Here is a 57,671-nt window from a genome sequence, read left to right as displayed (position 1 = left end):
CCCGCTAACTGAGCGACTTGTAAGCCATAGCTTTGTGATGCAGGCCCCGGCTGTACCGCGTGCAGAAAGACGATGTTCTCCTTATGCTCGACTGCAGATAAGTGAACATTCTCAGCACTTGGGTGAAGTTCCGGCAATTGAGTTAGCTCAAAATAATGTGTCGCAAATAAGGTGTAGCTTTTCGATACCTGGATTAAATGTTTCGAGATTGCCCAGGCGAGCGCCAGTCCGTCGAACGTCGATGTACCGCGTCCGACTTCATCCATCAGCACCAGAGAATTTTCCGTCGCACCGTTCAGAATGGCGGCAGATTCCGTCATTTCCACCATGAACGTCGAGCGTCCACCAGCGAGATCATCCGCCGCGCCTATGCGAGTGAAGATGCGGTCAATTGGTCCGATAACAGCAGAGCTCGCAGGTACATAGCTACCGATATAAGCGAGCAGGGTAATCAGCGCAACCTGCCGCATGAAAGTCGATTTACCGCCCATATTCGGGCCGGTAATCAGCAACAGTTTTCGTTGTTCGGAAAGGTCGCAGTCATTCGCGATAAAGCGCTCTATCTGATTTTCCACAACAGGATGGCGGCCCTGTTTAATTTGCAGAATGGGCTCATTAACGAGTTGAGGTGCGCACCAGTTGTTTTTGCTTGCGTGCCCGGCCAGACTGACTAAGGTGTCGAGTTGAGCGATGGCATGTGCGATTGTCTGCAGAGAGCTGATGTGTGGCAATAGCTCTTGCAACAATTTTTCGTACAACATTTTTTCGCGCACTAAGGCACGCTCCTGAGCTGACAGCGCCTTATCTTCGAATGCTTTGAGTTCTGGCGTGATATAGCGCTCGGCATTTTTCAGCGTCTGACGACGGCGATAGTTTTCCGGCACTTTATCGCTCTGACCGTTCGTCACTTCAATGTAGAAGCCATGTACCCGGTTATATTCGACGCGCAGATTAGCAATGCCAGTGCGTTCTCTTTCTGAAGCTTCCAGCTGTACCAGAAACTGACCTGCATTTTCCGATAAGGCGCGTAACTCATCTAATTCGGTGTCAAAGCCATTCGCGATGACGCCGCCATCCCTGACCATGGTGGATGGTAAAGGCATCAGCCCTCGTTCCAATAAATCAAGACAATCTGCAGGCGTTGCTAAATCTGACAATATCTTTGTCAATACACTGGTCTGATTATCGGCAATGCACATGCTGACGTAATTGCGCAGGTTAGGCAGATGTTGCAGGCCATCCCTGAGTGCGGATAAATCGCGCGGACGTGCCGACTGCAGCGCAATCCTGGTCGTGATCCGTTCTATATCCGGTATCGCATTCAGGGTTGTCGCCAGCCCATCGGTAGAGTCAGCCTGAATTAAGGCTTTGATAGAACTGTGTCGTCCCGCTGCAATGGCCTGATCACGTTTCGCGTGATGCAACCAATGTCTGAGTAAACGGGACCCCATCGCGGTGCGGCAATGGTCTAGCAGTGAAAACAGGGTTGGCGATTCTTGACCGCGCAGTGTTTCGGTCAGTTCAAGATTGCGCCGGGTTGCCGTATCGAGACCTATAAACTCATGTTCACTTTCGACGCTTAGGCTGTTGACATGTTTCAAGCCTCGGCCTTGTGTGTTTTCTGCGTATCGCAATAATGCCCCGGATGCACCTAAGGACGCGCTCAGATTGTCTGCACCGAAACCTGTCAGCGTTGTGGTGCCCATTTGATCTTGTAAGGCTTTTTGCCCTTGCTTGAGATCAAAGTGCCAGTCGGGAACTTCAGAGAATTTGCCCGGTAACTGTTCGTAGTGTTCATCCAGTAAAAGGGTGCCCGCAGAGAGCAAAATCTCAGCCGGAGATATGCGTTCTAATTCTTGTTGCAGGCGCTGAAACAGTGATTTTTCATCAGTTGAAAATTCCATGAGTTTCAGCGAACCACTTGCTAAGGACAACCATGCAAGCCCAGCAGTGACAGTTTTCCGGTGTTGCAACAGGCAGAGCGAAAGCAGTGGTCGTTCTGATTTTTCAGGCAGTAAATCCGTATCGGTCAGTGTGCCCGGTGTGATGATGCGCATGACCTTGCGCTCAACCGGCCCTTTGCTGGTGGCGGGGTCACCAATTTGTTCGCAAATTGCCGCGGATTCGCCCATTTTCACCAGCTTGGCGAGGTAGGGTTCTAATGAATGAAATGGCACACCCGCCATTTTGATAGGATTGCCTCCGGAGCTGCCGCGCTGGGTCAGCGTGATGCCAAGCAGGCGTGAGACTTTTTCGGCATCGTCAAAAAAAAGTTCATAAAAATCGCCCATGCGATAGAACACCAGCGTGTCTGGGTGATCAGCTTTGATGCCAAGATATTGCTGCATCATGGGAGTATGTTGCGTTTCTTTTGCGGTCATATTGCTTATTTTTATTCGATTTATTTTCTTAGTTTCGTCTGTCCGGATTTCCCGGATTTGTCAGATCAAATTCGTTGCGCACCTTATCATAGACGATGATAGTGGTCTATGCTTGTGCCTGTATGCGCTTGATCCGGTTCGGAAGGCGAAAAATTTTTTCGTGAGTCGTGCATGTTCGCGCCTTAGTTGTGTGCAGGTAGTCAGGATGTTATTGACTTCGCTATGCACAATGCGTGTTGCGAGTTGGAATGGAAAGATTGCATTGGCTGGCATAAGTGCAGCAGGTAAGGCACGAGTGAAATGTATCGGGATGCGGAGTTCAACAGCGACGAAGGGAGCAGGAAAATGTACCTCATCTTCCTGCTCCCTTCGTTTTGCGATATGAGTTAAATAATTAACCGTTACCGCGGCCGCCAGAGCGGCGAGGTGTTGATTGTTTTACTGCTGGACGGTTTCCTTGTGGACGAGGCTTCCCCGCGCCGTCACGAGCCGGTGCAGCACCGGATGTTTTGCCTGGTGTGCGTGCCTGCGCCGGTTTGTTGCCTGCTGGCGAACGCGATCCCCTGTTTGCGGGCGCATTTCCGCGTCCCTCAAAACTACGCAATTGAATTGGCTGTGCTTTTGCGTGTGGATCAGGAATGAAGCCATCAATAATTTCTTGCGGAATCTGACGCTTGATGAACTTTTCAATATCAGCAAGTAATTTGAACTCGTCCACGCAAACCAATGATACCGCTTCACCACTCGCACCGGCACGGCCTGTACGACCAATGCGGTGTACGTAATCTTCGGGTACATTCGGCAGATCGTAGTTGACGACATGCGGTAATTGGTCGATATCAATGCCACGCGCAGCAATATCGGTAGCAACTAACACTGGCAGGCTGCCATCTTTGAATTCAGACAAAGCTTTGGTGCGTGCAGACTGACTTTTGTTGCCATGAATTGCCATGGCAGCGATACCGTCTTTGGCTAATTGCTCTACCAGCTTATTTGCGCCATGTTTAGTGCGCGTAAATACCAGCACCTGCGACCACGCATGTGTCTTGATGAGGTGTGCTAACAGTGGATGTTTCTTATCTCTGTCAACCGGATGTACTTTTTGCGCAATCACTTCAACCGTCGAATTACGACGCGCAACTTCTATCATGGCTGGATTGTTTAACAGCCGGTCAGCGAGTGCTTTGATGTCATCAGAAAAAGTCGCAGAGAACAACAGGTTCTGGCGTTTTGGTGGCAGGATCGCCAACACTTTTTTAATGTCGTGGATGAAACCCATATCCAGCATACGATCCGCTTCATCCAGTACCAGGATTTCGATGTTACGCAGATCGATCGTTCCTTGCTGATGATGATCCAGAAGTCGCCCCGGTGTCGCTACCAGAATATCGACGCCATGTTTTAATACCTTGATTTGCGGGTTAATACCTACGCCACCGAAGATCACCGCCGATGTCAGTGGAAGAAATTTTCCGTAAAGCTCCACGCTCTCCTGCACCTGGGCTGCCAATTCCCGCGTTGGTGTCAGAACCAATGCACGGATAGGGCGACGGGTTGTCTTATCCTTGGGGGCATTGGCTGAGGTCGACAGACGCTGCAAAATCGGCAGCGTAAAACCAGCTGTTTTACCAGTGCCGGTCTGCGCACCAGCCAGCAGATCCCCGCCTTGAATGACCGCTGGAATTGCTTGTTGTTGAATCGGCGTGGGGGATGTGTAACCTTGTTCGCTGACGGCGCGAAGAATGTCCTCGGATAATCCGAGTTCGTTGAATGAGGGCATGTGTTTCTGTAGATTTTCTTTAAAACCCAGACTGGTTATTGCCAGTCTGGTGACGATGGCACTCCGGCATCCGGAGCGTAAGAGATATTATTTTGTTGCTGATGCTGCAAATGGCTGCAATAAATTAACCATCTGTCCGAAAACTTTAGGTGTGCCGGCAAGTACATCACCTTTATACAGATAATCTGATTCGCCAGAGAATGTGCCGACAATACCGCCAGCTTCAGTAATCAGCAAAGAGCCGGCAGCAACGTCCCACGGTGCCAGTCCCTTTTCAAAGAAGCCATCAAGGCGGCCCATCGCAACATAGGCGAGATCCAGTGCAGCAGAGCCTGGTCTTCTCAGTCCCTGGCATTTACCTGTCATCACTTTGAACATCTCCATGTACTGATCGAGGCCTGACAAATCACGTGAAGGGAAACCAGTGCCGATCAGCGCGTCTGCGATCTTGTCGCAGCGGGTGACACGGATACGTTTTTCATTCAGGAAAGCACCAGCGCCTTTGCTGGCGGTGAATAATTCGTTGCGGGTAGGGTCGTAGACGACTGCTTGCGTAATGATGCCACGATGTTGCAAGGCAATCGAAACGCAGTATTGTGGAAAGCCGTGGATGAAATTGGTCGTTCCATCCAGAGGATCAATGATCCAGACATAATCATTTTCGTCGTGCAAATTAGCGGAGGCACCTGATTCTTCTGCGAGTATTGCGTGATCAGGGTAGGCAGTCTTCAACACCTCAATGATGGCAGCTTCTGCGGCCTGGTCGACTTCTGTGACAAAATCATTGAAATGTTTTTCAGTGACACTGACGCGATCGAGGTCAAATGAAGCGCGGTTGATTAATGTCGCGCCGCGACGAGCGGCTTTAATCGCCGTATTGAGCATTGGGTGCATATAGTTTCCGATAAAATGACGGCAAACGAGAACTCTCATCTCAATATGAGAGAAACTGGTTTGCTACACAAAAATGATAAAGAGCGTGCGCAATTGTCTTTTGCCCGGCGAAAGCACATAACCAAAAAATAATCAACGCTGAATGATGCTATTTTAAATGAACTTGACTGAAACTGACACATCTCTTTTTCAACGCCTGCGTTTTGTACTGGTGGAAACCAGTCATCCGGGCAATGTCGGTGCCGCGGCAAGGGCGCTGAAAACCATGGGTTTTACCAATCTGGTGCTGGTAAGGCCACGATATCCGGACGTGCTGAGTCATCCTGAGGCAATTGCTTTTGCCAGTGGGGCGCAGGATATTCTTGAATCTGCCCGTATCGTTGAGACTGTTGAGGAAGCGCTTGCCGGTTGCGATCTTGTTGTGGCCGTCAGCGCCCGTTTGCGTGAGTTTTCCCCGCCTGTCGTTACACCAAGGGAATTGGCGGAGAGTGTCGCTCACCGTCAAGGTGGTGATGTGGCCTTTATTTTCGGCAGCGAGCGTTATGGCTTGCCAAATGAAGTTGTCATGAATTGTCAGGCGTTAATAAATATACCTGCGAATCCCGCTTACTCATCTTTAAATCTGGCGCAGGCAATACAGTTGCTGGCGTACGAATCCAGAGTCGCGATGCAACTGACTGTGACCGACCCTCAAGTCGGATTTCAAGGGCAAACAGCGAGCAACGAAGCGGTAGAGGGCATGTATTCTCATCTTGAACAGGCATTGGTCGCGATTGATTTTATTGATCCGGCACACCCTAAAAAACTGATGCCACGTTTGAAGCGGCTTTTTTCCCGCGCTCGTTTAGAGTTGGAGGAAGTGAACATTTTGCGCGGGATCGCCAAGAAAATTCTGGATCAGCAGCAAAAGTAAGGCGATTAATGGAATAGGGGACGCTTTCAGATCATTTGTTATTTAATTTGTTGTCTGAATTGATAAATATCATGAAATCACTTGCTTTAAAGCTAGTTTGTTTCCTGTTTAGTATTTTCAGTTGTAACTAGTTTTGTTATAACGACAGTAAGATTGTGATTTAAACATATCGTCAGAATGCTGTTCCATTTTCGTTGAGGAAATTATTATTTTTGCTCCCTTTCCAAGGTCGTCCCTTTCCTTGATATGTGCCAGCGTCATTGCGGCCAGTTCGGCAGGGTCGGCTCATGCTCTTGGTGTTGGTGGCTTGCGGGTTCAATCGGGTTTAGGACAACCGCTGAAGGCGCAGTTAGATGTGACTGGTGCCGATGCGCAAGATGCAGATATTCATTGTTTTAAAGCGCTGGTTGAGACCACTGACGGCGACTTACTGTCCGTAGTTAACCTGGGAATGTCAACTCAGGGAAATAAGCGCATTCTCAGTTTATCGACACGAAAAAATCTGTTAGAGCCTGCGCTGAAGGTGGTCTTAAGTGTAGGCTGCGAAGTTCAGTTACACCGCGATTATCTGATATTGCTTGATCCGCCGGAATTTAGTTCCGTCGGCAAAAACCTCAATTTGCCTCTGCTAAGTCAGAATGATGGCTTGGCATCCAGTGCTGATGTCCCGACGGCTAAAGAGTCCAGACGAATCAGAAAAGAATCACTGCGCCCCGCAATTGCGGCGAATCCTGCACCTGAAACAAAAAAGAGTTCCCCTCAGGCTGCGCAGAAAGACCGTCCAGTACGCGCATCCAGTGCCACACGGGATGCTTTAAAACTGTCTGATGAAGCTGATGTTCAACTGCTTCCTGCCGGACTGAAAATGGCGGACAGCTTGTCTGTTGTATCTGATGAGCAGCGCAAGGCTGAGGCTCCAAATATCGCGGAACTACGTCTCGCGCAGGCACAATTCGCCGCGATGTTACGCGGAGAAAATCCGCCTGCCTCTGCAGAAAAAAATACTGCGGATCAGAAGAAAATACAAATTCTTCAGCAGGAAGCAATTCAGTTAAAGCACACGATTCAACAAGACAAGGCGGCACTCGAAAAAATAGAAGATGCAGCAGTCGCCAAACCCTGGTTCTACGTTTTCAGCGCGTTGATACTTGCCGGGCTGACGATTATTGGTTTGCTTTTTGTATATATTCAACGCTTACATAAACGTTATGCATCAACCTGGTGGGAGCAGGACGAACCTAAACATGGTCAGGATCAGAAGAAAAATATAGAAGAACTGGTGAATGACGTTCAGGCGAGTTATGGGCCAACGACGGTCAATGGTATGAATAGTTCGGCTCTGTTAAAAAACTTATCTGAGCAAGCTGGCGTTGCATCGGTTCCGGCATCAGTCAAAACAGGACCGGCTGACCATGCCGCGGCGCTCGGTGCCGTGTCGGAAACTGCCCGTGCTTTTACACCTTCTCTTGAAGATACCAATAGCAGCACCTTTAACTTCTTCTCTTCACGTGCCAGCTCGTTGAAAGTCGAAGAAATTTCGGATGTAACGCAGGAAGCGGAGTTCTGGATGTCGGTGAACGATCCTGAACGTGCGATTGAAATTCTGGAGCCGCAAGCTGAGCAGGAACGTCCTGATTCCCCTGTGCCCTGGTTATACTTGCTGGATCTTTACCGTGTGACGAAAAATAAGGAAAAATACGACGCTTTGCGCGATCGCTTTATTGTTTTCTTTAACGCGAATGTCCCTGAGTTTGACGTTGATCCGCTGAGTTTGCCAACCCGTCATCTGGATGACTTTGAACATCTGATGAATAAAATATGCACACTTTGGAATACTAGTAACATATTGCCTTTCCTCGAAAGTTTGCTGGTTGATGATCGAGATGGTAAGCGTATGGGATTTGAGTTGCCCGTGTATCGCGATATTTTGCTGCTCATATCCGTTGCCAATGAGTTGGACCGGATGAGACCCGACAAAGACACGTCAGGCTGGCAAAAAGTAACGAATGTCGAATTGCATGCGGATGCTGTTAAAACGGAACCGGATGCTGACACGAATGTGATTAATTTTGAGACTATCGATTTCAAAATAAATCCATAAAATCTATTTGGCGAAGCTGTTTTGGCTTCGCCGCCAACGCTATCAAAACGTATTAATCCGTATCAATTACCAGGTCAGAAAATGATTAAGCTCTGTGGTTTTGCAGTCAGTAATTATTACAATAAAGTGAAACTGGCTTTACTCGAAAAAGATATCCCTTTTGAGGAAGTTCTTGTCTGGACCGATCGTTCCCCGGACTTGCTACGAAAATCGCCTTTGGGCAAAGTTCCTTACATCGAAACTGAGCAGGGTGCGCTGTGCGAATCTCAGGTCATCCTTGATTATTTAGAGCAAGCTTATCCGGAAAAGCCCTTGTTGCCAGCAGATGCGTTTGCAGCGGCAAAAGTCAGGGAGCTGATCGTGTTTATGGAGCTGCATCTGGAGCTGCTCGCACGCGAATTGTATCCACAGGCATTTTTTGGTGGACAGGTTTCTGATGAAGTGAAGACTCGCGTGGAGAAACAGCTGACACGACACGTTTCTGCATTTGCCCAATTGGCGAAATTCGAGCATTTCATCGCGGGAGATCAATTCACCATGGCGGATTGCGTTGCGGTGTGCCATTTGCCATTGATTTCCCTGGCGACGAAAGCGATTTACGGACGTGATTTTTTGGCCGATTTACCCGTAAAGGATTATCTGGCAAGAATGAATGCAAGACCGCACATGCAAACCGTGAACGCTGATCGTAAAGTCAATCAGGCTTTATTTGCGAGTAAGAAAAAATAGAAGTTAGCCAGACTATGGCGATAAAAAAGGAAGCAACATTGCTTCCTTTTTTATTTGTAATTTTCAAGCTTATATCGCTCTGCGCATTTTCTGCACGGTATAGTTTTTGACCTCTGCAGGCGGCACAACTAATTTGACAATGGCAAATGTGCAGTTGTCGCCGCGTGGCGTGCCACGGTCACGGGCTTTTCTGATCAGTAATTCAGATGCCTGTCTTGGTGAATTTGCGGCAACGGCGGCAGAGAGCTCTGCATCATCGAAGTAATGCCAGAGACCATCGGAGCAGAGTAAAAAGCTGTCGTGCGCTTTTAAGCCATCGTATTGACCGAAAGTGATGTAAGGCGGCGTGGTGGTTGAACCAAGCACATTCGTCAGTATGTTCGATAGTTTATGAGTCTTGGCTTCCTCGGGAAGAATTTTTCCTTCTTCGACGAGTTGTTCTACATAAGAGTGATCACGGGTCTTTTCGACAAAATTAGGGCCACTGAAACGATATAAACGTGAGTCGCCGGCATGTGCCCAAATCGCTTGTTGCTGTGGCGTGATGACCATGGCAACGAAGGTGCTGTGCGGTTCTTTTTCTGAAGATACAGCAGATAATTTGATGACAGTGTGTGCTTCGTTCAGAATGTTTTCGAGTAATGCTCGGACATCATTGCCCGGATAAAAATCATCAAATAATTGTTTGGCCGTACGGACAACTTGCTCTGCTGCGAGTGCGCCGCCGCTTTTTCCGCCCATGCCGTCAGCAACCACGGCCATCATGTAGCCGGGTGCGTTGGTGGCGGCGAATAAGCCGACACGGTCTTGTTGTTCCTGGCGGTCACCGATATGTTGTCCGGTGCCAGCTTCGATCTTATATTGGCTCATACGTCTCGGTAGATTACACTAACGGAATTCAGCCTGTGCTGATTTCCAAGAATTCATCCTATTTTACTTTAAGCTGAAGGCTATGAGCCATCCTGAACAAGTGCGACAACGAATAATTGAGTTAGAGGTTGAACATCGCGATCTCGACATGGTAATTAACACGTTGACCACAGATCCTGCACACGACGAATTGCAATTGCGTCGCCTGAAAAAACGTAAATTGCAACTCAAAGATCATATTACTCTGCTTAAAATGCAAATGATGCCCGATGTGCCTGCCTGAGTTATTTTTACCAATAATATTACTGTTTTAGCTTCTGATTGCCGCATTTTGATTGAAAATACTCCCACCAGTACGATAAATACCAACGTATCGCATGATGCCGAAGTCGAGCAGATTTTTGGCTCCACAGGGCCGCTCAGTAACAGCATTGCCGGCTATCGCCCGCGTCAGGCACAAACAGAAATGGCGAAATCCGTGGCGGCAGCGATCGCCGGTCAGAAGACCTTGCTCGCTGAGGCAGGAACGGGAACGGGTAAAACCTATGCCTATCTGACGCCGGCTTTGCTGTGGGGTGGGAAAGTAATTGTTTCAACTGGTACAAAAAACTTACAAGATCAGTTGTTTTTACGTGACATTCCCATGATCAAGAAGGTCTTGCGGGCGCCGGTTTCGGTCGCTTTGCTCAAAGGCCGGGCCAACTATCTGTGCCATTATCATCTGGAGCGGACGCTGCAAAATGGGCGTCTCAGTTCACGTGAAGATGTCGGCTATCTGCGCGACATCGCGCGCTTCATCAAGACGACCAGCAGCGGCGATAAATCTGAACTGTCGCGAGTTCCTGAAAATGCCAGCGTCTGGAGTCTGGTGACATCGACTAAAGATACCTGCATGGGATCGGAATGTCAGTACTATCAGGATTGCTTCGTCATGAAAGCACGTAAGGAAGCGCAACAGGCAGATGTGGTGGTGGTGAATCACCATTTGTTTTTCGCCGACGTTGCGCTGAAAGACACTGGCATCGCTGAATTGCTGCCGTCGGCCAATACCGTGATTTTCGATGAGGCACATCAGTTACCAGAAACTGCGACCCTCTTTTTTGGCGAAACGGTATCGACCTCGCAAGTGCTGGAGCTCTGCCGCGACGTCCTCGCTGAAGGCTTATCACATGCCCGTGATGGTGCTGAATGGGCGAAGCTGGTGGCACCTGTTGAACGTGCCGCACGTGATTTACGCCTGGCATTTCCGCAGGATATTGTGCGTCTTTCTATCGATCAGATTGCACCTTCCAGTCCGTTTTTTGAAGCGCTCGATACGCTCAAATCCAGCATGAGCGACATGATCGCTGTGCTGGAAAAACAGGCGGAACGTGCTGAAACGATAGAGCAATGCCGCGCCCGTGCAATCATGCTGCAAGATCAGATCGATGACTGGAATGCCGAACCGAAAGGCAAGGAAAAAGAAGGCGATTACGTTTTATGGGTCGAAGCCTTTTCTGTTTCGCTACAACTGCATCGCACACCGCTGTCGATCGCACCGATATTCAATAAGCAGCGTGAAGGCGTGCCCCGCGCATGGATATTCACATCGGCGACGATGGCCGTCAAAAATGATTTCAGCCATTTCGTTTCGCAAATGGGCTTGTGGAATGAACCTGCACATACCTGGCCGAGTCCGTTCAATTATCAGGAACAAGGCTTTTTATACGTGCCGAACGGCATGCCTGAGCCGAATTCGCGTGATTATGCAGAAGCCGTAGTGGAAGCTGCATTGCCGGTGATCGCTGCGGCAGGCGGGCGCACGTTTTTGTTATGCACGACACTCAAAGCGGTGAAATTCAGCGCAGAGCGATTTAAAGAGGAATTTGAAAAACGTGGCTTGAATTTCCCCTTGTTTGTTCAGGGTGATGCCGGGCGTACAGAGTTACTCGATCGCTTCCGGGCAGCAGGGAATGGCGTGTTGATTGGTAGCCAGAGTTTTTGGGAAGGTGTGGATGTGCGCGGTGAAGCGCTGTCATTGGTGATTATCGATAAATTGCCTTTTTCGCCGCCGGACGATCCTGTGCTTGCTGCCCGGATCACTGCGATGGAAAAAAAGGGGCTGAATGGCTTTGTTCATCACCAGTTACCCGAAGCGATTATTAATCTGAAACAGGGAGCAGGGCGTCTGATTCGTGATGAAACAGATCGTGGTGTGCTGATGATTTGCGACCCGCGTCTGATTTCCAAACCGTATGGCAAACGCATCTGGCAAAGTCTGCCTTCGTTTGCACGTACCCGTGCAGAGGCCGATGTGGTCAGTTTTTTTGAAAAACTGCATGTCGCCAGAACGACCACAGTCACGCCAGAAAAGGGCGTTCCACCTGATATGCCTGAACGAATTTAAAAGGATAAGTAATGTTTCTGACTCTGTTGCTGGTGACTTTTGCTGTTGCCATTGCTGTTGCTTTACTCGTTTCCCGTATGTTCACGCAGCCGATAGACATGATACTGAAGCGCATCATCGCGGATGCGATCAGCGCGGCCTGGCTGAAATACATGAAGTTTGCGATTCTGGTTGTTGGCATTTCTTCGGGTGTGCGTATTTACGAGCTCGAAAAATACATCGTGCCAGCGAGATTTGATAAGGAAAACAAACTGCTGGAACTGACTTCCGAGCGCTGGATACTCGAAATATACCGCACCATCATCGCGACTTTACAAGGCATTGCGTGGATGCTGCTGCTCTTTTTTGTTTGTGCGCTGATCGCCTATGTGATTGTTCGCGTGGCGGAAATGAAGCGTCGTCAGATTGACGGTGAATCAAAGTAAATCCGGCCGTATGACGGAGTGACGTTGTGTACGACAGCATTGCTAACTTGTATGGCGGATGATGAGAGATAAAACAGACATTGGCAGGGTGAGATGAAGGCGATAGTCGGGGCAGAAATTCTGGATCAGGACAGGTTTGCCGCATGGCTGCCTGTATTGCAGGAGTGGGGTGCGTGCCACGTTGAGTTTGCGCAGCAAGTGGACGATGCGGCGTATTGGTACACCGAGCGCAGGAATGTCGGGATACTGGCGCAGGCAGCCTGGCGTTCGGGGCGGGTGGCACTGGAAGAATATCAGGCCAGAAAATCCCGCCAGCACGGTCATGCAACGAAAGAATGGCTGGGGCGCTGTGATTTGTGGATTTCGGATGAACAGGGTGGCGAACTCATCGAGGCGAAACAGGAATATCTGGCGCTGCGTTCACGGCAGGCTGTTTTTCTGGCGAATAAAATTCTGGCGTCGGCAGTCAAAGATGCCGGACACACCCGTAACGGCATAGACTCAGCCGCCTGCGGCATCGCATTTTTACCGGTCTATTTAAGGGCAAGCTGTGCGCCGACAGCCGAGCAACTTGAGGCGGATATTCTTGCTCTGATTGCCGCTTTGCGCACATCGGAGGCAGGCATGATGGCATGGAGTTTTCCTGCTGAAACCCGCGAATATCTCGGGGCGGATGCGCGCAATCTGATTCCGGGAATTATCTTGCTGGGCGCGTCTGCACCAACCTGAATCAACCAGAAGCCAAGCTGAAATCACCCTGAATTTCCCTGAAAAAATGCATTTTCAGGGGAGTATCTGTGTTTTTCGCCTTTATGTCCTTATAAACAAAGGGCTTTAAAATATACTCCCCCCAGTATTATTTAGCCATTATTTAGCCTTCGGAGGGTGTCAAACAGATGTTGGGCGATGCTGCGATACTTTGCACGCTATGCCTGCTGATAGGCAAATTCAGTACTTCAGACAAAAAAGCCGGGCATATTTCTATGCCCGGCTTTTTATATCGAACTACCGCTGTCGCTGTTATACGCCAGTAAAACGATCAGTTGGCTGATTACCAGATTGTGACGCGTTCTGCTGGCGGCAGATACATCTTGTCGCCTTCTTTGACACCGAACGACTGATAGAACGGTGTCATGTTGCGCAGCGAGCCGTTGGCGCGGAATTCGCCAGGCGAGTGCGGGTCGGTTTTGATGCGGATGATCGCTTCCTGTTCGCGCAACTTGCCACGCCAGACCTGACCGAAGCCGGTGAAGAAACGCTGATTGCCGGTTAAACCATTGATGACCGGTGCAGGTTTGCCGCCGAGGGATAACTGATAGGCTTTGTAAGAAATCGCCAGACCAGAATTATCGGCAATATTTTCGCCCAGTGTCAGTTCACCATTGACGTTGTAGCCGGGAACCGGGCTGAACGCATTGTACTGTTTGACCAGCGCGGCTGTTTTGGCAGCGAACTTGACGTGATCTTCTTTCGTCCACCAGTCGCGCAGATTACCCGCGCCGTCATATTGTGCGCCCTGATCGTCGAAACCGTGGCTGATTTCATGGCCGATCACGGTGCCGATACCGCCGTAATTCACAGCATCGTCCGCTTTCGGGTTGAAGAATGGCGGTTGCAGTATCGCAGCCGGGAAGACGATTTCATTCATCTCCGGGTTGTAATAAGCATTCACGGTTTGCGGCGTCATGCCCCATTCATCGCGGTCAATCGGTTTGCCGAGTTTATTGAGCTCGGTTTGCGCGGCAAAGCTGCGGATCGCACGCAGATTACCGACTGCATCGCCTTTGGTGATGCGCAGCGCGGAGTAGTCTTTCCACTTATTCGGATAGCCGATTTTCGGCATGAACGTTGCCAGTTTTGCCTGCGCTTCTTTCTTCGTTTCCGGGCTCATCCAGTCCAGCGTATCGATACTTTCCTTGTACGCTAACAACAGATTGGCGACCAATTTTTCCATTTTCGCTTTGCTGTCAGCCGGGAAGTGTTTGGCAACATACAGTTTGCCTAAGCTTTCACCCATGCCGGAATCGACCAGGCGCACGCCGCGTTTCCAGCGGATTTCCTGCTCAGGCACGCCGCGCAGTGTTTTTGAAAAGAATGCGAAATTCTCGTCGCTGTATTGCTTAGGCAACTGGCTGGCAACCGAGCTCAGCAAATGCCACTTGAAGTAGGCTTTGATGCTGTCGAGCGAGGTTTCCTGCAATACCTTGTTCATACCAACCAGATAGCTGGGTTGACCAACAATGACGTAATCAATTTTGCCGGTGACGCCGAGTTCGTTCAGATACGCATTCCAGTCGTAGCCTGCGGTCAGCTCATTGATTTTGCTGATTTCAATTTTGTTGTAAGCCTTGATCGGGTCGCGCAAATCAACTTTGGTCCATTGCACTTTCGCGAGTTCTGTTTCAAATGCCAGAATTGCCGCCGCATTTTTTGCGGCTTCTTTGTCGCCGGACATCGTCAACATGGTTTCGACGTGCTTCAGATATTTGCTGCGGGTGTCTTTCAGCTTGGCGTCGTCATCTTTCAGGTAGTAATCGCGATCAGGCAGCGCCAGACCGGATTGACCTATGTCGAGCACGTATTTGGTCGAATCTTTATTATCCTGATGGACCTGAATATCGTAAGGCGCGGTCACGCTGATGCGGTTGAGCCATGCCATCAATGCTGGAATTTGCTTCTTGTCAGTCAGTGCATCGATTTTGGCAAAATCCGCTTGCAATGGTTTCAAGCCAGCGGCTTCTATGCTTTTCATATCCATGAAGCTGGCATACAGATCGCTGATTTTCTGCGCATCCGAACCGCTGGCATTCTTGGCTTTTGCCAGGCCGTCGATGATGGCGTGCAGACGTGGCACAACTGCTTCGCGCAAATCCATGAACGCACCGGCAGAAGAACGGTCTGATGGGATCTGAGCATTTTTCAGCCAGGTGCCATTGACGTGACGGTAAAAGTCTTCTTGTGGTTTGACGGATTTGTCGTTGTACTGAACGTCAATACCTGACTGCAAGCTCGCGACTTTGGCAGGTTCTGCAGCAGATGCACTGGCAGCCCCAGCGATCAGTAATGCAATGGCGCTCAATATCTGCGCTTTGAATGTTGGTGTTTTAATTGCTTGAGTTTTCACTTTTGGTGATCTCCTGTCGGTGGGTGGAACGATAAAAATATCGTCGCCTTAAGGGCTGGGCGCGATAGAAATAAACAGATGAGGCTTGAGTGATCGGTCGCATTATTGTCGTAAGGTACTGATCATTTTAACGGTGTGAGTATTTTCGACAGCCGGTCTGGAACCTGATTATTACGTACTAATGCCGGGTATTTTAATCCTTCAAAATAATCGAGCCTGATCGTGCGGTAGTATTCACCATGTCTGACGATCAGCTCTATTGCTTGCTTCTGCGTTTTGGCATTGGTGATCGCTGATTTCAGGGCGTCTGCTTTATAGCTTTTGCCATTAACGGCGATGATCAGACTGCTGCTCAGGATATTTGCTTTGCCGGCAGGGCTGTTTAACAGCAGGCGAGTGATCTTGCCGGTTTTATCCAGACTGAATCCGAGTGAATACAGAAAGTCACCATCTTGTGCATCTTCTGTTGCTTTCGCATACTCAGACGGTTTCTCGGTGTACACCAGTTTCCAGCCCGCCAGTTCCAGGCTCTCAGTTGGGGTTTTACTTTGCAAACCTTCCAGACGCTCTTGCAGGAAATACCCCCAGTCAAATGGCTGTATCTCATTGAGGGTGCGGATCACATCGCTCAGTTGATAGCTGAGTGGAGTGGTGCTGCCGTTGTTGACACCAAAAAACTTGCCAGCAAAATCATTCAGAGAATATTTTTCTGCAGACAGTGCGCGCAATTGTGCATCAACTTCCAGCCACAGCAGTGCGCCTTCGCGATAATAATCTTCATCACGCTGAAAATCGCTCCAGGCCTGACTGCGGCGGCTCACAAATACGGGATTATTGGTGGTGTCCTGCAGATTGCGCCAGTTGCGCCCGCTCTGATGAGCGTAATAAGCGGCCACGTTTGCCAGCACGTCGCGGATGTGTTCCTGCTTCATTAGTCCCGAACGTGCCGCCAATACATAGCCCCAGTACTGAGTCTGGCCTTCATACACCCACAGCAGACTATCCTGCATCGGTGTGTTGAAATGTGGTGTCAGCAGATCTGCCGGGCGGCGGAATTTTCCGTTCCATGAATGGGTGTATTCATGTGCCAGTAAATCACGCCCACTGGATTTTTTTGCCCAATCGCTGAAGTAACCAGGGCGAACGCCATTTTCGCTGGACTGGTGATGCTCAAGCCCTATGCCGGAAAATTCGTCGCTGAGTGACAGTAAAAAATCGTAATGGCGATAATGTTGCGAGCCAAACAGAATAGTCGCTTGTTGCACCAGTGCCTGATGTGCGGCGATTTGCTCCGGGGTGGCGTTCAGCGATTCAGGTTTATCCGCCACCACATTCAGATGCACGGGTATTTTGGCACCAGGATTGAGATCAAAACGTTTGAAATATTTCCCTGCAAATACCGGCGAATCAACCAGTTCTTCCAAGGTGACAGGCTTGAACTGAAACTCGTTTTGACTTGGGCTCAGGTTCTCACGTTTCTCAGCAAGCTCCAGTGCGCTGCCAAATTGAAGCCCGGCTGGCAAAATCAGGGTGGGCTGAATCTGTATCTGGTCAGACGCTGCGCCCGCCGGATACAGAATCATGTTATTCCATTGCACACCGACGATGTCAGGCGTCATCGTAACGCGGCCGAATTTATCATCCGTCGGTGACAGGAACTGATATTCGGCATTGAGCTGGCTGACACCTGCAGGAATTTGCAGATGAAACGCGTACATATTTAATGGGTCACGTTTCCAGGCAATGGCTTGCTGGTTGCCGCTGAAGCGCAGCCCCGCGAGCTGGTTTAACGCACTGTTGGTGCCATGTTTTCCTGGCAACCATTCGGGGAAATACAGTGTCAGCGGGCCAGCTTGCACCGGAATACTCGCCCGGATATTAAAAATTTTCCTGTCCAGATCGCTGGCGTCAACGATCAGTTGCACTACGCCCGGATAGGCTTTGTTGACGTTACTGACAGATTTCCCAGCATTCACCTGATTATTGTCAGCGGCTGCGTTCACTGTTGCTGCAAGAGCGCCACTCGCCATGACGAAGCCACTGAGTAACGATGCGATGAATGGCGCGATGAGTGGGAGCAGTGCGGTCGCTGATGATAAAGGTTTACTGGCGGGCAATCTCATGAAATTGGTTCTTTTCGTTTCTCAGGTCTTTTAGGATTTTTATGGTCTCTGACTTGGATAATATTGGCTACCGATCAATACATGGACTGCGTAAATGAAAATTAGTTTCCAAAACTAAGTTACTATTTAATTGAAAATTAGTCAAAATTTAATCTAAACTGAATTAAACCTGAAACGATAGAAACATGACTTTCGTTGTCGATTTTCCCGCCGGTAGCGGGTCTTTTCCCGCAATCGTGATTGCCCCGGGTTTACGTTACGCCATGCACAGGGAGTTATTCAGCCTGCTGGCGGATAAAGCGGTCGCAGCAGGGTTTGCCGTATGTCGTTTTAACTGGTGTTTCTACGAAAGTGATCCGCTCGCCGGTCAGCCATCATCTGCGTTACAGGATGAGTTGGAGCAGCTCAAAGAAGTGATAGGGCAGTTACGGGCAGAATCACGCGTATTGCCAGCGCAAGTGCATGTCGTCGGAAAATCATTCGGCAGCATCGTTGCCTGGCAGGCACTGCGCGACGACGCGGAATTGAAAAACGGCGTGCTGATGACACCCTTGTTCGATGAAATGCAAGATGGACAGCCATGCAATGTTACCGACACATATTCCCCGGGTCTGCTCGCAGAATCCCGCCCGTTGCAGATCGTCTGCGGCGACAATGATCCTCATTGCACGGTTGCTAGCGTGCATCGTGTCGCGAATCACGCTGTAGCAAATATCACCTTAACACTGCTGCGCGGTGATCATCTGCTGCAAATTTACGCGCCGGATACGCAGTTACTTGCACGTGCGTCAGCAGAAAACATGGCGCTGGCGGCGGATACCGTCGTGCAGTTTCTGACGCGTCAGCATTCAATATGCTCGACCAATAACTGAACCCTGGTGACGCCGTTGTATTCATTGGCATCGAGCCGGAATGCGACATGCACATGCTCGCTCAGGGTGTCGGTATGGCCGAACCAGATGGCGTCATAACGAACGCCTTTTTTCTCCAGCACCAGTTTTAAATGACGTTCTTTCAGGATGCGTTGTGAGATCAGTTTAAAGTCATCGCAGAACACCGGTGGCGGAAAACCCTGGCCCCAGACCTGGCTATCCATTAAGGCGATAAAGTCGGTGCTGAAATAGGCTTCTTCCAATGCGCCGTCGGTTTCGATGATTCGTTCTAACTGATGTTGTTGCAACCAGCTTTTTCCCACGGCTTCAAAGGCTTGCTGAAATGCGGGTAAATCGTCGTGGCGTAAGGTCAATCCGGCTGCCATTGAGTGGCCGCCGAATTTCTGTATCAGCGTCGGCGCATGTTTCGAGACCAGATCGAGTGCATCACGCAGGTGAAAGCCTGGGATAGAACGGCCCGAACCTTTGATCAGACCATCGCCACCGGGCGCAAAAGTGATGGTGGGGCGATAAAACTTATCTTTGAGCCGCGAGGCGACGATGCCGATCACACCCTGATGCCAGCTTTCGTCAAACACGGTAATGGTGTGGCTGGTAGCAGGTTCGAACTGATCCAGATGCAGCAGCGCAACGTCTTGCATGTCGCGTTCTATGTCTTTGCGGTCGGCATTGATGCCGTTGAGCTCCTGCGCGATTTGCCAGGCACGACCTTCGTCGTCGGTCGTCAGGCATTCTATGCCCAGCGACATATCGGCAAGACGGCCAGCGGCATTTAAGCGCGGGCCGAGCGCAAAACCAAGATCAAACGGGCTGGCGTTACGCGGTTCGCGACCGGCGACTCTAAATAGCGCTGCAATGCCCGCACAAACACGTCCGGCGCGCATGCGTTTAAGCCCTTGCGCAACGAGTATGCGGTTATTGGCATCGAGCCGCACGACGTCAGCAACCGTGCCGAGGGCGACCAGATCAAGCAGGGTATCGAGCTTGGGCTGTTGTTGCTGGTCAAATACGCCGCGCTTACGCAATTCTGCCCGCAGCGCGAGTAACACATAAAACATCACGCCAACGCCAGCCAGATGCTTACTGTCGAAAGTGCAGCCGGGTTGACTCGGATTGACGATCACCTCGGCATCTGGCAATTGCGCGCCGGGTAAATGATGATCGGTCACGAGTACCGCGATGCCGTGCGCTTGTGCAGCCGCAACGCCGTCAACACTGGCGATGCCGTTGTCAACGGTGACGATGATATCCGGTGATTTTTCGCGTATGGTCAGCGCAACGATTTCCGGCGTCAGACCATAGCCGTATTCAAAACGATTCGGCACGATGTAATCAACATTCGCCCCCAGCATACGTAAGCCGCGAATGGCGACCGCACAGGCCGTAGCGCCGTCGCAGTCATAGTCGGCAACGATGACTAATTTCTTACGTGCGGCGATCGCGTCTGCCAGAAAGACCGCCGCTTTTTCTATCTGCAATAAGCCTGATGGCGGCAACATGGCACTTAATTCTGTGCTCAATTCGGTTTCGCTCAGTACGCCACGTGCCGCATACAGGCGCGCCAACACCGGATGCATGCCGTTTTGCCGCAGCATTTCTGATTCGCGCAGGGAATAGGGGCGGGTGGTAATGCGGGTCATGTTGGCTTCAGTGTAAAAAGTGCTTGCAGGCGGGGCTTGATCCAAAATTGGCGCAGCGACCACGGCGTCAGCTTAAAGCTGGCAAGCAGATGTGCGTCAGAGCAGTGCAGGGTGATGCTGTTGAGCTGGCGGCTTTTTAATGCCGCCAACACAGGCGCAAACCAGTCGTTTTCCAAGGTCTGCATTTGCGTCAGCCATTGTCCCCAATCGCTATTGATTGCGGACTCAGTTAAATGTTCAAGTAAGACGCAGGTCGTGTCTGTTGAAGTTGTCTTGTTTTGTGCGTTTTGGGAATTTTGTAAATCTGGTGCAGACAGCAAATCGGCAAACGACTGCGCAGTATGGATGCGCTTTTCTTTTTTCATCAGCGTGTCGGCACCACCGGAGAGCCAGACCGAGTTAATGGCTTTTTTTCCTTGCGCTTCACGCTCATCATTCAGCGTATGTGCGAACCACATCATCTGAATTTCATTTTGCAGCTTGCGCCATGCTCTTGCATGTTCGCCATCCGGCATCCAGATATCGACATTATGGCCGCAGGCCGCATCAGCGCTGGCTGTTGTTAATCCAGACCAGCCATCAGCACGCAGAAACCAGGTCGATGCGTCGCCATACTGTAGTGTCATGCCTGCTTCGTCGGTCGCTGTTTTTGCAATCTCAAACAAGACGCGCGATTCTTGTTCGGAGATGTCGAGTCGTCGTTGGTCAGTCAGAACCAAATGATCGCGGGCGATATGAATATGCACCGGTTGCAGTGTGAACCAGCGCCCATCAGCGGGCTGCAAACCCATGTCCCGCATACGGTTTAACGTGACTGGCGGGTCGCAGTCGTGTGCACCTTGCAGTTCGTTTGCCAGAAAATATTCATGTACCAGTGCTTTGGAAAATGGATCAATGTTCTTGAGTGGCATGCGCTTTGCAGATGCAATCAAGCGAGCCAGTGCAGGCGTTTGCATCGCTTTGAGCAGATCATTTTCCAGTCCGGATGGGGGTATGCTGAACGGCAATATCAGTTCTAAATTTTTCATAGAGCGTATTGTATGGCAAACTTCTGTCTGCCTTAATTCCTTGAAACGACATTTGCAGTGAAAAATCTCTCTTTTGAATGGCTAGTGGGTCTGCGTTACACGCGCGCCGGACGTCGCAGTGGTCGTAATAGCTTCATTTCCTTCATTTCCATGATCTCTATGTTCGGGATCGCATTAGGCGTTGCCGCGCTGATTATTGTGCTGTCGGTGATGAATGGATTTCAGAAAGAAGTCCGCGACCGCATGTTATCGGTGCTATCGCATATTGAAGTATTTGACGCAGCCGGTTCTATGCCGGACTGGAAAAATACGGCACTGCAGGCACAGAAAAATTCTTCTGTTGTCGCCAGTGCGCCTTACGTTGACGGGCAGGCGATGATTATCCGCGACGATGTGATGCGCGGCGTGATTCTGCGTGGCGTATTGCCTGATCAGGAACCGAAAGTGTCGGAAGTGGCGACAAAAATCAAAGTCGGAAGATGGGAAGACCTGAGACCGGGAGAGTTCAATATTATTCTGGGTACCGCGTTGGCGAGCAGTCTGCATGTCAGGGTTGGCGATAAGGTGACACTGGCAGCACCCGAAGGACAGATGACGCCTGCAGGCATGGTGCCGCGTCTGAAAGCATTTAATGTGGTCGGAATTTTTGATGCCGGACATTATGAATTCGATTCGGGTATGGGATTTATGCAGATCGAAGATGCGCAGAAATTTTTCCGCCTGTCTGCACCTTCTGGCTTGCGTCTGCGTATCAAGGATATGTTAAAAGCGCCGCAGGTTGCGTTGGAATTGTCGCAAACCTTGACCGGTGATTTACTGATACGCGATTGGTCGCAACAAAACCGTAACTATTTTTCCGCCGTCAAAACAGAAAAGACGATGATGTTCATTATTCTGGCGCTGATTGTGGCGGTGGCTGCGTTTAATCTGGTGTCCACGCTGGTGATGACTGTCACCGATAAGCAGGCGGATATTGCGATTCTTCGTACACTTGGTGCTTCGCCAGGTTCCATCATGAAAATATTCATGATACAAGGCGGACTCGTTGGCCTGATTGGTACTGGCTTAGGCGTCGCGCTCGGCGTTCTGGTGGCGTTGAATATTGATGTGATTGTGCCCGCGATCGAACATATGTTAGGCGTCAATTTCCTACCGAAAGATCTGTATTTCATCAGTGCTTTGCCGTCTGATCTGCGTTGGGCAGACGTTTGGCAAATCAGCAGCATGGCGGTTGTATTGGCATTTGCCGCAACTATTTATCCCAGCTGGCGAGCAGCCTGCGTTAAACCGGCGGAGGCCTTGCGTTATGAGTAATTTCACAGAAAAAGCAATTTTAAGTTGTACCCAGCTTGGCAAAACCTTCAATGAAGGCGCGGAAGCGGTCAAGGTGTTGCAGGGAATTGATCTGACAGTCAATGCCGGAGAGCGCGTCGCAATTATCGGTGCATCTGGCTCAGGTAAATCGACGTTGTTGCATCTGTTAGGTGGCCTCGATACGCCGACGACAGGTCAGGTTCGTCTTCTGGGTGAAGATCTCGCAAACCTGAGTGAGTCTGTGCGTGGCGTGATGCGTAATCGTTCTTTGGGCTTTGTGTATCAGTTCCATCATTTACTGCCGGAATTTTCTGCGCTTGATAACGTCGCAATGCCTTTGCTGATTCGCCGTATTCCGCGTGCGGAGGCACGTCAGCAGGCGCAGGCGATACTGAGCAAAGTCGGGCTGGAGCACAGAGTCACGCATGTGCCGGGTGAGTTATCTGGTGGCGAGCGACAACGAGTTGCTCTGGCACGTGCCTTGGTGACGCAGCCAGCCTGTGTGTTGGCAGATGAACCAACGGGCAATCTCGACAGCGGTACTGCGCAACAAGTGTTTGCTTTGATGCTGGAATTATCCAGAACATTGGGTACCGCTTTTGTGATTGTGACCCATGATGCCGGGCTTGCCGGACGTTGCGATCGCGTGTTCCGTTTATCGGAACAGGGTCTGCTACAGCAATAAGGTTGCTGAGTCTATGAAGCGGACGGCGACGCAGTTCAATAGCAAGTACAAAAAAACGGGTGTAGCTTGTCTGTTGGTGCTGAGCTCATGGCCTGCGTTCGCGACCACGGAACTGGTGCTGCAATTAGAAACTTCACTGTCCCAGGATACTAATCCATTTCGCTTTTATGACGATCAGGCTGGGGGCGGGCGTAAGCAGGAACAGATACAACGTCTGACCGAGACTGTGAATGCAAGCGATATCCGCGCTGGCGCCATTATCCCTTTGTTGTCTGATCAGACTCGCCTGACTCTCAGCGGCTCTCTCGGAAATCGCCATTACAAGGAATACCGTCAGCTTGACCATCAACCAGGCGCGGCGGACGCTGCTTTTGATTGGCAGGCAGGTAAGTCTGTCAGTGGCAGGGTATATGCCGGTAAAGATAAACGTTTGTTTGAGTACATTAATGGCAGCCTGACGGAGCGGGATATCGCGCATTCGCGCCGTGCCGGAGCAGACGTCAGAATAAAACCAGATGACGACTGGATGCTTAGTGCGAGCCTGTTTCGGAATGCGCTGAACTACGATCTGGACCTGAACCAGTTATATAACTTTGACGAACGCGGTCAGCAGCTAGGTTTGCGTTTTATGTCGCCAACGGGTTCCAGTATCGAGGCTGGGACGCGTTTATCTGAGACCCGTTTTGCCGACAGAACGCCAGAGCAAGTGCGGGATCTGGATAAAAAATACAAAGAAACGGAGCTGTATCTGGATGGTGAGTGGCGCTATAGCATCAAGACCATCACCAGCGCCCATCTGGGGCTGATACGTCGCCGCTATGATGTGTTGCACGAACGTGATACCCGTTTATTTAACGCGATCTGGCGTGGCACTTATCATTACTCAACAATGTTAAGACTGGATTTGCAGCTATTCGACAGACCATTTACGATCGTTGACCCCTCAATTCTGTATGTGGTCAGTAAAGGTGCGCGCGTTGACGCGTTGTGGAAGTGGTCGGATAAAACTAACGTCAATTTTTCAGCCTTGCTGCAGAATAGTGATCAGGAGCTGATTCCCAGATTAGTCAGACCTGACAATAATTCTTCCCGCAAAGAGAAATTACAACGCATCGGTGTTGGTGCGAGTTACCAGTTCGAACGTGGTTTCCGGCTGTTATTCGACAGCTTTTACGAAAAAACAGATAGGGCTGCTGACGATATCAAACTCAGGCAAGGGGTCGTCCGTCTTGGCATAGAATATACGTTTGAGAATCTTCCCGGCAGTGCTGCACGATTAGGTTTGCAGCGTTATCAACAATCTTTAAGCGCCACAGAGCCGATACGCGAATGATGTCCTTGTACAAAAAAGCCAGCCGCTTTGCAGCACGCCATCTCGCAGGGCGGTGGATTAATTTGCGCAAGCAACAAGGTGTCGTCAGTTTTTCGTTTGACGATGTGCCGGCCAGCGCTTGTCATATTGGCGCAGAAATACTGGAACGCTATCAGGCACGTGGCAGTTTTTACGTTTGCGGCAAATTAACTGACGGTACAGAGCAGGGGCAGACCTGTCACAGCGTGAAAGATTTGCAGAAACTTATTGCAGATGGCCATGAAATTGGCTGCCATACTTATTCCCACATGAACTGCGCCAACAATAGTCTTTCTGCTCTGCGTCAGGATTGGCAGCGCAATCAGGCGTTTTTTGAGACGCATCAATTGCCGAATAGGGGATTTGCATTCCCGTTTGGCGCCTACGATTTACCCAGCAAAATAGCCGCTTCGGAACGATTCTTGTACAACCGCATCACTGGCGGTGGCACACACATAGGAAAAGCGGATTTATCCGCCTTGCGTGCACAAGCCTTGTATGCGGATAAGACCGATGCTGATACGGTATTACAACTGATTCAGCAAACCGCAAATGAAGGCGGCTGGCTGATTTTTTATTCTCATGAGGTCAGGAATGAGCCTGGTCCGTGGGGCACAACCCCGGAACAACTGGAAATGGCATTGCGGATAGCAAGCCAGTCCTCTTGCCGTATTCTGACTGTAGAAAAAGCGATTGATTTTTTTCAATCGTAACTTCCGCTGGGATCGCCTTACTGCACGTCATTTCTTAGCTGCATCTCTAATCCTTGTTGCACATGGCATGGAGACGCCTGCTCATTGTTGCTGAATTTACAGATGCTTACTTATTTTGCAATCTTGTCAGTTACAATCTCACACTTCCTTTTCGCCTTTTTTAACGAGCAACTTTATGAGCAAACACAGTCAGTTCGCGCTGCTTACCCAACGACGTTTTGCCCCATTTTTCTGGACGCAATTCTTTGGTGCATTTAATGATAATTTTTTCAAAATAGCGCTGTTGACCATATTGACTTATGACGCGTTGAATTGGGCGAACATGGATGTCGATTTGCTGAACAATCTCATTCCGGGCCTATTCATTCTGCCGTTTGTTCTGTTTTCTGCGACATCGGGGCAGTTTGCCGATAAGTTTGAAAAAGGCGGCATGGCGCGGAAAATTAAGCTGCTGGAAATTATCATTATGCTGATCGCAGCATTCGGCTGGATGAGCCACAACCTGTGGGTACTGATCGCTGCGGTGGCTGGTATGGGAATACATTCAACCTTGTTCGGCCCCGTGAAATATGCGTATTTGCCGCAGCATTTGCAAACAGATGAGTTGGTTGGCGGTAACGGCCTGATAGAAATGGGAACGTTTGTTGGTATTTTGCTGGGAGAGATTCTGGGTGCAATGCTGGTTACCCATAAACCATGGGGAGTAGAACTGGTTGCTGTTGGTGCGGTCATTGTTGCGGTGATTGGTTACCTGACGAGTCGCAGAATTCCATATTCACCTGCACCGGAACCGGAATTGAAGATTAACTGGAATGCCGCCACGGAAACGGTGCGCAATATCAGTTTCAGCAAACAGAACCGGCCTGTGTTTCTTTCCTTACTGGGAAATTCCTGGTTCTGGTTTTACGGCGCCATATTGCTGGCGCAATTTCCTTCATATGCCAAAAATTATCTGCATGGCGACCATAGTGTTTTCGTGCTGTTACTGACCTTTTTTTCGTTTGGGATAGGCGCAGGTTCCTTGCTATGCGAAAAACTGTCCGGTCATAAAGTTGAAATTGGTCTGGTGCCGTTTGGCTCTATCGGTTTATCGGTGTTTGGCTTTGATTTGTATTTATCCAGCGTCGCCTATATCAATACTTCCGGTGTTGATTTTTTACAGTTTATAGAACAGACAGGCAGTTTGCGCATCTTGTTTGACATCGTCATGATCGGTATCTTTGGCGGTTTTTATATCGTTCCTTTGTTTGCATTAATTCAGACACGTTGCGACCCGAAACATCTGTCGCGGACTATTGCCGGCATGAATATTCTGAATGCGCTGTTTATGGTCGTTGCTTCCCTGTCAGCCATGCTGATGTTGAAGAATGGTTTTACGATTCCACAGATTTTCATGGCGACCGCGATTCTGAATGCGATTGTCGCCATTTATATATTCAGTCTGGTACCTGAATTCCTGATGCGTTTTGTCGCATGGTTGCTGATTCAGACTGTGCATAGGGTCAAAACCGTCAATACAGATAGGATTCCACTCGAAGGTGGCGCGGTGCTGGTCTGTAATCACGTGTCTTATATGGATGCGATTGTGATCGGGGCATCCAGTCCGCGTCCGATTCGCTTTGTGATGGATCACAGAATTTTTAAAATTCCGTTTTTGTCCTGGATATTCCGTACTGCGAAAGCGATTCCGATTGCGCCGGCCAAAGAAGACCCGTGGCTGATGGAAAAGTCCTATATCGATATCGCTCAGGCATTGCATGAAGGGGAATTAGTTTGTATTTTCCCTGAGGGCAAGCTAACGCATACCGGCGATATGAATGAGTTCAAAGGCGGAATTATGAAAATTCTGGAGCGCTCGCCGGTACCGGTTTATCCGATGGCTTTACGAGGATTATGGGGGAGCTTTTTCACACGCGACAAAGGCAACCCCTTTGAGCGTGCATTCCGGCGCGGGCCTTTTTCAAAACTGGAATTAGTGGTTGGTGAAGAAATGGCGGCGTCAGAAGTAACACCGTTGGTGCTGCAAGCAAAAGTAAAACAATTGCGTGGCGACTGGAGATAAAAAGATGACTGGCCTGATCAAATCAATATGCGCGTTTGCCACTTTGCTCGCCATCGGCAATCTGCCGGTTGCTGAAGCAGCAACGATAACGCGTTTTACGCCGCAAGGTGAGATTGTTCAGATCCGGCAAGTCAGAGCAACTTTCTCAGAAGCAGCCGTAGCATTTGGCGACCCGAAAGCCGGGGAGCCATTTAACATCAAATGCAGTGGCGATGCCGTCAGCGGCAGTGGTCGGTGGGCTGATGAGCGTAACTGGGTTTATGATTTTACTCAGGATTTGCCGGTCGGTAGCCAGTGTTCATTTACGCTGAAAACTGAGTTTAAAACGAAGTCGGGTGCGGTGCTGACAGGTAAAACCGGTTTTCAATTCAATACCGGTGGGCCGGCAGTGGTACGCACCAATCCTTATGCACAATCGGATATTGAAGAAGAACAGATTTTCATCCTCCATCAGTCTGGCGCGGCCACTGAGGCTAGCCTGCGCCAGCATGTGTACTGCGAAATCGAGGGCATACACGAGCGGGTTCCGGTTAAATTTGTGACTGGCGAAACACGCAATCTGCTGCTCAAAGAGTTTGCCCAGAAAGCGGATGCCAATAAAATTTCGACTATTCAATGCCAGCAAAAATTTCCCGCTGAAGCCGGAGTGAAAATTGTCTGGGATAAGGGAATCGTCAGCACCAGCGGCATCGTCTCTACGCGTGCACAAAGCTTCCAGTTTAAAGTGCGCCCTGCATTCACCGCGAGTGTTTCTTGTGAACGTGAAAATGCCAACGCTGCGTGCACACCGATTTTGCCGATAAGAATGAATTTCAGCGCAGGTATACAGCGCAAGTTTGCTGAAAAAATCCTGCTAAAAAGTGCCAAAGTATCTGTAAAACCTGAATTGCCCAAAGAGAATGGTGAAGATCTGATTACCTATCTCAGTTTTAAACCACCTTTTGCTGAGAAATCTGAGCTGAGTATTGAGTTGCCGTCCGGTCTCAAGGACGATAGCGGCCGCAGTTTGTCAAATGCGGCACAGTTTCCATTCAAGCTGATGACTGCTGACTTCCCCCCGCTGGCGAAATTCCCGGCGGCGCCGTTCGGCATCGTTGAACTCAATGCCGACGCGACCTTGCCTGTGACCCTGAGAAACGTTGAAGCGTCATTAGTTGCACGTTCGGCGAATGGTAAAGTCGCCCCAGGTCAACTGGCAAATCTGAAAGTCGATGAAGATATCGCCATTATTGAATGGTTGAGTAAGCTGAATCGTTATCATGAGTCGACGATTAGTAAGAACAATCAATTGATAGAAACCCGCAGCATAGGATTGCTGAGTAAAGAAGCAAAAGCAAGCAAGTTGGACTTGCCGGCAACAAATACAGATAGTGTCCGGCCATTTGAAATTGTTGGTATTCCGTTTAAAGCGCCGGGTTTTTATGTACTTGAACTCGAGTCACAAAGATTAGGTGCTGCTCTGCTCGGTAAGCCCGCACCGATGTTTGTGCGCACCAGTGCCTTAGTCACGAATCTGTCAGTACATCTGAAATTTGGCAGGGAAAATGCGGCGGTCTGGGTCACCCGGTTGGATAACGGCAAGCCAGTGGCGAATGCAGATATACAGATTTCCGATTGCTTTGGTCGTTCCATCTGGAAAGGGCGATCTGATGTCAATGGCATAGCGATGCTGGCAAAGCCACTCAGCGGCTGTCAGAGCAATGAAGCGAGTGCTGAAGGTAAACGTGGCGAGTCAAAAATTAATGGCTATTTTGTGAGTGCGCGTAAGACGGATGAAAAAGGCCGTGCTGATATGGCCTTCGCATTATCGTCATGGAATAACGGTATCGAATCGTATCGTTTCAATTTGCCGACCGAGTTTAATACAAGCGCCTCGGTGAAAGCACACACGGTATTGGATCGCAGTTTATTCCGGGCCGGTGAAACGGTGTCCATGAAGCATTTGATTCGTGCCGAGACTATGCATGGTCTGGCTTTAGTCAAAGCAGAGCAATTGCCAAATCGTTTACGTATTGTGCATCAGGGAAGTAATCAGGAATTTCAGTTCCCCGTGGTTTGGAGAGGCCGCAATGCGGCTGAGAATACCTTCACAATTCCCGCGCAGGCAAAATTAGGTCGCTATGACATTATTCTTGACAAAGGGAACGTTAAACTGGCGACGACCAATGATGAAGGTGGTAACGAGGATTACCGATATAGTGATCAGACTTATTACACCGGTGGTTTCCGTGTTGAGGAATTCCGTCTGCCCTTGCTGCAAGGGCGTGTGATTCCGGCAAAAGGCCCGCACATCACGCCGAAAGAGTTGCCGCTGGGTCTGCAATTGAATTATCTGAACGGTGGCGGCGCATCAGGCTTATCGGTACAAGTGACCAGCCTGTTACGTAACCGTATGCTGCACTTCCCAGACTATGAGCAGTTCTCTTTTTATACCAATGACAGTAACGAAGATGAACAAAAAATCGTTGCGAACAAGCTTCCGGTTACGCTGGATAAAAACGGTAGTGGCAAAACAGTATTGAGCGCTTTGCCAGAGATACGGCGTCCGCGAGAGTTACTCACTGAAATGACCTATGCTGATCCGAATGGCGAAATACAGACGATCAGTAGCGTGATTCCGGTGTGGCCAGCGGCTGTCGTCGCCGGTATCAAAAATGAAGACTGGGTATCGGTAAAAAACAAAACCCGTTTTACTGCGATTGCACTTGATACCAATGGCAAGCCCATGTCTGACGTTCCGTTAGTCATTACAGGTATTGCGAGACACAATGATTCACATCGGCGTCGTATTGTCGGTGGTTTTTATGCGTATGAAAATGCAGAATCGAGCAAGGAATTAGGTCAGCTTTGTAAAGGCAAGTCTGACGCACGCGGCTTACTGATCTGCGAAGTTGAGATGACAGAATCCGGCAATATCGAATTGCAGGTCAAAGCTTCTGATAATCAGGGGCGGAGTTCTTATGCAAAAACCTCGCTCTGGGTTACAGGCAAAGGCGATGTCTGGTTTGACGGTGAGAATCAGGATCGCATGGATGTTTTGCCGGAGAAAAAACAGTATAAGGCTGGCGATGTTGCTAGCTTTCAGGTGCGCATGCCTTTCCGTTCAGCGACCGCATTGGTTGCGATTGAGCGTGAAGGCGTGATCGACACCATGGTAGTTGAATTGAATGGCCGGGATCCGACTATCCGGGTGCCGGTCAAAGCCAGTTATGGCCCGAACGTGTATGTGTCCGTGCTGGCAGTGCGGGGGCGTATGCGTGAAGTGCCGTGGTATTCCTTCTTCAGTTGGGGATGGAAAGAACCTCTCAATTGGTGGAGTGAATTCCGTGAGTATCAGGCGCCAGGTGCGACGGTTGATCTGGCGAAACCTGCGTATAAATATGGCATTACGGAAATCAATGTCGGTATCGCTGCGCAGCAACTCGCAGTAACAGTCAGCAGCGACAAGCCAGCGTATCCTATCCGCGCCACGTCTAAGGTCAGCATACAAGTCAGGCTGCCGGACGGTAAGCCTGCGGCCGGTGGTGAAGTCGCCATCGCTGCGGTGGATGAGGCATTACTGGAACTGCAGCCGAACGACAGCTGGAATGTACTGGCCGCGCTGTTGCAACGCCGTAGCTACGGTGTAGAAACAGCCACTGCGCAAATGCAGGTGATAGGGAAACGTCACTATGGCCGCAAAGCGGTTGCTGCCGGTGGTGGCGGGGGAAAATCACCGACCAGAGAGTTGCTTGATACGCTGTTGCTCTGGAAGCCTGCAGTACAGCTTGATGCCAATGGTCGGGCGCAGATTGATGTACCACTCAACGATGCCCTGACCAGTTTCCGGATTGTGGCTGTCGCGCAAAGTGGTGATGGCATGTTCGGTACTGGAACGACCAGCATCAAGGCAACGCAGGATCTGCAAATCGTCTCAGGATTGCCGCCGCTGGTGCGTGAAGGTGATCATTACAACGCAATGTTGACCGTACGTAACACAACAAGCCGTGCGATGAAAGTGATGCTGCAAGCGAAAACCAATGGTGCCGCAGCATTATTGCCAGCACAAGAATTACAGATACCGGTAGGCGAGGCACGTGAAGCAAATTGGATGGTTGAAGTGCCGCCGCTCGGTGCCGATGTGCAGAGCCAGCAATTGCAGTGGGAATTCAGTGCGCAGGAGCAGGGGGCAACTAATCAGGGGGCGAAAGATAGCCTGAAGTTTGTGCAAAAACTGATTCCTGCGACTCCGGTAACAGTACAACAAGCGACGCTGATTCAGCTTGATAAGCCTTTGACTTTACCGGTGGTCAAGCCCGCAGACGGTTTGCCTGGCAGGGGCGGTATCGCAGTTTCCTTCCTGCCCAGCCTGATCAGTGGTAGCGATGGTTTGCGCCGGTATTTTGAAAACTATCCGTACATCTGCCTGGAGCAAAAGACATCAAGAGCCATTGGTTTGCGTGATGCAGGAATGTGGCAGAAAGTCGTCAATGAATTGCCGACTTATCTTGATGCCGATGGTCTGGCGTATTACTACCCCCCAGCAGACAGTGGACAAAGGCTGGGCAGCGATACGCTGACTGCCTACCTTTTGTCGGCAACGCAGGAAGCGGGCTATGCGATACCCGAATCCCTCAGAGATAAGATGCTGCAAGGCTTGCAAGCTTTTGTCGAGGGTAAGATCACCCGTGATTTCTGGTCGCCGCGCAAGGATTTAGATGTACGTAAACTGGCGGCACTGGAAGCCTTATCCCGTTATAACCTGGTCCAACCAAGAATGCTGGGTTCGGTGCAAATCACGCCTAACCAATGGCCAACTGGCGCGGTGTTGGATTGGTATCTGATACTGCAAAGAAGCAGCACATTGCCACAACGGACTGTGGCAATGAAAGAAGCAGAACAGATCTTAAGCAGCCGCCTCAACTATCAGGGCACGCGCATGGGATTTTCCAATGAGCGCGATGATTACTGGTGGTGGCTGATGGGGAATAGCGACGTTAATGCAAATCGTTTATTGCTGGCGATGATAGATAATCCGGCCTGGCGTGATGATTTGCCTAAGATACTCAATGGTACATTGCAAAGACAGGTACGTGGGCATTGGATGACGACAACGGCGAATGTCTGGGGATTACTCGCACTGGAGAAGTTTTCGAAAAAATTCGAAGCTGAAAAAGTCAGTGGTTCCAGTCGCATCAGTTTGCAGCAAGCGGCAAATCCGGCATTGAATTCGCAAACATTTAACTGGCCAGCGAATGGAGGGGGTAAATTGTTGTTACCGTGGCCGCAGACAGTTGCTGCTGATACGAACCTGAAAGCGACGCATGATGGTAAAGGCAAGCCGTGGTTGCAGTTGCAAAGTCTGGCAGCCGTGCCATTGAAAACAGCGTTTTCCAGCGGTTACCGGATCACGAAAACGGTGACGCCTGTGGAGCAAAAACAAGCTGGAAAATATCAGCGGGGTGATATTTTGCGCGTCAACATCGATATTGATGCGCAAACGGATATGACGTGGGTGGTGGCAACCGATCCTATCCCCGCTGGCGCGACCTTGTTGGGCTCAGGTCTGGGGCGCGATTCTGCGATTGCGACTGCTACTGAGCGCAACTCTGGACAGGCGTGGCTGGCATATGAAGAGCGTAGTTTTGACAGTTTCAGAAGTTACTATCAGTTTGTTCCTAAAGGTAAATTCAGTATGTCTTACACGGTCAGACTGAATAATGCAGGTGAATTTCATCTGCCATCAACCAGAGTCGAGGCTATGTATGCGCCGGAGATGTTTGGTGAGTCGCCAAATGCCTTGATGATAGTGAAGTGAAACGGTTTTTATCTTTATCCCGACTGAGGCAATTGTTCTCCGGCAGCGTTAAGGTGCCTGATTTTGCAGGAAATATTTTGCGTCAGTTCGTTTATTGGCTGAGTGCATTGCTGTTGTTATGCAGTGGCAATGTTTATGCGGTGGTCAGCTATCAGGATGTCAAAGCGCGGTATTTATCCTCAGATGCCGTGTTGCTCGACAGGCACGGCGTTATTCTTCAGCAGATGCGGGTGGATGCCAGAGAGCGCAAACTGGCATGGGTCAGTCTGGAAGATATTTCTCCTGCACTCAGAAGCGCGCTGATCGCATCCGAAGACAAACGTTTTTATCAGCATTCCGGCGTTGACTGGAATGCGGTAGCCGCATCCGCCTGGGGGAACTTATGGAATACGAAAACACGCGGCGCGTCCACCATCACGATGCAACTGGCTGGTTTGCTGGAAGAAGATTTACGGCGTCGGTCTTCCGCCCGCAGCACCTCGCAGAAAATTTCTCAGGCTATTGTTGCGCAATGGCTGGAGCGTCAGTGGCGTAAAGATCAGATTCTGGAAGCTTATCTGAATCTGGTGCCATTTCGCGGCGAAATCGTTGGTGCGCATGCACTCGCAAGAGTGATGTTCGGCAAGCATCCGAGTGGCATAGATCAGATTGAAGCAGCCATTGCCGTTGCGCTGATACGCGGTCCGAACGCCAGTGTCAGCAAGGTCAGTGAACGGGCTTGCCATATCCTGCGCGAGCAAAAACACCCTGAGTTCTGTGTCAATCTGGAAGGGCAGACTGCGCTGGCTTTTTCTCATCTGAGCGGTAAATCAGGTGTGGCAACCAACAGCATGTACACGACGACCCAGAACGGATTAAATCTCGCGCCGCATTTTGCCCGCAGAGTCCTGACGGCGGATGCACGTCGCGTCACATCGACGCTGGATGCACGTTTGCAGGCGTATGCGAAAGACAGTTTGACTCGCCAGTTATCGGCCTTAGTCGATCGTAATGTCGAGGACGGCGCTATCCTTGTTCTGGATAACGCCAGTGGCGATGTTCTGGCATGGGTGGGTTCCAGCGGTAGCTTATCCGATGCCGCCCATGTCGATGGTGTAGTCGCACTGCGCCAGGCTGGTTCTACCCTCAAACCATTTTTGTATGAGCTGGGCTTGGAAAAGCGTCTGATCACAGCGGCCTCGGTCATTGATGATACGCCGGTCAATCTGACGACAAGCAACGGCTTATATATTCCGCAGAATTACGATAAGCACTTTAAAGGACTGGTCAGTGCGCGGACGGCATTGGCGTCTTCACTGAACATTCCTGCCGTCAGGATGTTGATCAGCATTCAACCGGAAGTGTTTTTCAGACGTTTGCAAGCGCTGGGTTTGCAACTGCGTGAATCGGGCGATTATTACGGTTACAGCCTCGCGTTAGGCAGTGCTGATGTCAGTTTGCTGAGTTTGACGAATGCTTATCGTAGTCTGGCGAATCAGGGAAGTTTTAGTGCTCCTCGATACAGAAATACCGACCCACGCCCATCGTCAGTGAGAGTGATGGATACAGCTGCATCCTATATAGTGAACGACATATTGAGTGACAGAGCAGCGCGGGCCATGACATTCGGATTAGAAAACGCATTGGCAACACGAGTCTGGAGTGCCGTCAAAACCGGTACGTCGAAAGATATGCGTGATAACTGGTGCATAGGATTTTCTGAGCGTTACACCGTGGGGGTTTGGGTGGGGAACGCTTCCGGCGCGCCTATGTGGGATGTTTCCGGTGTCACCGGTGCGGCACCGGTCTGGCAGGAAATCATGCACTATCTGCACAAAGATAGTCAGCCGGTCAGGGCAGGGAAACGCCTATTGCCCGACGGTGTTGAGCAACGTCACATCAGTTTTTCTGACGAGATTGAAGCCGCCAGAAATGAGTTGTTTTTAAAAGGAACAGCGCAGGACAAGATTGTGCGTGCGCATTCAGATCAGATACAGACAAAAATAACCTATCCCAAATCGGGGATGATCGTCGCTGTCGATCCGGATATTCCGCCGGAACGGCAGCGCATGCGCTTTGTCTCTGCGGGGGATGGGCAGGTGCTGGTGTTGGATGGACAACGTTTAAAAACAATGACTATCATCAGTCCGCAGCAAGAGAAAACCTCAAGGTATGACTGGTTTCCTATTCCCGGCAAGCATGTGCTGAGTTTGCTGACGCCTCAGGGATTGTTGCTGGATCAGGTCGGTTTTGAAGTGCGTGGCGCAACGCTGGTCGCGAATAAAAAAACGGGCCAACGCTAGTTGACCCGTTCATCTTTGTTAATGCGCACCACTTGCATCAACCGGTGCCGACGATTTTTTTGGCTTGGTCAACCAGACCAGCGCGATCAGGCCGAGAAACATAAACGCTGACAGATAAAAAATATCTGTTGCGGCCATGGTGCTGGCTTGTACGCTGATGGTTCTGTCCAGAACCGCATACGCAGCGTGGTCAGACATTCCTTGCTGCGTCAGGCCTTGCATACTCTGCACGAATACCGGTGAAGCGTAGCCGGTGCTTTCAGTGATGTGCGCGTGATGCATCGTGCTGCGACTATCCCACATCGTCGTCATAATTGAGGCGCCCATACCACCGCACATAATCCGGACAAAGTTGGACAGGCCGGATGCAGCGGGAATTTTTTCCGGTGGCTGACCAGATAAGATGATCGATGTCAGTGGAATAAAGAACATCGACATTGCCGCCCCCTGAATCAGCGTTGGAATCATCAGCGACATCGTATCGACTTCCGTGTTGAAGCGAGCTCTGAGGAAAAAAACCAATGCAAATCCCAAAAATGCGAGCGATGCGACCCGGCGGGCATCCACCTTCGGTAAAATTTTCCCGATAATAGGTGACAATAAAATCGCAAAAATACCAACCGGTGCCATGACTTTGCCTGCTTCAGTCGCGGTGTACGATAACTGGGTTTGCAACCACAGCGGCATAATAACGAGGCTGCCGAAAAACAGGCCATAGCCAACAGAAATAGCAACGACACCCGCGGAAAAATTTCGTCCTTTGAACAAAGATAAATCAACGACGGGATGGTCTTGCCCTTTTTCCCAGATGATGAAGTAAATCAGTCCAACGGCGGCAATCACGGTCAGTAAAATGATTTCACCAGAATTGAACCAATCGAGTTCCTTGCCTTTATCCAGCATCAGTTGCAAAGCGCCGACCCAGATCACCAGCAGAAACAGACCAACCTTATCAATCGGCAACGCCCTGATGGTTGATTCTCTCTTATGGTAAATCGACCATGTCGCCCAAGCAGTAAATAGCCCGACTGGAATGTTGATATAGAAAATCCATGGCCAGGTGTAATTATCTGAAATCCAGCCACCAAGCAGAGGCCCCATAATCGGTGCAACCAGCGTCGTCATGCCCCATAGCGCAAGCGCCATTGAACTCTTGGCCGGGGTGTAACTCGATAACAGCAAGGATTGGGACAGTGGAATCATCGGGCCAGCAACCGCACCCTGCAAAATACGCGCCGCGATCAGTGTCTCGATATTCGGTGCGATACCACACAGCCAGGACGACAACACGAATAATAATATCGATGTCATGAACAATCTGACTTGCCCGAACTGTGTGGTCAGCCAGCCCGTTAACGGAACCGAGATCGCATTGGCGACGGCAAACGATGTGATCACCCAAGTGCCTTGTTGCGGTGATACGCCAAGGTTGCCTGAAATGGCAGGAATCGACACGTTGGCAATCGACGAATCAAGTACATTCATGAACACCGCCAGCGACAGGGCAAGTGTTCCCATTGCCAACTGTGCACCTTTCAGCGGCGGATGCGCTGCATGAGCAGCGCGGGATGCAGTACTCATTACTTTGCCTTGGCGTTAGCCGTATTTGCTGTGGATAAATTAGCGTTGATAATCGAAGCGATGCGTTGCTCAACATCTTTGCCGTTTTGTTCAAATACGCTGGTCTGATATGCAGGTGTGGTGCGGGCTGCCGCATTTGCCGTGACCGGTGCTCCTTGTTGCTGAGAGATATTGACCTGTACCTGCATGGAAACCCCGATGCGCAACGGATGTGCTTCCAATTCTTTCGGGTCAAGAGAGATACGCACGGGAACACGTTGCACCACTTTAATCCAGTTGCCACTGGCGTTTTGTGCGGGCAGTAATGCAAACGCAGAGCCTGTACCCGCAGACAGCCCAATGACTTTTCCGTGATATTCGACGTCGCTGCCATACAGATCTGAATGTAAAGTCACATCCTGGCCTATGTGCATATGGGCTAACTGTACTTCTTTAAAGTTGGCATCGACCCACAGTGAATTCAAAGGAACGATAGACAATAACGGCGCTCCTGCATTGACACGCTGTCCGATTTGTACTGCGCGCTTCGCAATATAGCCGCTGACCGGGGCGGGTAAAGAGGCACGGTTATATGCCAGCATTGCTTCACGTACTTTAGTGGCAGCACGCAGCACATTCGGGTGCTGAGTGACGGTCGTATTTTCGGTCAGTGCACGGTTAGAGCTTAACTGTTCGCGCGTAGCCAGCAACGCAGCCTCTGCTGTTTTCAGCGCATTTTTAGCGTGTTCCAGTTCTTCGGTAGAAATTGCACCGGAGCTGAGTAAAGTCTGACGGCGCGCCAGATCGGATTTTGCCCGTTCAACATCCGTGCTGCGTACGTCGATATTCGCTTGCAGGCTGGCATTGTTAGCAAACAGCACCTTCACTTCACGCACAGTTTGTGCCAGTTGCGCTTCTGCTTGCTCCAACGCGACTTTGGCGTCTGTCTTGTCGAGTTCAATCAAAGGTTTTCCAGCTTGCACCAGTTCGGTATCGTCAGCATGAATCGCAACGACAGTGCCGGCAATCTGCGGTGTCACCTGGATGACGTTACCTGCTGCATACGCATCTTCAGTATGTTCAAAATTACGGGCAACCAGTGCCCACCATGCTCCGTACGCAATTGCGGCGATCACAATAACGGCGGTAACAACGAGCAGGCGGCCGCGGCGCTTGCTTTTGTCCGGTGCAGCTTCAATTGCAGGCGCGGTAGGGGGATTCGTGTTTTGTGCTGGAGCGTTCATTGCGCTGCCTCCGGTTTGTTAGGTGCTGTGAAATTGTTGGATGTTGAATTCGCCGATGCGATGCTTTCGGCCTTACTGTTATAGCCACCGCCGAGTGCTTTGATCAGATTAATCTGACTGTCCGTATGGCGAATAGCTATGTCCAGTGATAATTTTTGCTGCGCGAGCAGCGTCGTTTCTGCGGCTAATACAGGGAGCATGTTTGCGGTGCCTGCTTTTTGTCGTTGCTGTGCGAGTTGCAAGGCCGTTTTGGCTGCTTGTTCTGCGATGACCTGCTGTTTCGCTTGCGCTTCGCTGGTTTGCAAGATCTGCAATTGATCTGCAACCTCATGCAATGCATCTGTCAGACTCTGATTGTAAGTGGCAACAGCGACATCGTAGCCTGCGACTTTATTCTTCAATTGCGCGCGCAGACGACCGCCCTCAAAAATCGGCAGGCGTATTGTCGGCCCTACGCCGACGATACTGCTACCACTCTTGATAAAATTATCCAGACCCAGGCTGGATAAACCGGCAAATCCGACGATGTTGATGTTGGGGTAAAACTGATTTTTCGCCAGATCAATCTCGCTCTGACCAGCTTCGACACGCCAGCGTGCTGCAACGATATCCGGTCTTCTTGAAATTAATTCCAGTGGCAGATTGGCGGGAGCTGTCATCGCCATATTTGTCTGCAAACGAGGAGCAGGAATTTGCTGCCCGCGTTCTGGCCCTGCGCCTAGCAATGCAGCCAGTTGGTTGCGCGTTAAGGCGATGGCTTCTTTCCAGCTGATGATGTCGTTTTTGATACTGGAAATTTGCAACAAACTTTGTTGAATTTCAGATTTAGTTTCCAGTCCTGCTTTCAGCCTCTGTAACGTCAGCTGATCGATTTTTTCACGAACGGCAAGTTGTTGCTCGCTCAGCGCGAGTTGCTGATATTGGCGCGCCAGTTGCAACCAGCTACGGGCAATCGCACTACTCAATAGCAGCCGGGCGCTTTGTTTTTCTGCTTCAGCGACTTTTTCCTGGGAGACGGCGGTGCGCATTTCTGCGCTGTGTTTGCCCCAGAAATCAAGTTCATAGCTGGCATTCAGTGCCAACTGATTATTACTCTCGTAACTACCGGCCAGCGGCTTGGGGATCAGCCCGTGTTCGGTAAAGCGTTGGTAAGTGCTGTCCAGACTTGCGTTAACCGAGGGAAGGGTGTTGGCACTGACCGCAGCACTGACTGCCCGTGCCGCATTGATACGCGCGCTTGCTGCCTGCAGAGATGGGTTGTTGTTTAAGCCTGCATCAATCAAGGACTGCAGCTCTTGACCGCCAATCGCAACACCCCAGTCACTGGCCGGCCACAAGCCTTGCTGTTGCGCAAATATGCCGGAATTTCCTTCGTTAGCTATCGACTTGAGTTTTGACTGACTTTGTATGCCGTCAAAGCTGACACATGCAGAAAGCAGTGCCAGTACTCCGGCAGCAATCGCATGATAAGCAATATGCTTGCTGTTCATCTTGTTTATCTCAGGAGGTTTCATTTGGTTTGTATGTTCACAGTTGGTATCGCTGCTAATGAATTTAATTGCCTGTGCAATGATTATTTTGACGACTCTAACAAAGGGCGATTTGCGAGTGCCTTGCGCAACAGACACTTCAGAAAGCCAAGTTCTTCTTCTGAAAATCCAGTAAAACCGATGTTAAGAACTTCTTTGTAAAGAGGTGGCAGTTGTGCGGCCATTTCTTTGCCACTCGCGGTCAGTTCCAGCTTGAAAAGGCGTTTATCTGCCGGGTCTTGCGTTCTGAGCAGAAAACCCTTGGACTCGAGTTTATCCAGCGTTCTTTTCATTGCAGCCGAATCGATGAATAAGTCACGCGACAGATCCGCCGCAGTATGGCATTTACCGAGACCCAGCATTAAAAAAACACTGGCTTGTGAATGTGTGATACCACGCGAACGCAAAGCGCCATCAGCGGCGCGGGATAACATCGTTCTGGTTCTTGCGATCAGGTAACCCACGCTGTCTTCTACATGGCTTACATCAAACTGTAAGGAGGATTTTTCGTCAGTCATTTCATTAAACAATCATTGCTTAGGCAATAGTTTATCTCAGGTAAAAAATAATTGCTGGGCGTAAAAAAAGCGCTGCCGTGGCAGCGCTTGAAAAGTATCTTTGAATTATTTACAAAATTTCACTGGCGTGATCTGCCAGACGTGAACGTTCGCCGCGGGCTAAAGTCACGTGACCACTGTGTGACCATCCTTTGAAACGATCAACGACATAGGTCAGACCGCTGGAACCTTCGGTCAGATATGGCGTATCGATCTGCGCGATATTTCCAAGACAGATGATCTTTGTGCCTGGGCCAGCTCGCGTCACCAGAGTTTTTACCTGCTTCGGTGTCAGATTTTGCGCCTCGTCGATAATCAGAAATTTATTGACGAAGGTACGACCGCGCATGAAGTTCAGCGATTTGATCTTGATCTTCGAACGAATCAGATCCTGCGTGGCAGCGCGTCCCCAATCACCGGCATCATTGTCTGATTTATTCAGTACTTCGAGATTGTCGTCAAATGCGCCCATCCATGGAGACATTTTTTCTTCCTCGGTGCCTGGCAGGAAGCCGATGTCTTCACCAACAGGCACGGTGACACGGGTGACAATAATTTCGTTGTAGGTCTTGGTTTCCAGTACTTGCGCCAGACCTGCAGCGAGCGCGAGTAAAGTTTTACCAGTACCGGCCTGACCCAGCAGGGTGACGAAATCACATTCAGGATCCATCAGCAGATTCAGAGCAAAATTCTGTTCACGATTGCGGGAAGTGATACCCCAGACACTATTCTTCACATGGCCATAGTCGCGTAGAGTTTGCAGTACGGCGGTTTTACCGTTAATTTGTTTTACCTGGCCGTAAAATGAAGCCTCACCATTATTCGGTTCAAGATAAACAAACTGATTGACCATCAATGAGGGAATTACCGGGCCAGTGATACGGTAAAACGTGGTGCTGAGTCCGTTTCTGTTTTCTTGCCAGGTTTCTATACCTTTGCCATGTTTATTCCAGAAATCGTCAGGCAGCTGTACGATGCCGGAGTACAGTAAATCGCTGTCTTCCAGAACATGGTCATTGAAGTAGTCTTCTGCTGGCAAACCCAACGCACGCGCCTTAATACGCATGTTGATGTCTTTTGACACCAGTACGATAGGGCGCCCTGGAAATTCCTGTTCCAGTGCCTGTACGACGCCAAGAATCTGATTATCCGCTTTTCCTTGCGGCAGGCCGCGCGGCAACTCTCCGACTTGCAGCTTGGTCTGAAAATACAGATGACCCTTTGCTTCTTTATTGCCTAACTTGGATAAGGGAATCCCTTTTTCTATATCCTGATGGTCGATGTCACCAACCAGCGCATCGAGAGAACGCGAAATCTGGCGCGCATTGCGCGCAACTTCCGACATCCCTTTCTTATGATCATCAAGCTCTTCCAGCGTGATCATAGGCAGGTAAATGTCATGTTCCTCAAAGCGGAATAAAGACGTAGGATCATGCATCAGGACATTGGTATCGAGTACAAATAGCTTGATGATTCCTGATTTGTCTGCAGCACGGCTGATACTCGATTTAACGCGGATATCAGGAATTTTTGCTTCGGTAACACTGGTAGTCGCTGGCGTAGCAATCTTCGCTGCTGTCGGTGCTGGTGCCGGTATTCGGGTCGCTTTGGCCGGTGCTGTTTTTTGCGTTGAACGAGGGCCGGCTTTTTGGGTGGCAACAGGTGTCTGCGCTTTCTTCGCAGTGGCTGCCTGATTTTCAGCGGCTCTGGTTTTTTCAGTGTGGGCGACTTTTACCGCTTTACTTGGCTTACCTGATTCCGCTTTTGGGTAGTCTTTTGGTGACAATAATGCTGCGGGTTTGGTCGGCATTTTTGGTAATGGCATGAATACCTCAATCAAAAAGTGAGAGCTGTAAAATCAAAAAGCCGCTGTGGCGACCCCAGCTGATTGCTGGTTTTGCCCCTGGCGGCTTCTAAGTATAGAAAATTGGTAGAGTTCAATTAGGTTTTTGCGCTCACGAATTCAAGTACTTCATCAACGTGTCCTGCTACTTTGACACCTCTCCATTCTTTCACTAATTTACCTGTGGAGTCAATCACAAATGTGCTGCGCTCTATGCCGCGAGCCTGTTTGCCGTACATGTTTTTCATTTTCATGACGTTAAACAGCAAACACAAGGTTTCGTCAGGATCAGATATCAGTTCAAATGGCAGATCGAGTTTCTTCTTGAATCCTTCGTGCGAACGCAAGCTATCCCGGCTGATGCCAAAAATTTCTGTGTTTGCTGATTCAAATTGTGGATATAAATCACGGAAAGCAATGCTTTCGGTGGTGCAACCCGGGGTGTTGTCTTTGGGGTAGAAATAAATCACCAGATTTTTACCCGCGTAATTACTTAAGTGAAATTCCTTGTCGCCTGTCATGGCAGCAGAAAATTCTGGCACCTGGCAATTCAAAGCGGAAAGCGTGTCAGCCACTGTAATCTCCTTGGTTAGTGGTGGAGAAGGTGTTGCTGGCAGACTATATCAGGGCAACCAGTTCTCCGGATCTTCCAGGTAAGCTGGCCCATGAAAGGGGATATGTCGGCAATTCTTTATCTTTGATAACGTTAAAATAGTCAGCCATAGATATGCAACGATAACCTTGCTTATGCCAGCCTGTCAGCAATTCCTCGAATATGGGGGCGAGTTTTTGCCCTTCAAGTTCTGCATGTAAGGTAAATACATGGTCTCGCAGATTTTTTGTCAGATCCAGTATGTGTGCTGCAATTGTCGAACTGGTCAGCTCCTGACCGTTCACTGTTCGTCCCAGCAATTCATCCAGCGTAGGCAGGGTTGTCGGCATTTGTATGCATGACTTTACCTCGTTACCTACTTTTAAACGGTAAGGGCCTGCTTCTGGATTTGCAAGGCTGCCATCGTCAGTCAACATGGCGCGGCCATCAGAAGCGTATCGCATTCCAAATTGATCAAGCTGGGCAAATGCGTGTGCATTCATTTGCCAGCCAGCAGCTCCGTGCGTTGCTGGTGTGTGGCCAAAAATCTGCTGAAATTTCTGCTGCGCTTGTTGCATCTGGCTGCATGTCCAGTCTTTGCCGCGCTGCCGGACATTGTCATGCCAGACGACGTGATCCCAGGTGTGGATGCCACACTCAAAACCGGCATCAGCAACCGCACGCATTTCTGCCGTGCAGTTACCGATGTCCGGCGCAGGTAAGAGCACGCCATACATCAGGGTTTTGATGCCGTAATGTTCTACGACTGAAGTACGGGAAACCTTTTGAAAAAAACCCGGGCGAAATGCCCGGCGCAACGCCCAGCCGGTATGATCTTTTCCCAGTGAAAACAGAAAAGTTGCTCCGGCCTGATGTTGCTTAAGTATCCGCACCAGATTCGGTACACCTTCCTTCGTGCCGCGAAAGGTGTCGACGTCGATTTTGAGAACGATGTTCGGCATGCTGATCCGTATCAGTCCATCAACGAACGTGCTTCAGCGACTTGCGAACGATAAGCATCAAAAATATTGCGCATCGTATCTTTCATGTCAGTCGTTGGCGCCCAGCCCAATTCTTCGCAAGTATTGGTGATTTTTGGAACGCGATTTTGTACGTCCTGATAACCTGCACCGTAGTAAGCGCCGGATGTCGTTTCAGTCAGTTGTACTTTTTTCGCTGTTTCTGAGTATTCAGGATACTCGGCAGCGAGTGTCAGCATCATGTGGGCGAGTTCACGAATCGAGTAATTGTTGGATGGATTACCGATGTTGTAAATTTTGCCGGACGCGACACCATTTTTGTTATCGATGATGCGCATCAGAGCGTCGATACCGTCGTCGATATAAGTGAATGCACGTTTTTGCGCGCCACCGTCTACCAGCGAAATATTCTCGCCGCGAACAATGTGACCGAAGAACTGCGTCACTACGCGTGAGCTGCCTTCTTTTGGTGTGTGAATATTGTCCAGGCCCGCACCGATCCAGTTGAACGGGCGGAATAAGGTAAAGTTCAGACCTTCCATGCCATAGCCCCAGATCACGCGATCCATCAGTTGTTTCGCGCAAGAGTAAATCCAGCGTGGCTTATTGATTGGGCCGCAGATCAGTTCTGATTCTTCTGGATCGAATTCTTCATCGTGACACATGCCATACACTTCAGAAGTCGAAGGGAAGACCAGGTGCTTACCGTATTTCGCAGCCGAACGCACGATAGGCAGGTTGGCTTCAAAGTCCAGTTCAAATACGCGCAGCGGTTGTTTCACGTAAGTGGATGGTGTCGCGATCGCGACCAGCGGCAGAATGACGTCGCATTTTTTCACATGATATTCGACCCATTCTTTATTGATGGTGATATCGCCTTCAAAAAAGTGCATGCGCGGATGGTTGATCAGGTCGCCCAGACGCTCGGTTTGCATATCCATGCCGTAGACTTCCCAGTCTGTCGTTTCCAGAATACGTTTGGACAGATGATGACCGATAAAACCGTTCACGCCGAGAATGAGGACTTTTTTCATGGTGAGTTCTTCTTAAATGTAAATGTTGGGCTATGCCGTATGACGCAGTCTGATTGTGATCAGGCTGCCCCTGTCAATTGCTTCAATTCGTTGACCGGGATAGGTTTTCCATCGCAGTGCAATTCAATTATGCGCAATGCTTTACCATCGCCGCATACGCCAAGGGCGACATTATCTACTACATGCAAGCCTGTCGGCAAATTTCCGGTCGGTAAATTGGTTAAACGTGCTTTTTGAATAATGAAATGATGCCCTAACTGCTCGAAAAATGCCCCCGGATAAGGTGGTGCGACAGCACGGTGCAGGTTATATACCTGTTGTGCCGACTGCGACCAGTCTATCCGGCCATCTTCAGGTTTGCGGCCACCGAAATAACTGCCTTCGCTGAGTTTGTTTTCTAATGCTTTATATTCGCCACTGATCAGACCAGGCAGCGCATACCAGAGTGTCTGCTCAGCAGCGACAGTTAATTTTCCGAACACTTCATAGGCAGTGTCATCCGGGAGGATGGGCACGGCTGTCTGCGCAATAATTTTGCCGGCATCCGGTTTGGCCGCCATTTCATGCAAGGTGGCGCCCGTTTCCGTTTCGCCGTGCAGGACCGCCCAGTTAACCGGGACACGTCCACGGTATTTCGGCAATAAAGAACCGTGCAGATTGTAGGCGCCGCGTTTGGCCTGCGCGAGCAGATCCAATGGCAACATGTGGCGATAATAAAAGCTGAAAATGAAGTCAGGCGCTATCGTAGCGATACGTTGCGCCAGGTCGGCGGATTTAGGATCTGCAGGCGTGATGCTTTCGATGCCGTGTTCCTGGCATAAAGCGGCGACGGATTCAAACCAGATCGTTTCTGCCGGATTGTCTTCGTGCGTGACGACCAGAGCGATATGTACGCCGCGGGCGAGCAGGGTTTTAATGCTGCGTACACCGACGTTGTGGTAGGCAAAGACGACGGCAGTGGGCTGGGAACTCATGTCAGTTTTCCTTCGCTGCACTAGCAGGCAGATCTTGCAAAATCGTTTGCACCACGTAACGCGGGCGACCTCGTACTTGCTGATAAATGCGCCCGATGTATTCGCCAAGCAAGCCTATGCCAAACAAAATCACACCCATCAGGAAAAAAGCGATGGCGAACAAGGTGAACAGCCCTTCGGCTTCCGCGCCGAAAACGAAACGGCGTATCAGCAGCAACGTCACCAAACCACCCGAAAGCACCGATAGCAACATACCGAGCACAGAAAATATCTGCAAAGGCATGATGGAAAAACCGGTCATCAAGTCGAAATTCAGACGTATCAGACTGTACAGTGAATACTTGGATTCGCCCGCTGCACGCTCTTCATGTTCAACCACGATTTCTGTTGGTTTGCGTGAGAAGGTGTAGGCGAGGGCAGGTACGAAGGTGTTAACTTCGCTGCATTGATTAATCAGATCAATCACGTTACGACCATAGGCGCGCAGCATATTGCCCTGATCAGTGATTTTGATGCGGGTGATTTTTTCGCGCAAGCGGTTCATTGCTTTCGACGCATAGGTGCGCCATGCAGAATCCTGACGCTTACGCCGTATTGAGCCCACATAGTCATAACCTTCACGCATTTTGTCGACCAGCGCGCCGATTTCTTCCGGAGGATTTTGCAAGTCAGCATCCAGCGTGACCACGATCTCGCCACGTGTGACTTCAAAGCCTGCCAGAATCGCCATGTGCTGGCCGTAATTGCCATTGAATAGCACGACGCGCGTGACGTCGGGGCGAAGGCGGAACTGGTCGGATAACATCGCCGCGGTGTTGTCGCGGCTGCCATCGTTGACGAAGACAATTTCATAGCTGATGCCGCGCGCCGCCAGCGTATCGAGAGCGGGATAAAGGCGGCTGAACAACTTGGCGAGGCCTGCTTCTTCGTTGTAAACAGGAATGACCACTGATAGTTCGGGTTTCATCATAAGGCGTGCCAGATTCAAAGAAGGCGGGATTTTACCGCAGACACGACGCGTTCGACATCGGCTTTTGTCATGGCAGGGAACAATGGCAAGGTCACGATCTGACTACCGACACGTTCTGCAATCGGAAACATGCCTTCTTTGAAGCCACGGGCGCGATACATGGTGAATAAATGAATTGGACGATAGTGGTAGCCGAGGCCAATCTTCACATCCAGCATTTGCTGCATGAAGACCGCGCGGTTCACACGTTCTGGCAGCACAATATGGAACATGTGCCAGTTGGAGTCGGTGAAATCTGCTACCGGCAACTCGGCTCCCGTTTGTGCTTCAAAATCAGGGCCGAACTGCTCGAAATAATATTGAGCGAGTTCTTTACGCTTGGCATTGAATTCCGCCAGATGCTTCATCTGACCGAGGCCAATGGCTCCAGCGATGTCGGTCATATTGAATTTTCCGCCCAGCAAATCAACGTCAATCCCATCAATGCCGCTGCGGGTCACGCCTTGCAAACGATATTTTTCGGCAAGGCGTGCTTCTTCTGCGTTGTTCAAGACCAGGCAGCCACCTTCGCCGGTCATGATGTTTTTGTTGACCTGAAAGCTGAACGACACAAAATCGCCAAACGAACCTATGCGTTTCCCTTTCCAGGTTGAGCCGATTGCCTGTGCCGCGTCTTCAACCACGCGCAAATGATATTTGTCGGCAAGTTCGTAGAGCTTATCCATGTCGCAAGGCAAGCCGCACATATGCACGGGAATAATCGCTTTGGTGCGTGGCGTGATCGCAGCCTCGACCCGGTTCAGATCGATGTTATGCGTTTTTGGATCGATATCGACAAACACTGGCGTCGCACCAGTTTCAATAATCACGCTGGCCGTGGCGACCCATGAATTTGGCGTCGTGATCACCTCATCACCAGCGCCGATACCGGCGATGCGCAGAGCGATTTCCATGGTGCAGGTACCGGAGTTGAAAGTACGTACCGGACGACCGCCAAAGTATTCAGATAACTGTGCTTCCAATGCCTGCACTCTAGGCCCGCTGGCGAGCCAGCCGGAGCGCAATACTTCCGTGACAGCCGCAATGGTTTCTTCATCTATGCTGGGTTTGGTGAAAGGCAAAAATGCTAAAGAGTCGCTCATATTGATCCTTTAATTGCGTCTGAGACGCGTATGTACTGCATGTTTGGTACGTATTGATGCTGTATCAGTCTAATTATACTGGGTGGAGTATATCCGGATGCCGCTTTGTTTTCGCCGACAATCAGGCGATTTTTGCGCATACTCCCCTAAATTCCATTAATTATCTATTCAAATCAGCTCTTCATTAATAAAGCAACGCCAATGATGATGATGCCGATCGCCAGCATGCGTTGTAAGCTCATGACTTCACCCAGGAAATACCAGGCGCCGATCGCATTGACGATATAACCGATTGACAGCAGGGGGTAGGCAATCGTTACCGGAATGCGCGACAAGCCAATAATCCACACAACGACAGACAAGCCATAACACGCGAGGCCACCAATAATCGGCCATTGGGTTGCGATCTGTACGCCGATATGAAACCAGTTGCTGGCATTGACGTGGATTTCGCCGATTGCATTCGTGCCTTTTTTCAGCAGCAGTTGCGCTAACGCGTTCAACAGGATGCCGGTAATGATGAAACCGAAAGTATTGATATTCATTATGGTTCTTGTGTTTTTTATTCTTTAAGGGTGAGTCGTCGCGATAATCACGCGGCGCGGATCTTCGCCAATCACGCGCATCGGCAGGTTTTGCTGCTGAAATTCCTTGTAGATATCCGTGCGGACAATCGCAACAGCCGCTTCACCGCGCTGATTATGGGCACGCCAGCGCGCAACGAAATCAGCGCGATCAGGTATCCATAATTCGGGTTGCTGCTTGAGGCCGAATTCCATTTCATCCGGAAATTCTACCAGTGTCAGCGTGCGTTCCAGATAAAACGGCAGCGCCTGCTCATAACGCCCAACTGCATACAATGGCGTATCCGGTTTCGTTAGTTCGGCTTTCATGGCCGGAATATGCGCCGAGCCAGCGATGTATTTCCCCCAAGGATCGTGACCGAGGAAGGCGACTTGTCCGGCGATAAATCCGGCACAGGCCAGCAGGATTACAGCCCAGTCTTTGCCAATATTGCCTTTACCCGCTGCGTACCATGCTGCCAGACCGCCAAGCAGCGTCAAGCCCGCAGCCACGTACAGCCACGCGGCATAGCCCTGATACAGCGGAATTTCAAATGCATTCGAGCCAAGTCCCGCCGCTTTATTTACGAAGAGCAGACCCGTCAGCCCTAACAGCGCGAACAATATGGCAGCGATTTTTAAGGCGCGCGCCTGACATTGATCGACGTAGAAGGCTATCAGCAAGGCCAGCGCCGGGAAAATCGGCAGAATATAGCCCGGCAATTTAGAGCCGGAAATGCTGAAAAAGAAAAAGAAAAACACCGCCCAGACCAACAGCAATTTGCGCGGTTGAAAACCACGAGATTGCTCTTTCACGCCTGTCCATAATCCCTGCAATAACACGCCCAGCCAGGGCACGATACCCAGCAACAGGAAAGGAAAAAAGTAATACCAGGCACCGCCACGGTTGTGCACGCCACTGGTGAAGCGTTGAAAATGTTCGTGAATGAAAAAGAAGTGCGGATGCTCTGGATTTTTCAACGCAATTAAAATGAACCAAGGCGCAGTAATCGCAAAAAACAGAATCAAACCTTTGCCCATGTGCAGGCGCGCCCATAACGCCCAGTCGCGGGTCAACAGAGTGTAGATCACCAGCACAGCGCCAGGTAACACGAAACCAATCAAGCCTTTCGACATCGTTGCCAATGCCATTCCAGCCCAGCACACCAACATCGCGTTGCGGCGTTCAGTGTCGCTGACGCCATCGCGTTGCCCGACTAACAGGCCGCACATGCAGAGCACCATCATGCCGGATAAACCCATGTCCAGCGAGTTGACGTGACCCATGCCTGCCCAGTAAAAGCTGGAACCCAGCACCAGCGCCGCGATAATCCCGACGCGACGGCTGAATAATTTATTGCCCGTGTAAGCGACAGAGGCAACACCGATCAGGCCGCACAGCCCGGTCCATAAACGTGCCTGCCAGTCACCAAGACCAAACACGGCAAAGGTCAGGGCATTCATCCAGTTTTGCAGCGGTGGCTTCTCGAAATACTTGATGCCGTTCAGGCGCAAAGTGATCCAGTCACCCGTTGCCAGCATTTCTCTGCCCATTTCGGCGTAACGGCCTTCATCTGTCGGCACCAGGGTTCTGGCACCCAGCATATAAAACCAGATAATCAGGAAGCCGATTGCTAATGCCCATAAAGTGCGTGGTGAGTCGAATGGTGATTGTGCGTTCTGCCCTTGGTTGTGCAAATTCATGTGTTCTCCATCACCAGCGCCAGCGCGACTTTGCGGCCTTCCGCCATCAGAATGTTATAGGTGCGGCAGGCCGCCTGATTGTCCATACATTCAACTCCGATGCGTTGTGCGGTCAGTGCTGCAATCAGGCGTGGATGGATGAAGCGTTGTTTGTTTCCCGTGCCTAAAATCACGACGTCGGGTTTGGTCGCATCGATTTGCGCAAAATCGTCAGCGCTCAGGGCGTCAAAGCTGCTGGCCGGCCAGACGACAGGCTTGGCTTCGGGTAAAACAATCAGGCTATGCCGATACGGAATCGCGTTGATTTCAACGCTGTCTTGTTCGTAACCTGTGATGGTTTGATATTGTTGTGTCGGTGTGGAATGCAGCTTCATCTTTTCGTTCTGTCTTTGAGGTAAGCCATGTGAGTGCGGCATTGTAACTTTTTTTAACAGAGAGTTCTTTGCTTTCACCTCGCTTGCGCCATCCTTCCTGCGCGTCAAAATCCCTCGTCTGAAAATATTTTGCGGAAAACTTGCACCATCATGAATCACTATTGTGGTAAAGCCGCATTTTTTACGATCTTTAAAGAAAATCTCAGACGCCAATGAATGCGATGTTGCTGTTTTCTGTTACGCTCATTTTGAAGTTTTGTTGTTTTTATATTATCCGAAATCAGAATCATCTTTCACGGAGGAAGTGATGTGGAATATTTCGATACGCGCGCGTCTTAATTTTGCAATGTACGGACTTGGCACCTTATTACTGCTGATCGCTATTGGCGGATTTATGGGAGTGAGGAAGTCAAATCAGTCATTGCAAACGGTCTACGATGACAGACTGGTGGCAGTTGGTCAGCTCGATATCGTGATACGAGCCATTCTTCGCAATCAGATCGAACTAGCCAGCGCCTTGTCCGTTCCGCCAGAAGCAATCCCATATTATCTTGATGAAGTCAAAAAAAATAAGGCAATAGCAGACAAAGAGTGGGCAGATTACATGGCGACGTATATGACGCCAGAAGAAAAATTGCTGGCTGATCAGTTTGTGCAAAGTCGTTCGCGATTTCTGGAAAAGGGACTGGTGCCGACGGTGAAAGCCTTGCAGGACAAAGATCAGAAAACTGCAGCCGAATTATTCCAGGGCCCCGTAAAGACTGAATTTGAATCGGTCAAAAAGAATATGGATGCGCTTTTGGCGTTGCAACTGAGAGTGGGCAAAGAAGAATATCTGGACAGTCAGGCGAATTATCAGCGTTTTATCTGGGTGGCAGGATGCATTGTGACGCTGGGGCTGCTGGTCGCCATTGGTATGCGTTTCTGGTTGGTGCGTTCGATTTCTGAGCCGTTGAACCGCGCTGTAGATTTTGCGGATGCGATAGCGGGTGGGGATCTGACGCGTCAGATCCGGATTGATTCCCATGATGAAATCGGCGGATTGCTGCTCGCATTACAAAAGATGAGCAGCAACCTCCAGGAAATTGTGCGGAAGGTCAGACACGGAACCGAAACGATTACCACAGCTTCGACGGAAATTGCCAACGGTAATTTAGATCTTTCCGCGCGAACTGAGGCACAGGCAGGGTCGTTAGAGGAAACGTCTTCGTCTATGGAAGAACTCAACTCTACTACCAGACAAAACAGTGATAATGCGCGTCAGGCGAATACCCTTGCTGCGTCGGCCTCCGCCATCGCAACCAAGGGCGGAGAAGTGGTTTCCCGCGTGGTCGATACCATGGGTTTCATCAATGCGTCATCGCAGAAGATCGTCGATATCATCAGTGTCATTGACGGTATTGCTTTTCAGACGAATATCCTTGCGTTGAATGCCGCCGTCGAAGCGGCGCGCGCCGGTGAGCAGGGCAGGGGATTCGCAGTTGTGGCATCGGAAGTGCGCAATCTGGCGCAGCGATCTGCCGCAGCCGCCAAGGAAATTAAAACTCTGATTACCGATTCGGTTGGCAATGTTGAACAAGGTAACCGACTGGTCGCCGATGCGGGGAATACGATGCAAGAGGTGGTCAGTAGTGTTCGGCGGGTGACGGACATTATGAGTGAGATTACGGCCGCCAGTCGTGAGCAGGAAATTGGAATTGAGCAAATTAACGAGGCATTAATTACGATGGATGGCGTGACTCAACAGAATGCTGCGCTGGTGGAGCAGGCTGCGGCCGCGGCCAAATCGCTGCAAGATCAGGCTGAAGAACTGGAGCGGGTCGTCAGCGTATTCAAACTGCAGCATCAGCAGGTGGCAAGCACGGCTGGCGGGCGCGCTCCGTAGAACCGGGAGCTTACTTTACTCGCAGGCTGAATGATGCAGTGAATTTATCTGAATCGACTTAAAAAAACAGACCGGACATCATATGTTGACCGGTCTGTTTTTTTTCATTGTTTTCCTTCGCCGGGATTACGCTCAGAAAAAACTCAGCAATCCCATTGACCTCAGTCATTCATCAGAACTCTTCCCATTGATCGGCATCCCCTTTCTTTGGTGGTGCCTGCGTTGTCAGCGTTTTCTTTGCCGGTAAGGTTTTTACGATGTTGCGTGCTGTCTGACGTGGTGGATTTGCCTTGCTGGCGGGGCGTACCAGTTTGGGTTTTGGTCTGGCTGTACTGCTGCTGATTGGTGTGGCAGTTTCATTTTTTAATTGAAAGATGCTGACGGCACTCAGTAAATGCGCCGACTGTTCCTGCATCGCTGCGGCTGCAGCAGCTGCCTGTTCCACTAAGGCAGCATTTTGTTGGGTGACGTTGTCCATTTCAACGATCGCCAGATTCACCTGGGATATGCCTGCACTTTGCTCGGTGGTTGCTGCAGTAATTTCCGCAATAACATCGGTTACTTTACGCACGCTTTCGAGAATATCATTCATCGTTTCACCTGCCTGATCGACCAGCTGGCTACCGTGATTGACGCTATCTACAGAGTCATTGATCAGCGCTTTAATTTCTTTTGCTGCTGTTGCAGAGCGTTGTGCGAGGTTACGAACTTCCGATGCAACAACTGCAAAGCCGCGTCCCTGCTCACCTGCGCGTGCTGCCTCGACGGCGGCATTTAACGCCAGGATGTTCGTCTGGAATGCAATGCTGTCAATCACGCCGATGATGTCAACAATTTTTTGTGATGAGGCATTGATGACGCCCATAGTGGAAACAACTTCTGCAACGACAACGCCGCCTTTCCTTGCCACATCTGACGCACTCAGAACGAGTTGATTTGCCTGCCGTGCGTTATCGGCATTGTGCTGGACAGTACTGGTCAGTTCCTCCATTGATGACGCAGTTTCTTCGAGCGAGCTGGCTTGCGACTCGGTTCGGGATGATAAGTCCATATTTCCAGAGGCGATCTCGGTAGATGCGCTGGAAATCGCTTCTGTTCCGGTACGTACATCACCGATGATTTTTGCAATGCTGTCACGCATCGCCTGTATCGAGTACAGCAGGCTGGACTGGTCGTTGGCTTTCAGCTGTATATCCGCCGTCAGATCACCTTCCGCAATTTGTCGGGTGATTTCTGCGGCATAAGCTGGTTCACCACCGAGTTGCGACAACAGTCCTTTTGCGATCAGTAATGAAATAAGTAATAAGATGCCAGTGAGTATTGCAGCTCCGACTGAGAATGAAAACAGCCTTTCATAAAATGTGGCGTTCACCGAATCGATATAAACACCCGAGCCTATGACCCAGCCCCAGGGTTTAAAACCTTTGACAAACGAGACTTTTTCTACCGGGGCCTCGCTGCCGGGTTTCGGCCACATATAGAAAACAAATCCTTCACCATGGTCTTTTACCGTTTGTACCATCTCTGCAAACAGATGTTTTCCGGTCGGATCTTTATTTTCCGATAAATCTGCACCGTCAAGCGCTGGTTTGATCGGATGCATGACCATGTGAGTATTCATGTCATTGATCCAGAAATATTCATCCGCCCCATACCGCAATGCCCGTACAGCATCTTTCGTAGCTTGTTTCGCATCGGCTTCCGACATTTTGTTTTTACTGGACAGATCGTAGTAATGCGCGACGAGTTTTTCAACGGTTTCTACCGTTTGCCTGACATTGCTTTCACGTTCATGCAGAAGCATGGCTTTTTCGGAGAAAAGAAACAGTCCTGTTAAGACAATAATGCCTAACACCGCACTGACGATAATGATGCGTAGCTGTCGGGCAATGCTCAGCCTCTGAATAACTGATAGTAGTGACATGGTGTCTCCAATCAAAAAGTTTTAGTTGCTCTAGCACATCTTTACCGATTTTGATACTACTCCGCTTTTGTAAAATAGAATAAATAATTAACAATCTGTGGCAATTCACATTTAATTTCGAATATTCCACTGTTATTAATCTTGGATTGATGTGAAAAACATCAATTCTCTGCATGAAATCATGGTTGTGACATGGTTTTTTCGAAAACGAATTGATCAAACAGGACGCACTGTGCAAAAATGTTCCGTTTCGCAATGCAGCAAAAAAAGATGTCGTTTGAATGTCGTTTGACTTTGCTGGCTTGCATGCTTATCGATTAAGGATATTTTTCAGTGCGCCCGATACAGAAATCACAAAAGTTAGCGAACGTTTGTTATGACATCCGTGGACCGGTGCTGGAAAAAGCCAAGCAGATGGAAGACGAAGGGCACAAGATCATCAAGCTCAACATCGGCAATCTGGCTGTGTTTAATTTTGATCCGCCGGACGAAATTGTGCAGGATATGATCCGCAATATGCACAATGCTGCGGGCTATACCGATTCCAAAGGCATGTTCGCGCCGCGTAAATCCATCATGCACTACACGCAGGAAAAATTTATTCGCGGCGTAACGATAGAGGATGTCTACATCGGTAATGGGGCCTCCGAACTGATCGTGATGGGCATGAATGCCTTGCTCAATAGCGGTGATGAAGTGCTGGTACCGGCACCCGATTATCCTCTGTGGACTGCTGCCGTGAGTTTATCCGGCGGCAATCCTGTGCATTATGTCTGCGATGAAAGTGCCGACTGGATGCCGGATATCGACGACATCAAGAGCAAGATTACACCGAATACGAAAGCGATCGTCGTCATCAATCCGAATAATCCTACCGGTGCCTTGTATCCGGTCGAAATTTTGCAACAAATCGTCGAAGTCGCCCGCCAGCATCAGTTAATCGTGTTTGCCGATGAAATTTACGACAAGACTTTATACGACGAAGCCGAGCATGTTTCGATTGCTTCGTTAGCGGATGACGTGTTGTTCCTGACGCTCAACGGCCTCTCTAAAAACTATCGTTCTTGCGGCTACCGTGCTGGCTGGATGGTGGTTTCTGGTGAAAAGCGTCACGCCAAAGATTATATTGAAGGCCTGAATATGCTGGCCTCGATGCGCTTGTGTGCGAATGCGCCGGGACAGTTTGCAATTCAGACGGCGCTGGGCGGCTATCAGAGCATTAAAGATCTGGTCGGCCCTGGCGGTCGTTTATTGCGCCAGCGCGATCTTGCGCATAAGTTGCTGACGGCGATCCCCGGGGTCAGCTGTGTTAAGCCAAAAGCAGCGTTGTATATGTTTCCGAAACTGGACCCCGAGATTTATCCGATCACGGATGACCAGGAATTCATACATGAACTGCTGACCGAGCAGCGTGTATTGTTGGTGCAGGGAACAGGTTTTAACTGGATCAAACCTGACCACTTCCGGGTGGTATTCTTGCCAAACGCGGATGATCTGACTGAAGCATTCGGACGTATCGATTATTTCCTTGAGGGATATCGTAAGCGTCACGGTACTAATTAATTCCATTTTACTGTTTAAAAATCATATGAAACCCATCAAAGTAGGTCTGTTAGGTATAGGCACTGTCGGTTCCGGCACTTTCAACGTCTTGAAGCGTAATCAGGAAGAAATTACGCGTCGCGCTGGCCGTTCAATTGAAATTGCGATGGTGGCAGATCTGAACATTGAGCGGGCACGTGAACTCACAAATGGTGAAGTGGAAGTCGTCAACGATGCCAATCTGGTCGTGAATAATCCGGATATCGATATCGTGATTGAACTGATAGGCGGTTACGGCATCGCCAAAGACCTGGTGTTGAAAGCGATTGCGAATGGCAAGCACGTTGTGACTGCAAACAAGGCATTGCTGGCAACGCATGGCAATGAGATTTTTAAAGCGGCGCAGGAAAAAGGCGTGATGGTTGCCTTTGAGGCCGCAGTCGCCGGTGGTATTCCTATCATCAAAGCGCTGCGTGAAGGCCTGACGGCCAATCGTATTCAATGGATCGCTGGCATCATCAATGGCACCACCAATTTCATTTTGTCGGAAATGCGTGACAAGGGGCTGGACTTCAATACCGTGCTGAAACAGGCACAGGCTTTGGGCTACGCGGAAGCTGATCCGACCTTTGATATCGAAGGTGTGGATGCGGCGCATAAAGCGACCATCATGGCTTCAATTGCGTATGGTATTCCTATGCAATTTGATAAAGCCTATGTCGAAGGCATCACTAAGCTGGAAGCCAGCGATATCCGTTATGCGGAAGATCTTGGCTATCGCATCAAATTACTGGGTATTACCAAGCGTACGCCGGAAGGTATAGAGTTGCGCGTGCATCCGACGCTGATTCCTGAAAAACGTCTGATTGCGAACGTGGAAGGCGCGATGAATGCCGTGCTGGTGCAAGGCGATGCCGTCGGTGCGACGCTGTATTACGGTAAAGGTGCAGGTGCGGAACCGACTGCTTCAGCGGTGATTGCCGATCTGGTCGATATCACGCGTCTTGCTACCGCTGACCCTGAACATCGCGTGCCGCATCTGGCTTTCCAACCGGCCGCGATCAGCGATCTGCCGATTTTGCCGATGTCAGAAATCGTCACCAGCTACTATCTGCGCATGCATGTCGAAGACAAGCCCGGCGTGTTGGCCGATGTGACCCGCATTCTGGCTGATCTGTCGATTTCTATCGATGCGATGCTGCAGAAAGAGCCGGGCGAGGGTGAAACCCGCACCGATATCATCATCCTGACGCATCAGACTAAAGAGAAAAACATTATCGCTGCGATAGAAAAAATCGAAGCACTGGCGACCGTAACAGGTTCTGTCATTAAGCTGCGTCTGGAAGAGTTGAGTTAAGTTATCCAGCAGCAGACTCTTGATGACCGTCGTCAAGAAATAGATGTCATCGCAGGTGTCGTACAGAAAAAGCGTGTTCATGAAATAATGAGCGCGCTTTTTTTCGTCGGTCTGATCCTTGATCCGGTGCGGACGCATAGACGATGAACTCAAACAGAAAGAGACGTGCAGGTGAAAGCTTTTTCGCTCCCCAGATTGCTGGCGTATGGCTTGTTTGGTTTTCCACTGGCCTTGCTGGCTTTGCCGATTTACGTCTACGTGCCGCAGTTTTATGCCGAGCGCTTCGGCATGTCGCTCAGTCTGATTGGCTCTGCACTCTTGGTCTCGCGCGTGCTCGATGCTTTTTTTGACCCTTTACTTGGCGCATGGATAGACAAGCGCCCGGCAAACCAGGGATACGGGCGTT

42 protein-coding genes (2 of these 42 cut by a window edge) are annotated in these 57,671 nt (G+C 50.1%); 19 read left to right on the top strand and 23 right to left on the bottom strand.

The window, feature by feature from the left end:
* From mutS to H8K29_RS10025, 3 genes are all read right to left on the bottom strand, one after another.
* Positions 1-2,381, bottom strand: the 5' portion of a protein-coding gene (mutS, locus tag H8K29_RS10035) for a DNA mismatch repair protein MutS (protein WP_186897460.1). The gene continues 259 nt to the left of window position 1, outside the view; only the first 2,381 of its 2,640 coding nucleotides appear in the window; it begins with the start codon at positions 2,379-2,381; its stop codon lies off the left edge, out of view.
* A gap of 394 nt (positions 2,382-2,775) precedes the next feature.
* A complete protein-coding gene (locus H8K29_RS10030) occupies positions 2,776-4,161 on the bottom strand; it encodes a DEAD/DEAH box helicase (RefSeq protein ID WP_186897459.1) in 1,386 nt (461 codons plus the stop codon).
* A gap of 87 nt (positions 4,162-4,248) precedes the next feature.
* On the bottom strand, positions 4,249-5,055 hold the full coding sequence (locus H8K29_RS10025; protein WP_222611449.1) for an inositol monophosphatase family protein: 807 nt from the start codon (positions 5,053-5,055) through the stop codon (positions 4,249-4,251).
* A gap of 157 nt (positions 5,056-5,212) precedes the next feature.
* On the opposite strand from H8K29_RS10025, the gene H8K29_RS10020 reads away from it, so the two are divergent.
* The 3 genes from H8K29_RS10020 to H8K29_RS10010 all read left to right on the top strand — a co-directional run bounded on the left by H8K29_RS10020 (position 5,213) and on the right by H8K29_RS10010 (position 8,798).
* Positions 5,213-5,968: an RNA methyltransferase gene (locus H8K29_RS10020; RefSeq protein ID WP_186897458.1), complete on the top strand. Its 756-nt coding sequence runs from the start codon at positions 5,213-5,215 to the stop codon at positions 5,966-5,968.
* A 241-nt stretch (positions 5,969-6,209) separates the two neighbouring features.
* Positions 6,210-8,069 (top strand): FimV family protein, encoded by a 1,860-nt coding sequence (locus H8K29_RS10015; RefSeq protein ID WP_186897457.1) that lies wholly within the window; start codon positions 6,210-6,212, stop codon positions 8,067-8,069.
* Between the two features lie 81 nt (positions 8,070-8,150).
* Positions 8,151-8,798 (top strand): glutathione S-transferase family protein, encoded by a 648-nt coding sequence (locus H8K29_RS10010; RefSeq protein ID WP_186897456.1) that lies wholly within the window; start codon positions 8,151-8,153, stop codon positions 8,796-8,798.
* Positions 8,799-8,867: 69 nt separating this feature from the next.
* On the opposite strand, the gene H8K29_RS10005 is transcribed toward H8K29_RS10010, so the two are convergent.
* Entirely contained in the window at positions 8,868-9,668 is an 801-nt protein-coding gene (locus H8K29_RS10005; protein WP_186883438.1) for a PP2C family serine/threonine-protein phosphatase, read from the bottom strand.
* Between the two features lie 82 nt (positions 9,669-9,750).
* Between H8K29_RS10005 and H8K29_RS10000 the strand changes: the two genes are divergently transcribed.
* From H8K29_RS10000 to H8K29_RS09985, 4 genes are all read left to right on the top strand, one after another.
* Positions 9,751-9,951, top strand: coding sequence for a YdcH family protein (locus H8K29_RS10000; RefSeq protein ID WP_186883437.1), 201 nt, complete (start codon positions 9,751-9,753; stop codon positions 9,949-9,951).
* 48 nt (positions 9,952-9,999) lie between these two features.
* On the top strand, positions 10,000-12,054 hold the full coding sequence (locus H8K29_RS09995; protein ID WP_186897455.1) for an ATP-dependent DNA helicase: 2,055 nt from the start codon (positions 10,000-10,002) through the stop codon (positions 12,052-12,054).
* Positions 12,055-12,065: 11 nt separating this feature from the next.
* Positions 12,066-12,479 (top strand): hypothetical protein, encoded by a 414-nt coding sequence (locus tag H8K29_RS09990; protein WP_186897454.1) that lies wholly within the window; start codon positions 12,066-12,068, stop codon positions 12,477-12,479.
* Positions 12,480-12,572: 93 nt separating this feature from the next.
* Complete coding sequence (locus H8K29_RS09985) at positions 12,573-13,208, top strand: hypothetical protein (RefSeq protein ID WP_186897453.1); 636 nt, start codon at positions 12,573-12,575, stop codon at positions 13,206-13,208.
* A gap of 322 nt (positions 13,209-13,530) precedes the next feature.
* Here the strand turns inward: H8K29_RS09985 and H8K29_RS09980 are convergent, their stop codons facing one another.
* Positions 13,531-15,603 carry a M13 family metallopeptidase gene (locus tag H8K29_RS09980; RefSeq protein WP_370527161.1) on the bottom strand — a complete coding sequence of 691 codons (2,073 nt, stop codon included), beginning with the start codon at positions 15,601-15,603 and terminating at the stop codon, positions 13,531-13,533.
* 122 nt (positions 15,604-15,725) lie between these two features.
* Positions 15,726-17,726 carry a M61 family metallopeptidase gene (locus H8K29_RS09975; protein ID WP_186897452.1) on the bottom strand — a complete coding sequence of 667 codons (2,001 nt, stop codon included), beginning with the start codon at positions 17,724-17,726 and terminating at the stop codon, positions 15,726-15,728.
* Positions 17,727-17,911: 185 nt separating this feature from the next.
* On the opposite strand from H8K29_RS09975, the gene H8K29_RS09970 reads away from it, so the two are divergent.
* Entirely contained in the window at positions 17,912-18,598 is a 687-nt protein-coding gene (locus H8K29_RS09970; protein ID WP_186897451.1) for an alpha/beta hydrolase, read from the top strand.
* Here the strand turns inward: H8K29_RS09970 and recJ are convergent.
* The gene (recJ, locus tag H8K29_RS09965; protein WP_186897450.1) at positions 18,568-20,259 is read right to left on the bottom strand and encodes a single-stranded-DNA-specific exonuclease RecJ; all 1,692 of its coding nucleotides are present in this window, start codon (positions 20,257-20,259) and stop codon (positions 18,568-18,570) included. The genes H8K29_RS09970 and recJ overlap by 31 nt on opposite strands.
* A complete protein-coding gene (locus H8K29_RS09960) occupies positions 20,256-21,287 on the bottom strand; it encodes a hypothetical protein (RefSeq protein WP_186897449.1) in 1,032 nt (343 codons plus the stop codon). The genes recJ and H8K29_RS09960 overlap by 4 nt, the downstream gene beginning before the upstream one ends.
* Before the next feature lie 57 nt (positions 21,288-21,344).
* Here H8K29_RS09960 and H8K29_RS09955 point away from each other — a divergent pair, with 57 nt between their 5' ends.
* The 7 genes from H8K29_RS09955 (at position 21,345) to pbpC (ending at position 35,491) form a co-directional block, all read left to right on the top strand.
* The gene (locus H8K29_RS09955; protein WP_186897448.1) at positions 21,345-22,601 is read left to right on the top strand and encodes a lipoprotein-releasing ABC transporter permease subunit; all 1,257 of its coding nucleotides are present in this window, start codon (positions 21,345-21,347) and stop codon (positions 22,599-22,601) included.
* On the top strand, positions 22,594-23,286 hold the full coding sequence (lolD, locus tag H8K29_RS09950; RefSeq protein ID WP_186897447.1) for a lipoprotein-releasing ABC transporter ATP-binding protein LolD: 693 nt from the start codon (positions 22,594-22,596) through the stop codon (positions 23,284-23,286). The genes H8K29_RS09955 and lolD overlap by 8 nt, the downstream gene beginning before the upstream one ends.
* A gap of 13 nt (positions 23,287-23,299) precedes the next feature.
* Entirely contained in the window at positions 23,300-24,619 is a 1,320-nt protein-coding gene (locus H8K29_RS09945; RefSeq protein ID WP_186897446.1) for a hypothetical protein, read from the top strand.
* Positions 24,616-25,350, top strand: a complete 735-nt coding sequence (locus H8K29_RS09940; RefSeq protein WP_186897445.1) for a polysaccharide deacetylase family protein — start codon at positions 24,616-24,618, stop codon at positions 25,348-25,350. The genes H8K29_RS09945 and H8K29_RS09940 overlap by 4 nt, the downstream gene beginning before the upstream one ends.
* 175 nt (positions 25,351-25,525) lie before the next feature.
* A complete protein-coding gene (locus tag H8K29_RS09935) occupies positions 25,526-27,412 on the top strand; it encodes an MFS transporter (protein WP_186897444.1) in 1,887 nt (628 codons plus the stop codon).
* A 4-nt stretch (positions 27,413-27,416) separates the two neighbouring features.
* Positions 27,417-33,209 carry an alpha-2-macroglobulin gene (locus H8K29_RS09930; protein WP_186897443.1) on the top strand — a complete coding sequence of 1,931 codons (5,793 nt, stop codon included), beginning with the start codon at positions 27,417-27,419 and terminating at the stop codon, positions 33,207-33,209.
* A gap of 74 nt (positions 33,210-33,283) precedes the next feature.
* Positions 33,284-35,491 carry a penicillin-binding protein 1C gene (pbpC, locus tag H8K29_RS09925; RefSeq protein ID WP_370527165.1) on the top strand — a complete coding sequence of 736 codons (2,208 nt, stop codon included), beginning with the start codon at positions 33,284-33,286 and terminating at the stop codon, positions 35,489-35,491.
* An 18-nt stretch (positions 35,492-35,509) separates the two neighbouring features.
* On the opposite strand, the gene H8K29_RS09920 is transcribed toward pbpC, so the two are convergent.
* The 14 genes from H8K29_RS09920 to H8K29_RS09855 all read right to left on the bottom strand — a co-directional run bounded on the left by H8K29_RS09920 (position 35,510) and on the right by H8K29_RS09855 (position 50,557).
* Positions 35,510-37,072: a DHA2 family efflux MFS transporter permease subunit gene (locus H8K29_RS09920; protein ID WP_186897442.1), complete on the bottom strand. Its 1,563-nt coding sequence runs from the start codon at positions 37,070-37,072 to the stop codon at positions 35,510-35,512.
* On the bottom strand, positions 37,072-38,295 hold the full coding sequence (locus H8K29_RS09915) for an HlyD family efflux transporter periplasmic adaptor subunit (protein ID WP_186897441.1): 1,224 nt from the start codon (positions 38,293-38,295) through the stop codon (positions 37,072-37,074). Before H8K29_RS09915 ends, H8K29_RS09920 begins: the two co-directional genes overlap by 1 nt.
* Positions 38,292-39,785 (bottom strand): efflux transporter outer membrane subunit, encoded by a 1,494-nt coding sequence (locus H8K29_RS09910; protein ID WP_255423324.1) that lies wholly within the window; start codon positions 39,783-39,785, stop codon positions 38,292-38,294. The genes H8K29_RS09915 and H8K29_RS09910 overlap by 4 nt, the downstream gene beginning before the upstream one ends.
* Positions 39,786-39,868: 83 nt before the next feature.
* Positions 39,869-40,342, bottom strand: coding sequence for a MarR family winged helix-turn-helix transcriptional regulator (locus tag H8K29_RS09905; RefSeq protein ID WP_186897439.1), 474 nt, complete (start codon positions 40,340-40,342; stop codon positions 39,869-39,871).
* 109 nt (positions 40,343-40,451) lie between these two features.
* A complete protein-coding gene (locus H8K29_RS09900; protein ID WP_186897438.1) occupies positions 40,452-42,206 on the bottom strand; it encodes a PhoH family protein in 1,755 nt (584 codons plus the stop codon).
* Between the two features lie 116 nt (positions 42,207-42,322).
* Entirely contained in the window at positions 42,323-42,799 is a 477-nt protein-coding gene (locus H8K29_RS09895) for a peroxiredoxin (protein ID WP_186897437.1), read from the bottom strand.
* A 43-nt stretch (positions 42,800-42,842) separates the two neighbouring features.
* Entirely contained in the window at positions 42,843-43,778 is a 936-nt protein-coding gene (locus H8K29_RS09890; protein WP_186883418.1) for a polysaccharide deacetylase family protein, read from the bottom strand.
* 11 nt (positions 43,779-43,789) lie between these two features.
* Positions 43,790-44,830 (bottom strand): bifunctional UDP-4-keto-pentose/UDP-xylose synthase, encoded by a 1,041-nt coding sequence (locus tag H8K29_RS09885; RefSeq protein WP_186897436.1) that lies wholly within the window; start codon positions 44,828-44,830, stop codon positions 43,790-43,792.
* A 59-nt stretch (positions 44,831-44,889) separates the two neighbouring features.
* Positions 44,890-45,804 (bottom strand): formyltransferase, encoded by a 915-nt coding sequence (locus tag H8K29_RS09880; protein ID WP_186897435.1) that lies wholly within the window; start codon positions 45,802-45,804, stop codon positions 44,890-44,892.
* A gap of 1 nt (position 45,805) precedes the next feature.
* On the bottom strand, positions 45,806-46,771 hold the full coding sequence (locus H8K29_RS09875; protein WP_186897522.1) for a glycosyltransferase: 966 nt from the start codon (positions 46,769-46,771) through the stop codon (positions 45,806-45,808).
* Positions 46,772-46,788: 17 nt separating this feature from the next.
* Entirely contained in the window at positions 46,789-47,916 is a 1,128-nt protein-coding gene (locus H8K29_RS09870) for a DegT/DnrJ/EryC1/StrS aminotransferase family protein (RefSeq protein WP_186897434.1), read from the bottom strand.
* 173 nt (positions 47,917-48,089) lie between these two features.
* Entirely contained in the window at positions 48,090-48,461 is a 372-nt protein-coding gene (locus H8K29_RS09865) for an SMR family transporter (RefSeq protein ID WP_186883414.1), read from the bottom strand.
* A gap of 24 nt (positions 48,462-48,485) precedes the next feature.
* On the bottom strand, positions 48,486-50,183 hold the full coding sequence (locus H8K29_RS09860) for a glycosyltransferase family 39 protein (protein ID WP_186897433.1): 1,698 nt from the start codon (positions 50,181-50,183) through the stop codon (positions 48,486-48,488).
* Complete coding sequence (locus H8K29_RS09855; protein WP_186897432.1) at positions 50,180-50,557, bottom strand: Mth938-like domain-containing protein; 378 nt, start codon at positions 50,555-50,557, stop codon at positions 50,180-50,182. The genes H8K29_RS09860 and H8K29_RS09855 overlap by 4 nt, the downstream gene beginning before the upstream one ends.
* Before the next feature lie 307 nt (positions 50,558-50,864).
* Between H8K29_RS09855 and H8K29_RS18130 the strand changes: the two genes are divergently transcribed.
* A complete protein-coding gene (locus tag H8K29_RS18130; protein ID WP_186897431.1) occupies positions 50,865-52,442 on the top strand; it encodes a methyl-accepting chemotaxis protein in 1,578 nt (525 codons plus the stop codon).
* 172 nt (positions 52,443-52,614) lie between these two features.
* On the opposite strand, the gene H8K29_RS09845 is transcribed toward H8K29_RS18130, so the two are convergent.
* The gene (locus H8K29_RS09845) at positions 52,615-54,366 is read right to left on the bottom strand and encodes a methyl-accepting chemotaxis protein (RefSeq protein WP_186897430.1); all 1,752 of its coding nucleotides are present in this window, start codon (positions 54,364-54,366) and stop codon (positions 52,615-52,617) included.
* Between the two features lie 333 nt (positions 54,367-54,699).
* Here H8K29_RS09845 and H8K29_RS09840 point away from each other — a divergent pair, with 333 nt between their 5' ends.
* The 3 genes from H8K29_RS09840 to H8K29_RS09830 all read left to right on the top strand — a co-directional run.
* Positions 54,700-55,929, top strand: a complete 1,230-nt coding sequence (locus H8K29_RS09840) for a pyridoxal phosphate-dependent aminotransferase (protein ID WP_186883409.1) — start codon at positions 54,700-54,702, stop codon at positions 55,927-55,929.
* A gap of 25 nt (positions 55,930-55,954) precedes the next feature.
* The gene (locus H8K29_RS09835; protein ID WP_186897429.1) at positions 55,955-57,265 is read left to right on the top strand and encodes a homoserine dehydrogenase; all 1,311 of its coding nucleotides are present in this window, start codon (positions 55,955-55,957) and stop codon (positions 57,263-57,265) included.
* A gap of 171 nt (positions 57,266-57,436) precedes the next feature.
* A protein-coding gene (locus H8K29_RS09830) for an MFS transporter (RefSeq protein WP_186897428.1) crosses the window boundary here: on the top strand, positions 57,437-57,671 show its 5' portion. Its footprint extends 1,007 nt past the window's final position; 235 of the gene's 1,242 nt are visible here — the first part of the coding sequence; its start codon is at positions 57,437-57,439; its stop codon lies beyond the right edge, outside the window.

This window comes from Undibacterium sp. CY21W (assembly GCF_014284265.1).
Lineage (GTDB): Bacteria > Pseudomonadota > Gammaproteobacteria > Burkholderiales > Burkholderiaceae_D > Undibacterium > Undibacterium aquatile.
The sequence above is the reverse complement of the archived record's forward strand: the minus strand, read 5'-3'. Positions and strand labels throughout refer to the sequence as shown.

Excerpts from the sequence above, each read along its gene's own strand:
- H8K29_RS10030 (WP_186897459.1), bottom strand. The coding sequence starts at position 4,161 with ATGCCCTCATTCAACGAACTCGGATTATCCGAGGACATTCTTCGCGCC.
- H8K29_RS10025 (WP_222611449.1), bottom strand. The coding sequence starts at position 5,055 with ATGCACCCAATGCTCAATACGGCGATTAAAGCCGCTCGTCGCGGCGCG.
- H8K29_RS10020 (WP_186897458.1), top strand. The coding sequence starts at position 5,213 with ATGAACTTGACTGAAACTGACACATCTCTTTTTCAACGCCTGCGTTTT.
- H8K29_RS10010 (WP_186897456.1), top strand. The coding sequence starts at position 8,151 with ATGATTAAGCTCTGTGGTTTTGCAGTCAGTAATTATTACAATAAAGTG.
- H8K29_RS10005 (WP_186883438.1), bottom strand. The coding sequence starts at position 9,668 with ATGAGCCAATATAAGATCGAAGCTGGCACCGGACAACATATCGGTGAC.
- H8K29_RS10000 (WP_186883437.1), top strand. The coding sequence starts at position 9,751 with ATGAGCCATCCTGAACAAGTGCGACAACGAATAATTGAGTTAGAGGTT.
- H8K29_RS09990 (WP_186897454.1), top strand. The coding sequence starts at position 12,066 with ATGTTTCTGACTCTGTTGCTGGTGACTTTTGCTGTTGCCATTGCTGTT.
- H8K29_RS09985 (WP_186897453.1), top strand. The coding sequence starts at position 12,573 with ATGAAGGCGATAGTCGGGGCAGAAATTCTGGATCAGGACAGGTTTGCC.
- H8K29_RS09975 (WP_186897452.1), bottom strand. The coding sequence starts at position 17,726 with ATGAGATTGCCCGCCAGTAAACCTTTATCATCAGCGACCGCACTGCTC.
- H8K29_RS09970 (WP_186897451.1), top strand. The coding sequence starts at position 17,912 with ATGACTTTCGTTGTCGATTTTCCCGCCGGTAGCGGGTCTTTTCCCGCA.
- recJ (WP_186897450.1), bottom strand. The coding sequence starts at position 20,259 with ATGACCCGCATTACCACCCGCCCCTATTCCCTGCGCGAATCAGAAATG.
- H8K29_RS09960 (WP_186897449.1), bottom strand. The coding sequence starts at position 21,287 with ATGAAAAATTTAGAACTGATATTGCCGTTCAGCATACCCCCATCCGGA.
- lolD (WP_186897447.1), top strand. The coding sequence starts at position 22,594 with ATGAGTAATTTCACAGAAAAAGCAATTTTAAGTTGTACCCAGCTTGGC.
- H8K29_RS09945 (WP_186897446.1), top strand. The coding sequence starts at position 23,300 with ATGAAGCGGACGGCGACGCAGTTCAATAGCAAGTACAAAAAAACGGGT.
- H8K29_RS09940 (WP_186897445.1), top strand. The coding sequence starts at position 24,616 with ATGATGTCCTTGTACAAAAAAGCCAGCCGCTTTGCAGCACGCCATCTC.
- H8K29_RS09935 (WP_186897444.1), top strand. The coding sequence starts at position 25,526 with ATGAGCAAACACAGTCAGTTCGCGCTGCTTACCCAACGACGTTTTGCC.
- H8K29_RS09930 (WP_186897443.1), top strand. The coding sequence starts at position 27,417 with ATGACTGGCCTGATCAAATCAATATGCGCGTTTGCCACTTTGCTCGCC.
- H8K29_RS09920 (WP_186897442.1), bottom strand. The coding sequence starts at position 37,072 with ATGAGTACTGCATCCCGCGCTGCTCATGCAGCGCATCCGCCGCTGAAA.
- H8K29_RS09915 (WP_186897441.1), bottom strand. The coding sequence starts at position 38,295 with ATGAACGCTCCAGCACAAAACACGAATCCCCCTACCGCGCCTGCAATT.
- H8K29_RS09910 (WP_255423324.1), bottom strand. The coding sequence starts at position 39,785 with ATGAACAGCAAGCATATTGCTTATCATGCGATTGCTGCCGGAGTACTG.
- H8K29_RS09905 (WP_186897439.1), bottom strand. The coding sequence starts at position 40,342 with ATGACTGACGAAAAATCCTCCTTACAGTTTGATGTAAGCCATGTAGAA.
- H8K29_RS09900 (WP_186897438.1), bottom strand. The coding sequence starts at position 42,206 with ATGCCATTACCAAAAATGCCGACCAAACCCGCAGCATTATTGTCACCA.
- H8K29_RS09890 (WP_186883418.1), bottom strand. The coding sequence starts at position 43,778 with ATGCCGAACATCGTTCTCAAAATCGACGTCGACACCTTTCGCGGCACG.
- H8K29_RS09885 (WP_186897436.1), bottom strand. The coding sequence starts at position 44,830 with ATGAAAAAAGTCCTCATTCTCGGCGTGAACGGTTTTATCGGTCATCAT.
- H8K29_RS09880 (WP_186897435.1), bottom strand. The coding sequence starts at position 45,804 with ATGAGTTCCCAGCCCACTGCCGTCGTCTTTGCCTACCACAACGTCGGT.
- H8K29_RS09875 (WP_186897522.1), bottom strand. The coding sequence starts at position 46,771 with ATGAAACCCGAACTATCAGTGGTCATTCCTGTTTACAACGAAGAAGCA.
- H8K29_RS09870 (WP_186897434.1), bottom strand. The coding sequence starts at position 47,916 with ATGAGCGACTCTTTAGCATTTTTGCCTTTCACCAAACCCAGCATAGAT.
- H8K29_RS09865 (WP_186883414.1), bottom strand. The coding sequence starts at position 48,461 with ATGAATATCAATACTTTCGGTTTCATCATTACCGGCATCCTGTTGAAC.
- H8K29_RS09860 (WP_186897433.1), bottom strand. The coding sequence starts at position 50,183 with ATGAATTTGCACAACCAAGGGCAGAACGCACAATCACCATTCGACTCA.
- H8K29_RS09855 (WP_186897432.1), bottom strand. The coding sequence starts at position 50,557 with ATGAAGCTGCATTCCACACCGACACAACAATATCAAACCATCACAGGT.
- H8K29_RS18130 (WP_186897431.1), top strand. The coding sequence starts at position 50,865 with ATGTGGAATATTTCGATACGCGCGCGTCTTAATTTTGCAATGTACGGA.
- H8K29_RS09845 (WP_186897430.1), bottom strand. The coding sequence starts at position 54,366 with ATGTCACTACTATCAGTTATTCAGAGGCTGAGCATTGCCCGACAGCTA.
- H8K29_RS09835 (WP_186897429.1), top strand. The coding sequence starts at position 55,955 with ATGAAACCCATCAAAGTAGGTCTGTTAGGTATAGGCACTGTCGGTTCC.